The following is a 55886-nucleotide window of genomic DNA, read 5'->3' as shown; positions in this document are numbered from 1 at the left end:
ACCGGCTTGCGGCTCTACGGCACCAACGTGCTGGTCAACATCCTGAATTCGGTGGGCGGGCTGCCGACCGGCAACTTCCAGGACGGCCATTTCCCGACCGCCGACAAGGTGGGCGGCGAAACGCTGGCGGCCAACCAGCTGCAGCGGCCGAAGGGCTGCTTCTCCTGCATCATCTCCTGCGGCCGCGCCACCAAGGTCACCAACCCCAAATACAAGGGCGAGGGCGAGGGGCCGGAGTACGAGACCGCCTGGGGCTTCGGTCCGGACTGCCGGATCGACGATCTGGATGCGGTGATCAAGGCCAACTATTATTGCAACGAATACGGCCTCGACACCATCTCCATGGGCGGAACGGTCGCCTGTGCGATGGAACTGTTCAACCGCGGTATCATCACGCTCGAAGACACCGAAGGGCTGGAACTGGACTTCGGCAACGCCGACGCGATGGTGGAGGCGGTGCGGCTGACCGGTCTCGGCCAGGGCTTCGGCAAGAAGCTGGCGCTGGGCTCCTACCGGCTGGCGAGCCTCTACGGCCATCCGGAACTGTCGATGACCGTCAAGAAGCAGGAGATGCCGGCCTATGACCCGCGCGCGGTGCAGGGCATCGGCCTGAACTATGCCACCAACAACCGCGGCGGCTGCCATGTCCGCGGCTATACCATCAGCCCGGAAGTGCTGGGCGTGCCGGTGAAGGTCGACAAGGACAGCATCGACGGCAAGGCCGAACTGGTGGCCCTGTTCCAGAACCTGACGGCGGCGCTGGATTCGACCGGCTCCTGCCTGTTCACCACCTTCGGCATCGGTGCGCCGGAATTCGCCGAGCTGATGACGGCGCTGACCGGCTTCGCCTACACCGGCGACAGCTTCATCGAAGCCGGCGAACGGGTCTGGAACCTGGAGCGGCTGTGGAACCTGAAGTCCGGTCTGACCGCCGCCGACGACACCCTGCCGCCGCGCCTGCTCAATGAGCCGATCGTGACCGGCGCATCGAAGGGGGCGGTCAGCCGCCTGCCGGAAATGCTGCCGCTCTATTACGGTGCCCGCGGCTGGGACGCCCAAGGCGTTCCGACCAAGGAGAAGCTGAGCGCCCTGGCGCTGGCCTGATCCCACCGGTTCGCCGCCGCGCCCCTGCGGCGGCGGACCGGCTGTGATCGAGGCAGGAAGGCAGCTGTGCCATGAAAGTCTCCTATTTCGCGCTTCTGCGCGAAGCCACAAAGAAACGCAGCGAGATCCGGGAGCGGCCGGCGGCCACCGTCCGCGATCTGCTGAACGATCTGGTCGCCGAATACGGTCCCAATTTCGCCCGCTGGATCATGAAGGACGGTGAACTGGCCGGCTTCGCCATCGTCCTGGTCAATGGCCAGGACGTGCGCGGCCTGCAAGGGCTGGACACGCCGCTGACCCCGGATTCCGACGTCTTCATCTTTCCGCCGCTGGCCGGCGGCTGAGAAAGGGGCGAGCCATGACCTTTGTAACGCTCCCCATTCTTCTTCTGCTTGTCGGCTTCGTCCTGCAGCTGCTGCTTGCCCGGCTGCTGACGCCGGTCGGCAAGGGCGTGCTTGCGACCGCGGCGGTCTTCGCCTCCTTCCTCGCCACGCTGCCGCTGGTGCCGGCCGGCATGGCCGGCATCGCGATGGAGGCCCCGCTGCTGCCGGTGTGGGACGGGCCGTTCTCCCTCGCTCTGCGCATCGACGGGCTCGGGCTCCTGTTCATGCTGATGGGCACCGGCATCGGCGCCGCCATCCTGCTTTTCTCCGTCCGCTACATGGAACATGAAGAGCAGGGCACGACGCGCTTCTACGCGATCATGCTGGTCTTCATCGCCGGGCTGCTGCTGCTGGCGAGCGCTGCCGACATGCTGGGCGCCTATATGGCGTGGGAGGTGATCGGGCTGTGTTCCTACAGTCTGGTCGGCTTCTGGTACCGGCAGAGGGCGGCGACCGACGGCGCCCGCAAGGTGCTGGTCATCACCCATCTGGCGGGCTATGGCTTCCTGATCGGGCTGGTGCTGGTCTATTCCCGCGCCGGCACGCTGGTCTGGACCGATCCGGCCGTCGCCACCGCCTTCACCTCCGGCGTCGCGGCGCTGTTCATCGTCGCGGCGATGGCGAAGTCGGTGATGTTCCCGCTGCACACCTGGATTCCGGAGGCGATGAACGCCCCGACCCCGGTGTCGGCGCTGCTGCATTCCGCCTGCTACGTCAAGGCAGGCGTCTATCTGATCGCCCGCATGTATGTGATCGGCGATGGGCAGTGGCAGGCCGCGCTGGAGGTGCCGCTGCTGGCGGTCGGTTGCGTCACCATCCTGGTCGGCGTCATCTTCGCCATGGCGCAGACCGACCTGAAGCGGCTGCTGGCCTTCCACACCGTCAGCCAGCTCGGCTACATAGTCGTCGGGTTGGCGCTCGGCACCGATCTCGGGCTGGCGGCCGGGCTGTTCTATTGCCTGAGCCATGCGCTGTTCAAGGGCACGCTGTTCATGTGCGCCGGCGCCATACAGCACGCCACCGGCACCCGCGACCTGCGGGAGTTGGGCGGGCTCGCCACCGCGATGCCGGGGACGGCGAAGGTGTGGATCGTCGCCGCCGCCTCCATCGCCGGCGTGCCGCTGACCAACGGCTTCGTCGCCAAATGGCTGCTGTTCGGCGCAGCGCTCGACAAGGGGCTGCTGCTGGTGGTGCTGGTCGGCTGGATCGGCAGCATCCTGACCGCCTTCTCCTTCCTGAAGGCCACCGTCAACGCCTTTTACGGCGTGCCGTCCAAGGCGCTGCTCGGCAAGCACATCCACGAGGCGTCGCCCAGCATGCTGGCCGGCATGGGTTCCATGGCCGGGCTGTGCCTGGTCTTCGGGCTGGCGCCGCAGCTGCTGATGGTGCCGGTGGTGGCGCCGGCCGTGCGCTCGCTCGGTTTCGACTGGGCGGTGCAGATGAGCTGGCTCGGCATCCTGACCGACCGCGGCAGCATCGCGATGACCGTCGGCGGCGTGGTGGTGCTGGCATCGGCCATGCTGGGACTGCTGGTCTACCGGCTGGCCCATGCGCCGGCCCCCGGGCTGGTCTCGGTCTATTCCGGCGGCGAGCCGCTGCCGGCCGGCGACCGGCCCGGCGCGGTCGACTTCGCCGAGATTGCCGAACACGCCTTCCATCCCGTCTATTCGCTCGATCCCGATCCCGCCTACCTGCGGATCTGGCGCAGCCTGACCCGTGTGGCCGGTGCGGCGCAGACCGCGTCAGGTGCCGCTTTCGAGGATCGTCCGCTCCTGGCCATCGGTCTCGTCGCGGTCGCGGCGCTGGCCGGCGTGTGGCTGGTCTGAGCGCAGCCGGAGGCATCCATCATGGACATGGTGCTGATCCCCCTCTTTCTGGCAATCGCGCTCGGCGTCGGCCTCTATGCCCGCGTGATCCCGCAGGGGAATGGCGGATGGTGGCGCTTCGCCGCCGCCACCGTCGCCCTGGCGGTCGCCGCCCGGCTGGCCGGCCATGGTTGGGCCGCCACCCTGCTGGCCTCAGCCGCCGAGTTCCTGGCGGTGGGCATGGTGTGGAGCGGCGGGACCGCAGAGGCCCGCGCCGCCGCCCGCCAATATCTGACCGCGGTCGCTCTCGCCGCCCTGTGCGGCTGGACGGCGCTGGCGGTGATCCAGCTTGGCGCGGTGCGCCCGGCCGCGCCCTGGGACAGGCTGGCGGTGGCGTTGCTGCTGGTCAGCGTGGCGCTGAAGCTTGGTCTGGTGCCGGTCTATTTCTGGCTGCCGGCGGTGGCCCGCGCGTCTTCGGCGATGACGACGGCGCTGATCGTCGCGGTGGTCGATGTCGGCGCCTTCTGCGAACTGCTGGCCCTGCGTGACGTAGCGCCGTGGATCTTCGTGGATTTCGCGCCGCTGTGGATCGGGCTGGCGGTGCTGTCGCTGCTGGGGGCGGCGCTGCTGGCGTTGGCCCAGCGGGAGCTGAAGCCGATGCTGGCCTTCTCCTCCATCGACGACATGGGTTATCTGCTGCTTGGGCTGGTGGCCGGCGGGGCGGACGGCATGGCCGGGGCGTGGTTCGGCATCCTCGGCCATGCGATGGGCAAGATCGTGCTGTTCGGCGCGGTCGGGGCGGCGGAATGGCATCTCGGCCGGGCGGTGACGCTGGACGACCGCGGCCTGTCCACCCCGCTGCCGGTGGCCAGCGCCGCCTTCATGCTGGGGGCGCTGGGCTTCATCGGCATTCCGCCGACGCTGGGCTTCATCGGGCATTGGCGGCTTTATCTGGCGGGGGCGGAGTTGGGCGGGCCGCTGCTGCTGGCCGTGCTCTACGCGTCGTCGGCCATGGCGCTCCTCTGCTATGTCCGCGCCATCCACCGGGTGTGGCTGGGGCCAGTGGAGGCGCCGGTCGCGGGGCGGCCCCTGCCGCGTGCCGCAGCCCTGGTGCTGCTGGCCTTCGCCATCGCCCCGGTGCTGTTCGGGCTGGCTCCCAACGGGCTTCGTCCTGCGGCCGAGCCGCATCCCCATGTTGCCGCACTGCCGACTGAAACGGCAGGAGGTGTGAAATGAACCTGATCGAACGGGTCATCGCGATCTCGCGCCGCCGGTCGCCCTGGATCTGCCGGTTGAATGCCGGGTCCTGCAACGGCTGCGACATCGAGATCACGCCGCTGCTGAGTCCGCGCTACGATGCCGAACAGCTGGGGGTCGAGCTGCACGGCACGCCCAAGCATGCGGACATCGTGCTGATCTCCGGCACGCTGACGCTGCGGTCGCGCGAGGCGATCCTCGACATCTACGCGCAGGTGCCCAATCCGAAGGCGGTGGTGGCGCTGGGGTCCTGCCCGGCATCCGGCAACGTCTTCGCCGGCAGTCCGCTGGTGCTGAGCGAGTCCTTGGACAGCGTCGTTCCGGTCGATGTTTGGGTGCCCGGCTGCCCGCCGCGGCCGCAGGCCATCCTCGACGGCATCGCCCGCGCCGCCACGCTGCTGGAGGACGGCGCCACCAAGAGCCAGCTGGAAAGCCGGCGGGGGAGGCTGTCATGAACGCCGTCTGGTCCTATCTGGTCGCCTTCGTCGTCTGGCCGGGACTGCTGCTCGCCGCCCCGCTGGGATGGCTGGAGCTGTGGTTCATGCGCAAGCTGGTGGCGCGGCTGCAGGGGCGGCAGGGACCGCCCTTCTTCCAGCCCTTCTTCGACTTCATGAAGCTGCTGGGCAAGGAGACGGTGATCCCCCGCGGCGTCAACCGCGGCATCTTCCTGGCTCTGCCGGTGGTGTCGCTGGCTTCGGTGACGGCTGCGCTTGCCATCGTGCCGCTGCCCGGCAACCCGGCGCCGTCGCTGCCGGGCGACGTCGTGCTGCTGCTGTACCTGATGGAGGTGCCGATCCTGTGCGAGGTGCTGGCCGGCTATGTCAGCCGCTCCATCTACGGGCAGGTCGCGGCGATGCGCGAGGCGCTGCTGTCGCTGGCCTACAACCTTCCCTTCCTGGTCGCCATCATCGCCATGGCACAGGAGGCCGGAAGCTTCCAGATGAGCGCGCTGCAGGCCGCCCCTTATGGTCTTGTCCATCTGCTGGCGGCACTGACCTTCCTGCTGGCGCTGCCGGCGCGGATGAAGCTGAACCCCTTCTCCATCGCCAATGCCGAGCATGAGATCGTTGCCGACAGCCATATCGAATACAGCGGCCCGCCGCTGGCCCTGTTCAAGCTGTCGCATGCCGTCGAGCTGGTTCTGCTGACCGAGCTGTTCGCCGTGGTCTTCATTCCGGCCACGCCCTGGCCGCTGGTCAACCTGCTGGTCTATCTGGCGGCGGGCGTCGCGGTGCTGGGCGGGGTGACGCTGTTGGCGACCGCCACGGCGCGGCTGCGGCTGACTCAGGCCTTCCGCTTTTACTGGGTCTGGGGCGGGCTGGCGTCGGCGGTCACCCTGGCCGCGACGCTGGTCCGCTGAGGAGGACTCCACCATGGCCATGCTGAAAACCATCCTCGGCAACCTGCTGCGCCCCCCGCGCACCCGGGGTCCTGCCGACATGCCGGAGGTGCCGCCGGTCTACCGGGGCGCGCTGGCCCATGACGCCACGCGCTGCACCGCCTGCGGCACCTGCGCCTTCGTCTGCGCGCCGAAGGCCATCACCTTCACCCAGGATCCCGGCGTATCGGTGTCCTGGCATTTCTTCATCGGACAATGCTCCTTCTGCGGGTTGTGCGCGCAGAACTGCCCGACGCGGGCGATCAGCCTGGAGGCCGATGCGCCCGGTGCGATGAACAGCGCGGCCGGCGACGGGCTGCGGCTGGAAAGCGTCATCCGGCTGCAGCCCTGCACCCGCTGCGGTGCCGCCCATGTGCCGCTGCCGGATGCGGTCATGGAGGCGCTTTGGGGCGTGGGGGAGGCCGAGCGCGGCTATTGCCCGGAGTGCAGGCGCCGGGCGGCGAGCGAGAAGTTGCGCACCGCCTTCGTTCCGGTGGAGGAGGCCCATCATGACCGCTGACCGCAATCCCCGCCGGCTTGCCGATGCGCTGCAGGCCATCCCCGGCGTCCGCAGCGTCGTCGAGCGCGACGGCGCCCTGTGGGCCGATGCCCCGCTGCTGGAGGTGGAGGCGATGGCCGCCGCCATGGCGGAGCTCGGCATCCGGCTCGGCACCGTCACCGCCATCCCGCATGCCGGGGACGCCGAATCGACGGTGATCTACCACTACATCGACGAGCATCGCGTCATCAACGTGAAGACCTGCACCCGCAACGGCGCGCTCGCGTCGCTGGCGCCGACCGTCCGCGCGGCGTCCTGGGCGGAGCGGGAAATCCGCGACCTGTTCGCGGTGGAGTTTCCCGGCCATCCCAACCCGGTGCCGCTGATCCGGCCCGACGGCATCGACACAGCCACCCTGCGCGAAGCGATGTGCCGCCCGGCGGAGGTCGCGCGCAAGCCCGTTTCGCCGCTCGCGACCAACCCGGCCCGTTCCTAGGAGTTTCCGGCCATGCCCTACAGCTTTCCGCTCGGCCCCTATCACCCGGCGCTGGAGGAACCCTTCAAGGTCAAGGTCCAGTGCCGCGGCGAAGTCATCGACAGCGCCACCGTCGAGGTCGGCTTCAGCTTCCGCGGCATCGAGCTGCTGGCGCAGAAGCGCAATTGGGTCGAGGTCATCACCCTGATCGAGCGTGTCTGCGGCATCTGTTCCAACACCCATGCCATGACCTTCTGCATGGCGGCGGAGACCATCGCCGGGATCGAGATACCCAAGCGCGCCGCCCACATCCGCACCATCATCGCCGAGCTGGAGCGGTTGCACTCCCATCTGCTGTGGGCCGGGGTGGGGGCGGAGGACATCGGCTTCCATTCCCTGTTCATGGAGGTGTTCACGCTTCGCGAGCTGGTGATGGACACGCTGGAGGCGATCAGCGGCAACCGGGTCAATTACGGCATGAACTGCATCGGCGGCGTCCTTCGCGACATCCCCGATCCCAAGCGGTATCTGCCGGCGCTCGACACCCTGTCGAAGGGGCTGGCGGAGATCGTCATCCCGACCTTCACCGAGAACCCGACGGCGCTCGCCCGCACCCGCGGCGTCGGCCGGCTGACGCGGGAGCAGGCGGTGGAATGGGCGGTGGTCGGTCCGGTCGCCCGCGCCTCCGGCCTCGACATCGACGTGCGCAAGGACCAGCCCTATCTGTCCTATGCCGATCTCGGCTTCGAAAGCATCGTCCGGCCGGAGGGCGACGTGCTGGCCCGTGTGGTGGTGCGGGCGCTGGAGATGGTGGAGAGCATCCGCCTGATCCGCGAGGCGCTGCTGTCCCTGCCGGCCGGGCCTTTGCGGGCGACGCAGGGATTGCCGGAGATTCCCACCGGCGAGGCCACCATCCGCACCGAGGCGCCGCGCGGCGAGGCCTTCTACTATGTTGCGTCGGAAGGCGGGGCCACCCCGGCGCGGGTGAAGATCCGGACGCCGTCCTTCGTGAACATTCCGGCCATCGAGGCGATGGTGGCGGGACAGCCGCTGGCCGACCTGTCGATCATCCAGGCCTCCGTCGATCCTTGCATTTCCTGCACCGACAGGTAGGGGGCCTTTCCGCCCTCGCCACCGTTCAGATCACGATGCCGGCCATGGCCGGGCTCTGCTCCAGCGTGTCGGTCAGGATCTCCAGCATGTGGCGGCAGTCCGCGCGGGTGACCGGGGCGCCAAGGCAGATGCGCAGAGCCTCCGGGGCGGGGCCGGCGGCGGTCAGGCCGGGAATATGGCCAGGAATTAGGAAGGTGTCGCTGACGGCGGCGGCGATGCCTCGGCTGCGCAGATGGGCGGCGAATTCCCCGCGCGTCCAGGCCGGCGGCAGGCCGAGCCACAGGTGGAAGCCCTCCGGATGGGCGGTCATCGCGGAGGATGGCAGCAGGTCGCGGGCCATGCGCTGGCGGATCGTTGCCTCGGCCCGGATGGCGGCGAGAAGGGCGTCGGCGGTGCCGTCGGCGATCCACCGGGTGGCGACCGCGGCGGGGATTGGCGGGGTGCCGAGCATGGTCGCCCGCTGGGCGGCGGCCAGCCGCATCGCCTGACGGGCATCCGGTGCGGCGACATAGGTGATGCGCAGGCCCGGCGCCACGCATTTCGCGAGACCGGTGACATGGAAGGCGATGTCGGGCGCCAGCGCCGCGATGGGCGGCGGCGCATCCTGCGGCAGCACGCCGTAGATGTCGTCCTCGATGACCGGAATGCCGTGTTCGCGGGCGATGGCGGCGATGGCGGCGCGCCGGTCCGTCGGCAGGGTCGCCGTCGTCGGGTTGTGCAGGGTAGGGGTGCAGTAGAGCGCCTTCGGCGCATGGGTCTCTACCGCGGCGCGCAGGGCGTCGGGATCGAGCCCGTTGCCGTCCATCGCCACCCCGACCACCCGCAGCCCCAGCTGCCCGGCGATGGCCTTGAAACCGGGATAGGTCAGCGCCTCGGTACAGACGGTGTCGCCGGGGCGGGCGAGCATGCTCAGCAAGGCCAGCAGGGCGCTTTGCGTGCCGGGGCAGACGACGAGCCGGCCGGCGTCGATGGCGCCGAGCCGCCGCGACAGCCAGTGCGCGCCCGCCGCGCGATCCTCCTCCAGGCCGCCGGCCGCGGTTGCGGTGTCGGGATAGCGCAGCAGCGACTGCGGATCGATCCGCTCCATCGCCTGGGCCAACCCCTGGCGCACGCGGTCCAGCAGTTCCGGCGCATCGGGCAGCGGCGGCTGGTTCATCGTCATGTCGATGATCGCAGACGGTGCCGTGGATTCGCGCCGGGCGGCGGTGGGGAGAGGAATGTGTGGGGTACGGCCCGCCCGGGTGCTGATGAAGGTGCTCTGGCCGACGCGGGCGTCGAGAAGCCCCCGGCGCCGCGCCTCGCCATAGGCCCGGCTGACCGTGGTCAGGTCCAGCCCCAGCCGGTCGGCGAGCGCGCGTTGCGGCGGCATCCGGTGCCCGGCCGCCAAGCGGCCGCTGCGGACATCGTCGGCGATGGCGTCGGCGATGGCGAGATAGACCGGCTTGTTGCGGTTCGCCAGATCGGGCTTCCAGATGACGGCGCCGGACTGTTCCGCCGGATCGGAGCCTTCGGCGGTCGGGGGCGGGATATCGGATTGCATGGACTGTCCTGACCGTTTCCTTGGCCTGCACCCTACGGCATTGTCCGCATCATAGGCCGGTTACGGGGCGAGGAACACGCTGTCGTGCCGAACCGGTTCGCCGGCCGGGTCGGGCGTCAGCGTGAATGCGAGCGGGGTGGAGGCGCCGGCCAGGGCCGATTGCGGCACGCGGACCTGGATGCGGTAGGTTTCCACCGCGTTGCCACGGGCCGAGAGGGGCAGTTCGCCGGCCTCGCCGCTTTCGCCGGACAGGGCGAGGCTGGCCTGCGGCAGGCCGGACAGGGTCAGGCGGTATTGCCGGTCCACCAGCGACATGTTGGCGATCTTGATGGTGTAGGCGTTCTGGATGCGCCCGTCGCTGAGCACCACGAACAGCGGAGCCCGGTCGCGCAGCACGGCGATGTCGTTGCTGGGCTTCAGCGCCAGGGCGATGGTCATCGCGCCGCCGACAACCACCAGCATCAGGCCATAGACGATGGTGCGCGGCCGCAGCAGGCGGAAGCGGGGCGGCGGGACCGCCGTGGCTTTCGCCGCTTGCGCCGTCAGGGTGTCGAAGCGGATCAGGTCGCCGGGCCGTCCTATGCGCGCCATCACGTCATTGCAGGCGTCGACGCACAGGCCGCAGCCGATGCATTCCATCTGGATGCCGTCGCGGATGTCGATGCCGGTCGGGCAGACCTGGACGCATTGGCCGCAATCGATGCAGTCGCCGAAACCCTTGTGGGTGCGGGTGTCCCACCCCTCGCTCTTGCGCAAGGGCGCACGGCCCTCGCCGCGCCAGTCCTGATAGGTGACGACCAGGCTGTCCTCGTCCAGCATGGCCGCCTGGATGCGCGGCCAGGGGCAGACGTAGAAGCACATCTGTTCACGCATGAAACCGGCCATCAGATAGGTGCAGCCGGCCATGAACAGGACGGAGCCGGCGGCCAGCGCCGGGGCGTCGAAGCGCAGCAGATCGACCGCCAGCGTCGGCGCGTCGGTCAGGTAGGCGATGCTGAGGAAGCCGGTGACGGCGGAGATCGCCAGCCATGCCGCATGCTTGACCGCCTTCTTCGCCAGCCAGCGCGCGGTCCAGGGGGCCTTGTCCAGCCGGATGCGGTCGGTGCGGTCGCCCTCCACCCGCCGTTCCACCCAGACGAACAGGTCGGTCCACACCGTCTGCGGGCAGGTGAAGCCGCACCAGACCCGGCCGCCCAGCGCGGTCGCCAGGAACAGGCCGATGGCGGCGATGATCATCACTCCGGTGATGTAATAGACATGTTGCGGCCACAGCTGGACCGCGAAGATATAGAAGCGCTGGCTGCCGAGATCGAACAGCACTGCCTGATCGGGCACGCCCGGCCCGCGGTCCCAGCGCAGGAAGGGCAGCAGGGCGAACAGCGCCAGCAGCACTGCGCCGAGCCCGGTCTTCATCTGCCGGTATCGCCCCCGCACCGATTTGGGATGGATCTTGCGGTGGGAGGCGTAGTCAGACTGCGGCTCTTTCGCGGCGGGAGAGCGGTTGGGGCGGCGGGTGAGGATCGGCGCATCGCTGGGCATGGGGCACCTGGCACGAAGGAACCGTCAGGCCACCGCATTCCGGCAAGGTGTATGGAGCGGCGGCCTCTCGGCGATGCGGTTTGTATGGGTTATTGATCGGATTGCGGCAAGCGGATTGTCGGCATTCTCTGCTCTGTAACGGATACCCGCGGTGGTTTGTCGCACCGGATGCGCGCGGGCATGCTCCGGAAATCCATACAATATCCAATGACCTGATGCTGCAGAACCATCATTGCATGGATGGCTGGGGTGCTTGCCCCGCCATTGCCGAAGGGGCATCCCGATGCACATTGTGCTCGCAGGGAAGCGATCATGCGACAGGGGCGATGAGCATCATCAAGTTGGGCGGCAGGAAATCGAAAGACGGCGCGGCGGCCAAGGACACCAGGAATCCCTGCATCGGGCTCTGCCGCTTCGGTGGACAGGGGGCATGCCTGGGCTGCCACCGCAGCAAGGCCGAGGTGAAGGGCTGGAAACGGCTTAGCGATACAGCCAAGGCAGCCATCAACGAGCGAATCAGGCAGGGGACACAGGCCGTGCCGGTGGCGAAAGCGGACGGCAAGGCGCCGCGCAAGCGCCTCCGCAAGCTCGACCGCAAGATCGGCAAGCTGGAAGCGAAGCTCGCCGCCCTGCGGGCCGAGCGCGACGCCATGGCGGGGTCGGACTGAGGCGGCGTCATTGGACGCCACCGCTGCACAGGCCGCACGTCACCCGGCCGGGGGCAGCGGCTCCCGGCCAAGCGACAGGCGTGCGAGCGGCTTCGGCGTCACTTCACCGAAACATCGTAGCCGAAATGCTGCTGGCTCAGCTTGGCGATGGTGCCGTCCTTGTTGGCCTCGGCAATCGCCTTGTCGAAGCGCGCCTTCAGGTCGGCATCGGCCTTGCGCAGGCCCACGCCCATGCCCTCACCCAGAACGCCGCGCGTCATCGTCGGGCCGACCAGCGTCATGCTGTCCTTGCCCATGCTGCGGATGATCGCCTCGATGGGAGAGCGGTCGCCGAAAATGGCATCCACCCGGCCGGAGGACAGGTCGATGGCGGCATTGTCGATCTTGTCGTAGCTGCGCACCGTCACGCCCGGCAGATGCTTTTCCAGGAAATCGACCTGGATGGTCGAAACCTGCACGCCCACGGCCTTGCCCTTCAGCAGTTCCGCCAGTTTGGCGAGAGCGGCCTTGCTGCCGGCCTCGTCGGCGAGGTCGATGCTGTCGGCACCGAAGGCGGCACCGTTCAGCTTGGAGGACTTCATGACGGCGAAGGTCGATTGTTCGGTGCCGTAGGGACCGGCGAAGGCGATGACCTTCTTGCGCTCGTCCGTGATGGTCATGCCGGCCATGATGGCGTCGATCTTGCCCTGCTGCAGCGACGGGATCATGCCGTCCCAGTCCTGGGCGATCAGCTCGCACTCCGCCGCCATGCGCTTGCACAGATCCCAGGCGAGGTCGATCTCGAAGCCGACCAGCTTGCCCGACGAATCCATGCCGTTCCACGGGGCGAAGGAGCCTTCCGACACGATGCGGATCTTTTTCGCGTCCTTGGCGGCGGCGGGGTGGTCCATGGTGACGCCGGCGGTCCCGGTCGCCAGCGCACCCAGCACCAGCGCCATAAGGATCTTCTTCATCGGCTTGTTCCTTCCATTCAATGTGCTGCCCGGCACCGGCTGTCCGCTCCCGTGCCGTCAGCGAAGCGCCCGGACTTTGGCACAGGCTTCCGCCGGTCGTCACCCCCGCGATGGCGGGAAGCCCTGCGTTTCCATGGCGCAGCCCGTTGGAATCGCTGACTGTCCGTGATCGGGAAAGCCTTACAGACGGGCGCGGGTGCTGCGCGGGGTGTTCAGCAGAAGGTTGGTCTCGCTGGTGGTGATGCCGGGGATCAGACGGATGCGGCGCAGGATCGCATCGAATTCCGGCAGGCTTGCGGCGGAAAGCTCCACGATCAGGTCCCAGCGTCCGTTGGTGCTGTGGATTTCCATGATTTCGGGGAAGCCGCTGAGCGTGCGCACGACGCGGTCGGTGGCCTGCCCCTCCACCTCGATCAGCATGATGCCGCGCACCGGCGCCTCCACCGTGTCGGCGCGCAGGATCACGGTGTAGCCGATGATGATGCCGGACGCTTCCAGCCGCTCCATACGCCCGCGCACCGTCGCCCGCGACACGCCGAGTTCGATGGCGAGGTCGGAAATGCTGCGGCGGCCGTCATGGCGCAGCAGGGTGATCAGCTTCTCGTCGAGCTGGTCCAGGGTCATTTTCGGCGGTCTCCGCCAAATTGGTAAGCTTTGCTGTTCAGTTTGGTAGCCTGTATGAGCGCTTTTGTCAAATTGCCCTGTCCGTTCCGCCACGCGCCTGTGATTTGCTGGTGAGGGGAACAGGCAAGAGACCGAACAATGTCCTACCAAAAGACAAAGACGAAGCAGTGCCGGCTGGTCGGCGTGCCGGTGCAGGATGGGGCGGGCCGCCTCGGCTGCGAGATGGGGCCGAGCGCCTACCGCACAGCCGGGATCGCGCGGGCGCTGTCCAAGCTGGGGCACAGCGTCACCGACCTCGGCAACGTGGCGCCGGTGCCGCAGCGGCCGATGGCGCACGGCAACGCCGCGCTGAAGCTGCTGCCGGAGGTGGCGGGCTGGACCGCCGCGCTGTCCAAAGTGGCCTACGAGGCGAGCGCCGGGCAGGACGCCATGCCGATCTTCATGGGCGGCGACCACTGCCTTGCCGCCGGCACCCTGACCGGCCTGGCGCAGCGCGCCGCCGAGATGGGGCGCCCGCTGTTCGTGCTGTGGCTGGACGCGCACCCCGATTTCCACACGCTGGAGACGACGGAGAGCGGCAACCTGCATGGTGTGCCGATGGCCTATGCCACCGGCCGCGCCGGCTTCGACGGCTATTTCCCGCCGGCGCCGGCGTGGCTCGATCCCCACAATGTCTGCATGATGGGCATCCGCAGCGTCGATCCGGCCGAACGGCGGGCGCTGGAGACGTCCGGCATCACCGTTCACGACATGCGGAAGATCGACGAGCATGGGATCGTCTCCCTGCTGCGTCCGTTTCTGGAGCGGGTGGTGGAGGCGGACGGGTTGCTGCATGTCAGCCTGGATGTCGATTTCCTCGATCCCGGCATCGCGCCCGGCGTTGGCACCACGGTTCCCGGCGGGGCGACCTTCCGCGAGGCGCATCTGGTGATGGAGATGCTGCACGACACCGGCATGGTCAGCAGCGTCGATCTGGTGGAGCTGAACCCCTTCCTGGACGAGCGCGGGCGCACCGCGATCCTGATGGTGGAGTTGCTGGCGAGCCTGATGGGGCGCCGCGTCCTCGACTACCCGACCCGCAGCTTCTGACCGATTGGAGCGTATGACATGATCCCGAACCTGAACCTCGTTCCCTTCGTCAGCGTCGATCACATGATGAAGCTGGTCCTGCACATTGGCGTGGAGCGCTTCCTGACCGAGCTGTCCGCCTATGTGGAGGAGGATTTCCGCCGCTGGGAGAGCTTCGACAAGACGCCGCGGGTGGCCTCCCACAGCGCGGAAGGCGTGATCGAGCTGATGCCGACCAGCGATGGCCGCACCTATGGCTTCAAATACGTCAACGGCCATCCGAAGAACACGCGCGAAGGGCGCCAGACCGTCACCGCCTTCGGCGTGCTGGCCGATGTCGGCAACGGCTATCCCGTGCTGATGACGGAGATGACCATCCTGACGGCGCTGCGCACCGCCGCCACCTCCGCCGTCGCCGCCAAGCATTTGGCGCCGAAGGATGCGAGCTGCATGGCGATCATCGGCAACGGGGCGCAGGCGGAGTTCCAGGCGATGGCCTTCAAGGCGCTGCTGGGGATCCGCAAACTGCGTCTCTACGACATCGATCCGGCGGCGACGCAGAAATGCGTGCGCAACCTGCGCGACCAGGGCTTCGAGATCGCCGCCTGCGGTTCGACCGAGGAGGCGGTGGAGGGGGCGCAGATCATCACCACGGTGACGGCGGACAAGCAGTATGCGACCATCCTGACCGACAACATGGTTGGGGCCGGCGTGCACATCAACGCGGTCGGCGGCGACTGTCCCGGCAAGACGGAGCTGCACCGCGACATCCTGCTGCGGTCGGACATCTTCGTGGAATATCCGCCGCAGACGCGGATCGAGGGCGAGATCCAGCAGCTGGCCCCCGACCATCCGGTGACGGAGCTGTGGACGGTGATGACCGGGCAGGCGGTCGGCCGGCGCGATGCGCGGCAGATCACGCTGTTCGATTCGGTGGGATTCGCGACGGAGGACTTCTCCGCCCTGCGCTATGTCCGCGACAAGGTGGCGGGGACGGGGTTCTATGAGAATCTGGACATGCTGGCCGACCCCGACGAGCCGCGCGACCTGTTCGGCATGATCCTGCGCGCCGCCAAGCCGGCCCCGGTGGGCGAGGCGGCTTGAGGGGGGCTTCCCCCTCTCCCCCCCCGGCTATGGCATTCACACATCTCGGGTCTGCGAAATAACGGCAACCACCGGTGGTGAAAAGCCCTTCTCCCCTTGCGGGAGAAGGGTTGGTATGAGGGGTGCGGCGGCCGCAAGGCCGGTGCGATCCTGATTTGCGCCCCCTCACCCCAACCCCTCTCCCGCGAGGGGAGAGGGGCTGTCCTCAATGCCAAGCTGCACGTCTTTTCGCAAATGCGAAATGTGTGCATCCCGTAGCCCCCCGGGGAGAGGGTCGGGGTGAGGGGGATGCGTTGCGGGACCTTTGTGGAAATCCTGCGGTGCACCCCCCTCACCCTAACCCTCTCCCCGGGGGGAGAGGGGACTCCGGCGGTTGGGGAGAGGGGCGTTGGGAGGTCACTCCCCTGCCCGCAGGCGGTAGCCGACGCCGGTTTCGGTCAGGATATGCTGCGGGCGGTCGGGTTCGGCTTCGATCTTCTGGCGCAGCTGGCGGATGTAGATGCGCAGATACTGGATGTCGGTCTCGCCGCCCCAGACCTCGTTCAGGATCATGCGGTGGGTCAGCACCTTGCCGGCATGGGCGACCAGCAGGCGCAGCAGGTCGTATTCGCGCGGCGACAGCTTCACCTCCGCGCCGCGGACGGTGACGATGCGGCGGACGAGGTCGACCGTCAGGTCGCCGCTGCGGAAGACCGGGCGTTCGCCCTGGCGTTGCAGCCGGTGACGCAGGGCGGCGCGGATGCGGGCCAGCAGCTCGTCCATGCCGAAGGGCTTGGTGACGTAGTCGTCGGCGCCGAGATCGAGCGCCTCCACCTTGCCGGCCTCGTCCACCCGGCTGGACAGCACGATGATCGGCAGGCTGGCGGCGGGACCGGCGGGGTCGGCGCCGCGCAGGCGGCGGATCACCTCCAGCCCGTCGATGCCCGGCAGGCCGAGGTCGAGCACCAGAAGGTCCGGCGTCCGGCGGCGGATTTCCTTCAGCGCGGCGTCGCCGTCCTCCGCCTCCACGATGTCATAACCCTGGGCCGACAGGCTGGTGCGCAGGAAGCGGCGGATCGGCGGCTCGTCGTCGACGACCAGGACGCGAAGCGGGGCGGAGGGCTGGGTCATAAGCTGCTGTCCTCCAGGGCCGGCAGGTCGGCCGCGGCGGGGATGGTCAGGGTGAAGACGGCGCCGGAGCGGTCGCTGCGGTTGCCGGCGGCGATGGCGCCCCCCATCGCCTCGACGAAACCGCGGCAGATCGCCAGCCCCAGCCCGGTGCCGGCGCGCTGCCGGTCCTGGGCATGCACACGGTAGAACTTGTCGAAGATGCGGTCTACATCGGCGGGCGGGATGCCGTCGCCCTCATCCATCAATCGGACCTCGACCGCGTCGCCCAGCCGTCTGGCCCGCACCGTCACCCGGCTGCCGGCGGGGGCGTATTTGGCGGCATTGTCCAGCAGGTTGAACAGCACCTGTTCGAACAGCACCGGATCGAGATCGACCATCGGCAGGTCGGGGGCGAGGTCCACCTCCACATGGTGCCCGGCAAGGATGCGGCCGGTGCGTTCCAGCGCGCTGCCGACCAGTTCCGACAGGTCGACCGGGCCGCTGCGCGGGCGGACGGCGCCGGATTCCAGGCGCGTCATGTCCAGCAGATTGGCGATGAAGCGGTTCAGCCGTTCCGCCTCCTCCTGGATGTTGGTGGCGAGATCGAGCCTCCCGGCTTCGTCCAGCGTGGAGCCGTAGCGGGTCAGGCTGGTTGCCGATCCCAGGATGGAGGCCAGCGGCGTGCGCAGGTCGTGCGAGATGGAGGTGAGCAGGGCGGAGCGCAGCCGTTCGGTCTCCGCCGCCAGCTTGGCGCGGTCGACATCCTCGGCCAGCATCACCCGCTCGATGGCGAGCGCGGCCTGATCGCCGAGCGCGTCGAGCAGCCGGCGCTGGTCGGGGGAGAGCAGGCCGCTCTTGCGGCTGCGGTCGCCGCCGCCGGTATCGACGCCGACCAGCGCCACCGGGCCGCGGCCGGTCCGCATCGGCAGGAACAGCCAGCGGGCGCCGGGCAGCGTGTCGGCGCCGCGGCCGGCCGGCTTGTTGTTCTGCCAGCTCCACATGGCGGCGGCGAGGTCGGCCTCCTCCAGCACATCCTCCGGCGGGTAGCCGGCGCGGACGGTCAGGCGGTCCGCCTGCCCATCGCCGTCGGGCATCAGCAGGACGACATGCGCCTTCAGCATCGCCGCGATCTGATAGGCGGTGGCCCACAGCAGGTCGTCCATGGTGACGACGCCGGCCAGCTTGCGGCTGAAGCGGTAGAGATCCTCGGTGGTCTTGGCGCGCTGGCGTGCGGTCAGCGCCTGGGCGCGGACGCGGGCGGTCAGGTTGCTGGCGATGGCGGCGACGACGGCGAAGACCAGCAATGCGACGATGTTCTCGGGATCGGAAATCGTGAAGGTGTAGAGCGGCGGCAGGAAGAAATAGTTGAAGGACAGCACGCTGGCGATGCAGGCATAGAGCGACGGCCCCAGCCCGCCGGTGACGGCGCTGGCCAGCACCGCAGTCAGGAAGACCAGCGCGATGTTGCTGAGCCCCAGCGCCAGATGCAGCAAATGCCCCAGCCCCAGCGCCGCCGCGACATAGCCGGTGGCGGCCAGATAGGGCAGGCCGTGGAAGGACCATCGGCCGTCCGTTTCGGTGCGCACCGTCTTGGGCGGCACGGTGTCGCCGGGATTGGCGCCGGGGTTGGCGGCGGCGATGACATGGACGCTGATGTCGCCGGCCCGGCGGATCAGGCTGTGCGCCACCGATCCGTGCAGAAGCTCCGACCAGCGCGGACGCCCGGACTTGGCGATGACGAGGTGCGTGATGTTGTTGGCACGGGCATACTCCACCACCGCGTCGGCGACATCGCGGCCGGGAATCGTCACCGCCTCCCCGCCCAGCCGTTCGACGAGGCGCAGGGTGTCGGCGATGCGGTCGCGCTCCGCCTCGCTCAGGCGCAGGTCGCGGCTGGTCTCGACATGGATGGCGCCCCAGCGGGCGCGCAGCCGCTCCGCCTGCCGGCGGGCATAGCGGACCAGAGCGCCGCAATTCGCGTCCTGGTCGATGCAGACCAGCAGCCGCTCTCCCGCCGCCCAGGGGCCGGAAATGGCGTGGGCCTGCATGTGGGTGAGCAGCTGGTCGTCCACCCGGTCGGCGGTGCGGCGCAGCGCCAGCTCGCGCAGCGCGGTCAGGTTGCCGGGGGAGAAGTAATGGCGGATCGCCTGTTCCGCCGTGCGGGGGACATAGACCTTGCCCTCTTTCAGGCGCTGGATCAGGTCCTCCGGCGTGAGGTCGATGACCTCGATGTCGTCAGCGCGGTCGATGACGGAATCCGGCACGGTTTCGCGCACGCGGACCCGCGTGATCTTGGCGACGACGTCGTTCAGGCTTTCGACATGCTGGATGTTCAGCGTGGAATAGACGTCGATGCCGGCGTCCAGCAGTTCCTGCACGTCGAGGTATCGCTTGGCGTGGCGGCTGCCGGGGGCGTTGGTGTGGGCCAGCTCGTCCACCAGCACGATCTTGGGCCGGCGGGCGAGGATGGCGTCCAGGTCCATTTCGGCCAGCGCATGGCCCTTGTGGCGGACAATGCGGCGGGGGACGATCTCCAGCCCGGCCACCAGCGCCTCGGTGTCGGCGCGGCCATGGGTTTCCACCACCCCGACGACGAGGTCGGCACCGTCGCGCCGCTTGGCCTGGGCGGTCAGCAGCATGGCGAAGGTCTTGCCGACGCCGGGGGCGGCGCCGAGGAAGATCTTCAGCCGCCCGCGCCCCTCCCGCTCGGCCTGCCGCAGCAGCGCGTCCGGCGATGGCCGCTGGTTGCGCCCGCCCTGGTCGTCGGTCATCCGGTTCCGCCTCCACCGCTCCGCCGGATCTCTAGCGGGCCGTTGCCGCCCTGTCCAAGGCTAGATTGAGCGCCAGCACATTGACGGTCGGCTCGCCCAGAAAGCCCAGCGGGCGCGGCTCGGTGGTGTCGGCGATCAGCTTGCGCAGGGCGTCCTCCGACAGGCCTCGGGCCTTGGCGACGCGCGGCACCTGGAAGTCGGCGGCGGCCGGCGACAGGGCGGGGTCGAGGCCGCTGCCCGAGGCCGTCACCAGCTCCACCGGGACCGGGGTGCTGGGATTCTCGGCCTTCAGCCGCTCGGCGTCGGCCTGCACCCGCTCGACCAGCGCCTTGCTCGTCGGGCCGAGGTTGGAGCCGCCGGAGCTTGCGGCGTTGTAGGGGGTGTCGGCGGTGGCGGACGGGCGCGGGTGGAAATAACGGTCGGCGGCGAAAGTCTGCCCGATCAGTTCGGAGCCGATCACCGTTCCGTTCCGCTCGATCAGGCTGCCATTGGCCTGATGCGGGAAGACGGCCTGGGCGATGCCGGTGACGGCCAGCGGGTAGGCGAGGCCGGTGACGACCGCCAGGGCGGCGGTCATCACCAGGGCGGGGCGCAGTTCCTTCAACATGGGGAAAGTCCTCTCACACGAGCCCGAGGGCGGTGACGGTCAGGTCGATGGCCTTGATGCCGATGAAGGGCACCACAAGCCCGCCCAGGCCGTAGATCAGCAGGTTGCGGCGGAGCAGCGAGGCGGCGCCCACCGCGCGATAGCGCACGCCGCGCAGGGCCAGCGGAATCAGCGTCACGATGATGAGCGCGTTGAAGATGATCGCCGACAGGATGGCGCTTTCCGGGCTGTGCAGCCCCATCACGTTCAACGCCTGAAGCTGCGGGTAGAAGGCGAGGAACATGGCGGGGATGATGGCGAAATATTTCGCCACGTCGTTGGCGATGGAGAAGGTGGTCAGTGCACCGCGTGTCATCAGCAGTTGCTTGCCGATCTCGACGATCTCGATCAGCTTGGTCGGGTCGCTGTCGAGATCGACCATGTTGCCGGCCTCGCGCGCCGCCACCGTGCCGGTGTTCATCGCCACGCCGACATCGGCCTGGGCCAGCGCCGGGGCGTCGTTGGTGCCGTCGCCGCACATGGCGACCAGCTTGCCCTTCGCCTGCTCGTCGCGGATCAGCTGCAATTTCGCTTCGGGGGTGGCCTGGGCGAGGAAATCGTCCACCCCGGCCTCCGCGGCGATGGCGGCAGCGGTCATCGGGTTGTCGCCGGTGATCATCACCGTGCGGATGCCCATCTGGCGCAGGGCGGCGAAGCGCTCGCGGATGCCGCCCTTCACGATGTCCTTCAGGTGGATGATGCCGAGCAGCCGACCGTCGCGCGCCACCGCCAACGGCGTGCCGCCGGACTTGGCGACCCGTTCGGCGAGAGCGAGAATTTCCCGTTCGGCCGGATCGGCGGCGGGGTGCAGGGCGGCGACCCCGCGGCCGCCGGACACCGCGATGCGTTGGGAGCCGCGGACATGGGCCAGCACCGCGTCCACCGCGCCCTTGCGGATCACCGTGCCGCCGGTGTCGATGCCGCTGATGCGGGTCTGGGCGGTGAAGGGAACGAAGGTCGCCTGCATCTCTTCCATCGCGCGGGCGCGGATGCCGTACTCCTGCTTCGCCAGCACGACGATGGAGCGGCCTTCCGGCGTCTCGTCAGCGAGCGAGGCGAGCTGGGCGGCGTCGGCAAGCTCCTCCTCGCCGACGCCGGCGACCGGCAGGAACTCGGCGGCCTGACGGTTGCCAAGGGTGATGGTGCCGGTCTTGTCGAGCAGCAGCGTATCGACGTCGCCCGCCGCCTCCACCGCGCGGCCGGACATGGCAAGCACGTTGAAGCGCACCAGCCGATCCATGCCGGCGATGCCGATGGCCGACAACAGCGCGCCGATGGTGGTCGGGATCAGGGTGACGAACAGCGCCACCAGAACCAGCACGCCGACCGAGCCGCCGGCATAGGCGGCGAAGCTGGGAATCGTCGCCACCGCGATGACGAAGACGATGGTCAGCCCGGCCAGCAGGATGTTCAGCGCGATCTCGTTGGGGGTCTTCTGGCGCTGGGCTCCCTCCACCAGCGAGATCATGCGGTCGAGGAAGGTCGAGCCGGGAGCGGCGGTGATCCGCACCTTGATGTGGTCGGAAATCACCTGGGTGCCGCCGGTGACGGCGGAGCGGTCGCCGCCGCTCTCGCGGATGACCGGGGCGGATTCGCCGGTGATGGCGGCCTCGTTGACCGACGCGACGCCTTCCACCACCTCGCCGTCGGACGGGATGATGTCGCCGGCCTCCACCAGCACAAGGTCGCCGGTCTTGAGCGCGGTGGCGGGGACCATGCGGACGGTGCCGTTCTCCAGCTTCTTCGCGGTGGTCTCGGTCCGGGTCTTGCGCAGGCTGGCGGCCTGGGCCTTGCCGCGGCCTTCCGCCACCGCCTCGGCGAAGTTGGCGAAGACCAGGGTGAACCACAGCCAGACGACGATCTGGACGGCGAAGCCGCTGACGCCGGCCCCGGTGACGGCGTCGCGCAGGACCAGCAGGGTGGTCAGCGCCGCCACCACCTCCACGCAGAACATCACCGGGTTGCGGATCATCCGGCGCGGGGCGAGCTTGGCGACCGAACCGCCGATGGCCGGCAGCAGGATGGCGGGGTCCAGCAGCGTGCTCGCCGCCGTTTTCGCCTGTATGCGGCCGGACCGTTTGCTATTGGCGTGCATGGGATCGTTCCCGATCAGAAGAGGGTGCCGGCGCTCATCGCCAGATGTTCGACCACTGGGCCGAGGGCGAGAGCCGGGAAGAAGGTGAGGCCGCCGACGATCAGGATGACGCCGACCAGAAGCCCGACGAACAGCCCGTCATGGGTGGGGAAGGTGCCGGCCGATGCGGTGGCCCGCGTCTTGGCGGCCAGCGAACCGGCAATCGCCATCATCGGCACGATGACCAGGAAGCGGCCGACCAGCATCGCGATGGCGAGCGTGACGTTGTACCAGGGCGTGTTGCCGCTGAGCCCGCCGAAGGCGCTGCCGTTGTTGGCGGCACCCGAGACATAGGCGTAGAGCGCTTCCGAGAAGCCGTGCGGGCCGGCATTCGCCATCGACGCGGTGCCGGTGTCGAGCACCACGGCGGCGGCGGTGAAGCCCAGCATCATCAGCGGCAGGCAGAGGATGGCGAGCATGGTCATCTTGACCTCCTTCGCCTCCAGCTTCTTGCCCAGATATTCGGGCGTGCGGCCCACCATCAGCCCGGCGACGAACAACGCGACGATGGCGAACAGCAGCATGCCGTAGAGACCGGCACCGACGCCGCCGACGATGATCTCGCCCAGCATCATGTTGATCATCGGCACCATGCCGCCCAAGGGCATGAAACTGTCATGCATGGCGTTCACCGCACCGCAGGAGGCGGCGGTGGTGACGGTGGCGAACAGGGCGGAGGCGGCGATGCCGAAGCGGGTCTCCTTGCCCTCCATGTTGCCGGCGCTGCCATCGATGCCCAGCGCGGCGAAGGCCGGGTTGCCCTGCGCCTCCGCCCAATAGGCGATTGTGACGCCGGCGACGAAGAGAAGGCCCATGGCGGCCAGGATCGCCCAGCCCTGCCGCTCGTCGCCGACCATGCGGCCGAACAGGTTGGTCAGCCCGGCGCCCAGCGCGAAGATCGACAGCATCTGGACGAGGTTGGTCAGGGCATTGGGGTTCTCGAAGGGGTGGGCGGAGTTGGCGTTGAAGAAGCCGCCGCCGTTGGTGCCCAGCATCTTGATCGCCTCCTGCGAGGCGACGGGGCCGAGCGCGATGGTCTGCCTCGCCCCCTCCAGCGTGGTGGCGTCCACCGATCCGGCCAGCGTCTGCGGCACGCCCTGCCACACCAGGAACAGCGCATAGACGAGGCAGAGCGGCAGCAGGACGTAGAGCGTGGCGCGGGTCAGATCGACCCAGAAGTTTCCGACCGTCCGGGAGGAGGCGCGGGCGAAGCCGCGGACCAGCGCAACGGCCAGCGCGATGCCGACCGCGGCGGAGACGTAATTGTGGAAGGTCAGCCCGGCCATCTGGACCAGATGGCCCATGGTGGTCTCGCCGCCGTAATTCTGCCAGTTGGTGTTGGTGGTGAAGCTGGCCGCCGTGTTGAAGGCAAGGTCGGCCGGTACCGCCGCCATGCCCTGCGGGTTCAGCGGCAGCACCGCTTGCAGCCGTTGCAGGGCGTAGAGCAGCAGCATGCCGGCGGCGCTGAACAGCAGCATCGACACGGCGTAGCTCACCCAATGCTGCTCGGTGCGCTCATCGACTCCGGCCAGCCGGTAGAGCCCGCGCTCGACGGGTCCGACGATGGGGGAGAGCAGGGTGCGCTCGCCGGTGAAGACGCGCGTCATGAAGCCGCCCAGTGGCCGCGTCACCGCGACGACCAGGGCGAGGAAGACCAGGATCTGGATCCAGCCGTTGACGGTCATGGGACGGCACTCCTCAGAACCGTTCGGGGTGGATCAGGGCATAGACCAGATAGGCCAGCAGCCCGCCGGTCACGAGGCCGGCCAGCGCGTAATCGAGGATCATCGCCGCCTCCTCACAGCCGGTCGCAGGCGTGGACATAGGCCACCGCCGCGGCGAAGAAGCCGACGGTCAGCGCCAGGAACAGAAGGTCGAGCATGGGGTGAGGGCTCCGGTCGAACGGAAAAAGGGCCGCACCGCCCATCCGCCGTGATGCCGGCGGGCGGGGGATTCGACCCTGCAAGGATGATCCGGAGCCGCGTATAGATTCGATGGGGGGCAGTGGTGCCCGAGAATATATGGGCCGTATATGCGTCGGCGGTTCCTGCGTCAGCGGGCCATGTTTTAGAGGTATATGCCTTTTAGCCTATGTTGTGGGTCGTGGTCTCGAGAAAACCAGCGAGCGACCAAATCGGGCACATCGTCGGTCATAGTCCGTAATGTTGTTGATACGCAGGGGCGGTGAGTGAACGAATTTGTCGCAACAGTCATCGCCCGCCAATCAATCCGTATGACTGAGGCAAACACCCGAAGAGGAATTGGGACTTTCCTCTAACTTTTCCTTAACCCATCTCCCTCTTTCCCTTGCTATTGCGGCTCTCCTTAAGGGTAGGGCCAAAAAACAAAAACAAACATTCAGTGTTCGAATCAAACCAGGGGTTGGGTATGAGGATAAAAGCTTTGTCGTTGGCGGGCAAGACGGTGCTTCTCTGCGGGGGCGGATTGCTGTTGCTCGCCTTTGCCACATTCGGTGTCAACGAGTTTCTGCTGACCCGCTATGCCGATAGGGTGGCGATGGAACGGCAGGAAACCAACATGCGCGTGGCGTGGGACGTGCTGAACCAGTACGGGCAGGCTTTCGACCTGCGTGACGGCAAGCTCTATGCCGGCGACCGAGCCCTGAACGACTTCTTCGAGCCGGTGGATCGGGTCAAGCGGCTGGTCGGCGGCACGGCGACCCTGTTCATGGGCGACCGGCGCGTTTCCACCAATGTGCTGAAGCCGGACGGCAGCCGCGCGGTCGGCACCACGCTGGCGAAGGGGCCGGTCCATGACGCGGTGCTGGGACGCGGCGTGCCCTATCGCGGGCAGGCGGACATTCTCGGCACGCCCTTCTACACGGCTTACGACCCGATCAAGGCGCCGGACGGGCGCGTGGTCGGCGTGCTCTATGTCGGCATTCCCAAAGCGGAGTTCTTCGCGACCATCCGCGACACCCAGACGATGATCGCGACCATCGGCGGGGCGGTGACCCTGCTGGTCGCCGTCTGCTGCCTGCTGCTGGCCCGGCGCATGTTCCGGCCGCTGTCGGGCATCCGCGGCGCCATGGAGGATCTGGCGCGCGGCAACCTGTCGGTCGCCATCCCGGCGCTGGGCCGCAAGGACGAGATCGGCGGCATGGCGAAGGCGCTCAGCGTGTTCAAGGACAATGCCATCGAGGTCGCCAAGCTGCACGAAGCCCAGGCGGAGGAGCGCGCCCGCTCGGTGCAGGAACGACGCAAGGCGATGGACGCGGTGGCACAGTCCTTCGAAGGGTCGCTGCTGGGCGTCGTCGAGGTTCTGAGCGCCACCACCACGCAGCTGCAGGCCAATGCCCAGCGCCTGCACGACATTGCCGAGACCGGCAGCGTCCGCGCCGACACCGTCAGCACCGCCGCCGCCGAGGCGAGCGACGACGTCCGCACCGTCGCGGGCGCTTCGGAAGAGCTGAGCATCTCCATCGGCGAAGTCAGCCGGCAGGTGGAAGAGTCCGCCCGCATGGTCCGCAGCGCGGTGGAGGAGGTGACGAACACCAATCGGACGATGGACGGGCTGGCGGCCGCCGCCGGCAAGATCGGCGAGGTGGTGACCCTGATCCAGGACATCGCCGGCCAGACCAACCTGCTGGCGCTGAACGCGACCATCGAAGCCGCAAGGGCGGGGGAGGCCGGCAAGGGCTTCGCCGTGGTGGCCGGAGAGGTGAAGACGCTGGCGAACCAGACCGCGCGCGCGACCGACGACATCGCCCGGCAGGTGGCGGAAATCCAGGCGGTGACCGGCCATGCCGTGGAGGCCATCGAGGGGATCGGCCGCACCGTGCTGTCGGTCAGCGATCTCGTCGGCCGCATCGCCGTATCGGCCGATCACCAGGGCGTCACCACCGCCGACATCGCCCGCTCGGTCCAGCGCGCCGCCGACCGCACGGCGGAGGTGACCGACAACATCCGCGAAGTCTCGCAGTCCGCGCACGAGACCGGGACGATGGCGTCGGAGGTCCGCGCCGCCGCCGCCGATCTCGGACGGCAGGCGATGGCGCTTCGCGATCAGGCGGAAGAGTTCCTGCGCCATGTGCGGGCGGCCTGAGGGCCATCCGGTCCATGCCTCAGTCCGTCTCGATGGCACGGCGCTCGGCGGGGGCGATGAGAATGGCGAGTTCCTCGTCGGCCATCGTCAGGCGCGGCGCCACCGCCAGCTTGAGCAGTTCCTGCATGTCCCGCTCCTGCCGGGACAGCTGAAGGCAGGCCGGGCGCAGCCGGAAATGCGACCAGCGCGGCACCGGACCGAAACAGTCCTGCATGCGCCGGCGGGTCAAGATGCGGTCGAGCCAGAGCATGGGTTCAGCGCTTCAGATGAAAGGGCAGCAGCAGAAAGCCGGCCGCCAGGAAGGTCAGCGACAGAATCACCAGCCGCAAGGCCCGGGTGCGGCTGCGCGCGCTGACCGTGTTGCCCCACAGATACTGTTCGAAGGCGATGGAGTAGCTGGCCGTCATCAGATCCATCATGCCGGCCGCCACCTCCTCCTCCCCTTTGCCGGCGCGCAGGCTCTCCTCCGCCAGGACCAGATCGGTCAGGCGGGGCGGTTCGTGATGGACAAACAGCCATTCCACCATGAAGACCTGATGGACGGCGCCGAGCAGGGCCAGCACGCTGATCGCGGTCAGCACGGCGATGGCCGTGGCGGTGGGCTCGTACAGCCGGGAGGCGTCGAAACGCACCGCCAGGTTTCCCAGTGCGAAGACCGCGAAAGAGATGGCCGATACCGGCGTCCCGATGCTGCTCCTGATCGATTCCCGGCGCGACCGTTCGCTGAGGAAGATCTGCCGGAAATGCTCGTGGCGGAGTTCGCGGGACGACGGAAGCGTCATCTCACCAGCCCACCCATTTGCCGTATTCGCGGACGAAATCATGCCGGATGGCGCGGCGGTTCATCCGCTCCTGCGGAAGCTGCTTGTGCAGGCCGCCGCGCAGGATGACCTCGGCCCGCGTCTGCCACGGCTCGTCATCCTTCTCGATGCCCGAGAAGGCGAAGCTCATGGGATGATAGGCGCGCGCGCGGATCGCGTAGGAGAACTCCTCCTGGCCGTTCCTCAGCACGGCGATGCCGGCGCTGAAGGAACTGGCGTCGATTTCCACGACGCGGCCGTTGCGTTCCAGCTCCTCCGCGACGTCGCGCAGGGCCGGCACCACGTCGTCGGCGATGAAGCGCGCGACGTTGCGCCGCGCGGCCCCCGCGCCCGGCGGAACCGCCGCCTGTCCGCTCCGGCGGCCCAGCATCGCGGCAAGCCCTTGCCGCCAATCCCCGTCGTCGGCCGTCTCCGCCGCCGGAGCGGGGGTGCCTGCCGTGACGCGGGCCGTGCGCCTGCCGGGATCGACTTTCCGCTCGCTGCGCAGGCTGAGGACGAGACCGACGCACATCAGCACCATGACGAGCGCGAAGGGCAGCGCCGTGGTGACCGCCGCGGTCTGCAGGGCCTGGAGCCCGCCGACCAGCAGGAGCACCGCCGCCACCACCCCCGACAGCAGTGCCCAGAAGATGCGCGTGGCGATCGGCGGATCCTGATCGCCGCCGGAGCCGATGATGTCGATGACCATCGCGCCGGAATCGGCGGAGGTGACGAAGAAGGTGACGACCATCAGCGTGGCGATGGCGGAGGTGATGGTGCTGAGCGGCAGCCGGTCCAGCATGACGAACAGCGCGGTCGGCACGCTGTCGGCCACCGCCGCGGCCATGCCGCCGCCTTCGAACATCTCCATGTGGATCGCCGTTTCGCCGAACACGATGAACCACAGCATGGTCAGCGCGACCGGCGCGAACAGCACGCCGCCGATGAATTCGCGGATGGTGCGGCCGCGCGACACACGGGCGATGAACATGCCGACGAAGGGCGCCCAGGAGATCCACCAGCCCCAATAGAACATCGTCCAGCTCGCCTGCCACTCCGCCCCGGCATAGGGCAGGGTGCGGAAGCTGGTGTAGGGCAGCGTCCACAGGTAACGGCCGATGCTTTCCACCAGCGTCGACAGCAGGAACACCGTCGGACCCAGCAGGAAGACGAAGGCCAGCAGCAGCACGCCCGCCAGCATGTTCAGTTCGCTCAATCGGCGGATGCCCCGCCCCACGCCGCTGGCGGCGGAGGCGGTGGCCACCACCGTGATGACGGCGATCAGCACGATCTGCTGCGACAAACCGACGTCGAGCAGGCCGAGATAGGCGAAGCCGGCGTTGATCTGCATGACGCCGAGCCCCAGCGAGGTCGCGATCCCGAACAGCGTGCCGAAGATGGCGATGATGTCGACGACATGGCCGGGCCAGCCGCGGATGCGGTCGCCCAGCAGCGGGTAGAGCGCCGACCGGATGGTCAGGGGAAGATCCTGGCGATAGGCGAAATACCCGAGCGACAGCCCGACGACGATGTAGATCGCCCAGGCGTGCAGGCCCCAATGCAGGAATGCGAGGTTCATCGCCTCGCGCGCAGCGTCGGGAGTTCCCGCCTCGCCCACGCGCGGATTGGAGAAATGCAGCATCGGCTCGGCGACGCCGTAGAACAGCAGCCCGATGCCCATCCCGGCGCTGAACAGCATGGCGAACCAGGAGGGATAGCTGAATTCCGGCTCGTCATCGTCGTGCCCCAGCTTGATCGCGCCATAGGGGCTGAAGAAGAGCCACAGGACGAACAGCAGGAAACCTGCGACGACAAGCACGTAGAACCAGCCGAAGTTGCCGACGACAAATGCCTGCATCTCCGACACGCGGGAGCCGAACGGCTCGGTGAACAACGCAGCCAGGGCAACGAACAGTAGAATCAGTCCGCCAGCTGTGAAGGAAACGGTCTTGTTTATCTGTTGCATTGAAACCCGTTTCTGTCACTGATTTCAATGTACCATACAAAGACCTTGTCCTAATGTTAAGGGAAGCGTTGGTCTGGTTGATAGTAAAGCCTGCATAACACCAAAGTGAAGGCTGCGTCCCGGACTATACGATATTTCGGTATGATGTTGAGACGATGTCCATCTGCCCGGCCTATCCTGTTCGATGGCTATCCACAAGCACGCATCGAGTCTGAAACCGTGAAAATGCCCAAGGGGGGGGAGCGGCGACCCGTCTCCTCGGTCCGTCACCGCCCCCGTCGCCCCCTCAGCCGTGGGCGGCCAGTTCCTCGTGGGTGATGCGCTGGATCCCGCCTCCGGTGCCGACGACATAGACCTCGTCGGCGCTGCGGATGGTCGCCAGACGGTGGGCGATGATCAGCGTCGTCCGCCCTTCCGCCAGCTCCATCAGGGATTTCTGGATTTCCCGCTCCGTCCGGGTGTCGAGCGCCGAGGTCGCCTCGTCCAGGATCAGGATCGGCGGGTTCTTCAGGAACATGCGGGCGATGGTCAACCGCTGCTTCTGGCCGCCCGACAACTTCACGCCACGCTCGCCGATGATGGTGTCGAGCCCGTCGGGCAGCGAGGCGATCAGCCCGTCGAGATGGGCGCGGCGCGCCGCCTCGGCGATCTCGGCGTCGGACGCGCCCAGCCGGCCATAGGCGATGTTCTCGCGGATGGTGCCGCCGAACAGGAAGACGTCCTGCTGGACGATGCCGATCTGCCGGCGCAGCGAGGCCAGCGTCATGCTGCGGATGTCGAGGCCGTCGATGGTGATGCTGCCGCCGGCGATCTCGTAGAAGCGTGGCAGCAGCGAGCAGATCGTCGTCTTGCCGGCGCCCGACGGGCCGATGAAGGCGACGGTGGATCCTGCCTTGATGCTAAGGTCGACACCCTTCAGGACCGGGCGGGCGGGGTCATAGCCGAAGGACACGCCTTCGAAGCGGATGTCGCCCTTCAGCGGCGGCGCCGGGACGGCATTGGGAGCGTCCGCGATGTCGGGCTGGGTGTCGAGCAGGGCGGTGTAGCGGCGGAAGCCGGCGATGCCGCGCGGGTAGGTCTCGATGACCGCGTTGATCTTCTCGATGGGGCGGAAGAAGGTGTTGACCAGCAGCAGGAAGGCGAAGAACCCGCCCTGGGTCAGTTCCCCCACCAGGACGAAATGGGCGCCGGTCAGCATGACGACGATCAGGATCAGCCGCATGCTCATGTAGCTGAGCGTCGTCGACGCTGCCATGATCTTGTAGGCGTCGAGCTTGGTCTTGCGGTAGCGGTCGTTGTCCTCGGCGAACAGCTTGCGCTCGTGGTCCTCGTTGGTGAAGGCCTGGACGACGCGCATGCCGCCGACATTCTCCTCGATGCGGACGTTGAAGTCGCCGACGCGGGAATAGAGCGACTGCCAATTCTTGGTCATGCGCCCGCCATAGCGGCTGGTCAGCCACGCGATCACCGGCACGATGGCGGCGGTGATCAGCGCCAGCGGCAGATGCACCACCGCCATCAGGGCGAAGGCGCCGACGAAGGTCATCACCGCGATCAGCAGGTCTTCGGGGCCGTGGTGCGCCACCTCGCCGATCTCGTCCAGGTCGCGGGTGACGCGGCCGACGAGATGGCCGGTCTTGTTGTTGTCGTAGAAGCTGAAGGAGAGCTTCTGCAGATGGTCGAAGCTCTTCCGCCGCATCTCCGTCTCGATGTTGACGCCCAGCTTGTGGCCCCAATAGGTCACGATGGCCATCAACCCGCCATTCGCCATGTAGACCGCCAGCAGCAGCGCCGTCGCGGCGACGATCAGCGGCCAATCCTGGGTGGGCAGTAGCCGGTCCACGAAGGCGCGCACCGCCATCGGGAAGCCCAGCTCCAGCAGTCCCGACAGGATCGCGCAGGAAATGTCGAGAATCAGCAGGCCCTTGTAGGGACGGTAGTAGGCGAGGAAGCGGCGGAGCATGGCTCTTCTCATTCCGGAACTGAAAATGGGAATAGGCACGGGGGAACAGAACGGGCTAGCCGGCGCGCGAGCCGGCTCGGCTGAGCAACCAGATCAGGTAGGGGCCGGCAAGCAGCGCGGCGAACAATCCCAGCGGCAGTTGATACGGGAAGGCGACGGTTCGCGCCAGCCAATCCGACACCACCATCAGGCCGGCGCCGATCAGCACCGCGCCGAGGCCCTGCTCCAGCGCGCGGCCGAGGCCGGCGAGCCGGGCGAGGTGCGGGGCGATCAGGCCGACGAAGCTCAAGGGTCCGACGAAGAGCGCCGCCGCCGCGGTGAGCAGGCCGGCGAACAGGACCAGAAGGATGCGGCAGCGCTGCACCGGCAGGCCGACCGACCGGGCGGTGACGTCGCCGAGCGGCAGGATCTCCAGCCAGCGGGAGGCCAGCGGCAGTGCCGCCAGCAGCAGGACCGCGGCGCCCGCGCAGAACCAGGCGTCGGCCGGGCCGGCGTCGTTGGTCGATCCGCTCAGCCAGCGCAGCAGGGTGAAGGCCTGGGGCGTGCCGGTGGCGATGACGGCGGTCAGGACGGCGCTGCACAGCGCGCTCATGGCGATGCCGGCCAGCAGCAGACGTTCCGGTCCGAAGCCGGCGCGCAGCGACAGGGCCAGCATGGCGGCCAGCACCAGCACCGCTCCCGCCGCCGAGGCGGCGATCTGGATGCCGATGCCGGGTGCGGCGACCAGGAACAGCGCGGCGGTCAGCCCGACGCCCGATCCGGTGCCGACGCCGAGGATTTCCGGGCTGGCCAACGGGTTGGCGGTGATGCGCTGCAACAGCATTCCGGCCGCCGCCAGCATGGCGCCCGCCGCCGCCGCGACCGCCACACGCGGCCCCCGCCATGCCAGCAGCCGGTCGAGCAGGGAGCCGGTGGCGACGGACCAGCCGTCCGGGCCATAGCCGACGGTCAGGGCGAGAGCCACGGCGGCAAGGCCCAGCAAGGCGATCAGGCCGATCAGCAGGCGGGGGCGCGGGCTGCGGCGCGACGGCGCTGGGCGGTTGTTGGGCGACGGCCATTCGAACATGCGCAGGCGCGGCAGTAGCCACAGCAGCAGCGGGCCGCCCAGCAGGGCGGTGGCGGCGCCGGTCGGCACCCGTTCGCCGTTGGCGCCGGCCAGAAGCTGAACCAGCCCGTCGGTGACCCAGAGCAGGATGGCGCCGATCAGCGGCGCGGCGATCAGTTTCCGGCTCTGGGTGCGCGCACCGCTGAGATGCGCCAGGGCGGGGGCGGCCAGCCCGACGAAGCCGATCACGCCGACCTCCGCCGTCACGCTGGCGGCCAGCCAGACCGCGACGCCGATGACGGCGAAGCGCGTCGCGTTGAGGGCGACGCCCAGGCTGCGGGCGCTGGCATCGTCGAGGCCGAGGATGGCCAGCGGGCGCGTCAGCAGGATGGCGGCGGCGAGGCCGACCAGCAGGCGCAGCGCGATGGTCAGGGTGGGGCCCCAACTTTGCTGCGCCAGCGCGCCGCCGCCCCAGATGAAGATGGAGAAGAGATAGTCGCCGTTGGCGAGGATCAGTGCGGCGCTGGCCATGGTGGCGGTCAGCGCGACCATCATGCCGGCCAGGATCACGGCGACCGGCTCCAACCCGCGTCGCCATGTCATGGCGAGGATCAGCCCGACCACTGTCAGCCCGCCGGCCAGCGCCACGCCCTCGCGCGCCTGTTCCATCAGCGCCGGGGCGTAGAGCAGCCCCACCGTCATGGCGAGCTGGGCGCCGGCCGACACGCCGAGGGTCGATGGCTCGGCCAGCGGGTTGCGCAGGACGCGCTGGAGCAGAAGCCCCGACAGTCCCAGCGCCGCCCCGGCGACCAGCGAAACGGCGATGCGCGGCAGGACGCTGTGATAGAGGATGATGGCGTCGAGCCAGTCGGCGCTGTTCGGTGTCGTTCCGGCCGGTGCGGGCGAAGCGAAATGTCCGGCGACCTGGACGATGGACAGGCAGGCGGCGACCAGGGCCAGTCCGCCCCACAGCAGGATGCGGTTCATCGGGGCTCGCTCAGCCATGGCCGTCTTTGCCTCGCAAAAGGGCTGTGGTGGCGAGGCGGGCGAAGCGCAGGGCGGCGGGGAGACCGCCGAAATGGTTGACCGCCTCGATCACCGTCACGCGGCTTTCCCGTACCATCGGCAGGGCCTGCCACAGGGCGCTGTCGGCCAGTGTCCGCACCGCGTCGGCGGGAACCGGCGGAACGACGATGACGGTGGCGTCGGGGAAGCGGGCCAGCGCCTCGATGCCGACCGGTGCGGTTGCGCTGTAGCTGGACTGCGCCGCCCAGCCATTCTCCACCCCCAGCCGGCGGAGCACGTCGCCGAACATGCTGTCGGTGCCGAAGGCGCGGAAATGGCGGGCGTCGCCGAAATTGATCGCCAGCACCGGCCGCCGCCCGACACCGCTCAACCTCCCGCGCAGGCGGGCGATTTCCGCCTCGGTATCTGCGACGACGGCCTGTGCCTGTACCTCGCGGCCGAGCAGCCGGCCGAGGGTAAGGGCGGCCTCTGCGGCGGCCGGGTAGGGCTGGACGCCGGCCGTGTAGATCGACAGCGACACGGTTTGCGCGACCCGCTCCAGGCTGGTGCGCTGGCCCTCGTAGTAGTTGGAGGTGAGGATCAGGTCCGGCTCCGCGAGGTTCAGCGCCTCGTAATTCGGTGTTCCGCGCAATCCGATGTCGGCGACGGACTCCGGCACCGCGGGCTCGACAACTGTCTTGCGGAATTGCAGCAGTTCGGTGGCGGCGACCGGGACCACCCCCAGCGCCAGCACCGTTTCCAGCAGAGCCCAGTCGATGACCGCCACCCGTTGCGGTCCAGCGGCCCAGGCGAGGCGGGGCATCGATGCAAGCCCGGCGGTGAAGCCCAGCGCGCGGCGCCGCGATATCGTCCTTGCCCGTGCCATCACAGGACGTAGCCGATGGGGTCGCCGGTGACGGGATGCGGGACGATGCCCATGGCGAGGCGGTAGATCGCGCCCAGCGTCTCGCCGGTCATGATGGCGTCCGGCGTTCCCTGGGCAATCAGCGCGCCGCCGCGCATCGCCAGGATTTCGTCGCAGACGCGGGCGGCCATGTTGATGTCGTGCAGAACGATGACCGCCCCGATGCCGCGGGCTCGGCTCAGCCGGCGCACCAGCCCGAGCATCTCGACCTGACTGGCGATGTCGAGCGCCGAGGTCGGTTCGTCCAGCAGCAGGCAGCGCGTGTCCTGCGCCAGCATCATGGCGAGCCACACGCGCTGCCGCTCGCCGCCGGACAGGCTGTCGACCAGCCGGTCGGCGAAGGCGTCGAGGTTGGTCTCCTGGATCGCCTCCTCCACCTTGGCGGCGTCCTCCGCCCCGAAGCGGCCGAGGGCGCCATGCCAGGGGAAGCGGCCGAGCGCCACCAGCTCGCGCACCGTCATGCCCTCCGCCGGCGGGGTGAATTGCGGCATGTAGGCGACGGTGCGGGCGAAGTCGCGCTCGCCGATCCGGGCGATCTCGGTGCCGAGGCAGCGGATGCGGCCGGCCCCCGGCGGCTGCTGGCGGGCGAGCATGCGGATCAGCGTGCTCTTGCCGGAGCCATTGGGGCCGACCAGCCCGTAGATGCGCCCCTGCTCCAGCCGAAGCGACAGGTCCGACAGGATCGGCCGGCCGGCCGCCGAAAATCCGACGGCATCCAGTTCGTACAGGGCAGGGGGCTGGTCCGGGCCGGTCATCGGGTTACCAAGTCATGTTGAGGGTCAGCAGGGCGGTCCGCCCCTCCGCATAGCCGCAGGAATACTGGGTCTGGCAGCTGGCGACATAGTCCTTGTCGAACAGGTTGGTGACCGACAGGTTGGCGCCCCAGTTGTCGCGCTTGTATCCGATCCGCGCATCGAAGACGGTCGCCGCCGGGACCTTCAGCGTGTTCTCGTTGTCGGCCCAGGACGACCCGACATAGCGCACGCCGCCGCCGACCGACACCCCGTTCAGCACGCTCTCGCGGAAGGTGTAGTCGAGGAATGCCGAACCCTGGACCTGCGGCACGATGTAGGGCGTCTTGCCGATCAGGGCCGGGTTGGCGTCCTTCTTGATATCGAGGTCGAGCGCGGTGAAGGAGGCGGTCGCCTTCAGGCTGGGGGTGATGTTGGCCTTGGCCTCCAGCTCGACGCCGCGGGAGTTGACCTCGCCCAGCTGGGTCTCGGCGTTGAAGGCGCCGGTCACCACGTTGGTGCGGGTCAGGTCGAACAGGGCCGCGGTGAAGATGGCATCCATCCAGGCCGGGCGGTACTTGACGCCGACCTCGTACTGGCGACCGCTTTCCGGCTTGAAGACGCCGACCGCGGCGGAGGAGCCCAGCACCGGGTTGAAGAAGGTGGAGGCGCTGACATAGGGGGTCAGGCCGTTGGCAAACTCGTAGGCCAGACCGGCGCGGCCGCTGAACTTGCCGGTCTTGCCGTCATAGGCGGGCGTTCCGTCGGCATCGGTCGAGGCGATGTCGTAGCGGCCGCTCAGCGTCACCAGGAAGCCCTGGCCGAAGCGCATCTGGTCCTGCAGGTAGACGCCGAGCTGACGCATCGTCAGCTCCTGGTCGATGTAGGCGAAGCGCTGGCCCTGGGCCGCGCCATAGACCGGGTTGGTGGCGCTGAGCGTCGTGGCCGAGCCGGACGCCTGCACCTGATCCATGGCGAAATACTTGTAATCGACGCCGGCCAGCGCCGTGTGCTCGACCGGGCCGGTGCGCAGCTTGCCTTCCAGCTGGTTGTCGATCAGGAAACTGTTGACCTCGGTCGTGTGCTCGAAATTGATGCGCGACAGCAGGTTGTTGGGATCGGTCGGCGTGGCCGAGAAGCCGCCGTAGCCGAAGGGATAGACCGTGACCTCGTGGACCTTGCTGTAGTTGTAGCGCGCGTTTTGGCGGAAGATCAGATCGTTGTCGAAGCGGTGTTCGAATTCGTAGCCGATGGAGGCCTGACGGCGGCGGTAGGTGTCGATGCCGGGCTCGGTGAAGTTGGCCTTGCGGTCGATCCGGCCGAACGGCGCATCCACCACCGTGCCGACATAGGGCAGGAAGGCGCCGCCGTTGTGCGTCTCGTCGATGTCGGTGTAGTTGGTCAGGATCGTCAGGCTGTTGGCGTCGTTCGGCGACCATTTGAAGCTGGGCGAAACGGTGCCGCGGAAGCCGTCGGCGAAGTCGGTGTAGGTGTCGCCGCCGGCGATGCGGCCGGTCAGCCGGTAGCTCAGCGTCGGATCCAGCGCGCCGCCGACATCCAGGCCGAGATGGGCGGTGCCGTGCTGGTCGATGCCGACCTCGACCGAGCGTACCGGCGTGCCGCCCGGACGCTTGGTGACGTAGTTCAGCAGGCCGCCGGGGTTGCTGCCGCCGTAGAGCACCGAGGAGGCGCCGCGCAGCACCTCGATCCGCTCCAGATTGTAGCTGTCGATGAACTGGCCGCCGAAGCCGTAGGCATAGAGCTGCAGCCCGTCCTGATAGACGCCGGACTGCGTCGCCTGGAATCCGCGGATGAAGACCCAGTCGGTGTCGCTGTCACGGCCGAAGGGCTGGCTGAAGACGCCGGGGGTATAGCGCAGCGCCTCGTCCACCTTCTGGGCGCCGCGGTCGTCCATCTCCTCGCGGCCGATCACCGACACCGACTGCGGGATTTCCTCCAGCGGCGTGTCGGTCTTGGACCCGGTGGCCGACCGGGCCGGCACATAGCCCTTGACCGGGCTGGTCGCCGTATCGACGGTTCTGCTGCCTTCGACGGTCACCGGACCGAGGATGGCGGGCGTGCTGGTGTCCTGCGCCTGAGCTTGCGACAGGGCCGGTATCAGCAGGGCGGCGAGCGCCGTGCTGTTCAAGAGGAAACGGGTCATTCGCTTGATCGAAAAGTGAACCATCGCAATCGGCCTCGGACTGTATGCACCACCCGCGAAGCGCCACCGGACGATCCTGTCCGAAGGTGGAGCTGTTGTTGCGAATGATTAGCATATGCATAGAGGCCCGGATTGAACCGTCTTTGGACGGGTTGGACGATCTTTCGACATTCTTCGCCGGTGCGGCATCGGCTCACGCGGACTGGTCGCGCAGCCAGGCGGCGGGGGTGGAGCCCACGATCTGGCGGAAGACGCGGGTCAGATGCGCCTGATCGGAGAATCCCGCCATTGCCGCCGCCGCCGCCAGCGTCACGTCAGAGGTGGTCAGCAGCGACTTGGCGCGCTCCACCCGTGCCCGCATCTGCCATTTGTGCGGCGGCACGCCGGTCGATGCCTTGAAGGCGGAGCAGAAATGGGCGGGCGACAGGCCGGTGAGGTCGGCCAGTTCCTGCAGGCGGATCGGCCGGCTGCAATGCTCCTCGATGAAGTCGATCACGCGTCTCAGCTGGCGCGGCGGCAGCTGCCCACGCTTGCGGTCGGCCGCCGGTTCGCTCTGGACGAGGCCGATGAACAGGGCGGCCATCAGGCTTTCGCCGTAGAGGTCGTGCAGGGTGCCCGAAGACCGGCATTCCGCCGCGATCAGCCGGGCAAGGGAGAACAGCCGGTCGTCGGAGAAGTTCAGCCTCGGCCGGTCCATTTCCGCGATGTCCAGACCCTCGGTGAAGCGGCCTTCCAGCACGGACATGTCGAAATGCAGGTCGAGATGGGTCAGGCGGCGGATACTCTCGGTGCGCGACCAGACCTTGAGGCCGGCCGGAACGAAGCTCATGGGCTGGCGCCGGCTCAGCCGGTGGGACTTGCCGCGGTCGGGGGAGTCCATGACATGGAGGGCGCCCTCTCCCAGCTGGTCGAGCACCACGACGAGGCGCGGGGCCTCCGACACATATTCCCCGCCGGCATTGCGGTCGCAGGCCACCGTCCAGATATCGGCGATCATCCCGTTCCAGGCACGCCACTGCAGGTCGCCCAGGATGGTGATCCCTTCGGTATGGCTTTGCATTCTCGGGTGGAACGACATCGATCGACTTTCTGGCCCCGGTGCGCGGCCCCTGCATCCTTCCAATGGCAAACGCATCCTATAGGGCAAAGCACTATTGCGAACAAGTCGCATTCTTATTTAGCATGCGGCGCCGTCGGTGCCGGCGCGAAGGGGCGAGTCTTGAGCAGCAAACATTCCTGTGATCTTCGGTGGGTGGAGGTGGTCGCCGTCTCCACCCTGACGCCGCGCATGCGCCGCATCGTTCTCGGCGGTCCGGCGCTGGAGGGGTTCACGCTGAAACCCGGTGTCCTGGCCCCGCACATCGGTCTGGTGGTTCCGGCGGGGGGCGGCGGCGCCGGGGCGCCTCCGCGCATCTACTCGGTGCGGCGCTTCGATGCCGCCGCCGGCACGCTGGAGGTGAATTTCGTGCTGCACGGCGCCGGGGTGGCGTCGGGATGGGCCGCCCGCGCGCGGCCGGGGGAGAGGGTGGGGATCTCGGTCTCCGGCGGAATCGCCATGAAGCCGGCAGGCCGCTATGTGGTGGCCGGCGACCATGCGGCGCTGCCGGGCATCGCCCATCTGCTGGAAAACCTGCCGGCCGATGCCTCGGCCGAGGTGTTCGTCGAGGTGCCGGGACCGGCCGAACAGCAGGAACTGACATCGAGGGCCGCAACCTCTGTCACATGGTTCCACCGGGACCGTGGTTCGGCGCCCGGCCCCTCGCCCCTGCCGGCCGCGGTGATGGCGGCGGCACCGGCCGGAATGCAGGGGCTGGCGGTGTGGAGCGGCACGGAGCATGGCACCGCCCAGCGCATCCGCGGCCATGTCCGCCAGACGCTTCGCCTTCCGGCCGATTCCTGTTCGGTCGTCGCCTATTGGAAGGCCAGCGTCGCCCAAGGCGGCTTCGAGCATTACGGCTGAGCCGGTTCACGCACCGCCGGTCGCGGCACTCACAGCCCCAGATAGGCGGTCTTGATGCGCGGATCGGCCAGCAGGGTCTGCGCCGCATCCTCCATCACCACCCGTCCGGTTTCCAGCACATAGGCCCGGTCGGCCAGCCGCAGCGCCAGATCGACCCGTTGCTCGACCAGCAGGACGGTGATGCCGGACTTGTGCAGGCTTTTGATCGTATCGGCCAGCGTGTCGACGATGATCGGCGCCAGCCCCAGCGTCGGTTCGTCCAGCATCAGGCATTTCGGGTTGGCCATCAGGCCGCGCCCGAAGGCGACAAGCTGCTGCTGGCCACCGCTCATGGTGCCGGCGCGCTGGGTGCGGCGTTCGGCCAGGATGGGGAACAGCTCGTAGACCCAGCGCAGCCGCTCGGCGAAGCCCATGCTGCCCGGCCGGCCGCGGAGCGCGCCCAGCTCCAGATGTTCCAGCACCGTCATGTCGGGGAAAAGCTGGCGGCCTTCCGGCACATGGACCAGCCCGCGTTCGATCACCTGATGCGGCGCCATGCGGTCGATCCGCTCGCCGTCGAAGGTGATGGTTCCGCCGCTCGGCCGCAGCAGGGCGGAGATCGCCTTCAGCGTCGTCGTCTTGCCGGCGCCGTTGGAGCCGACCAGCGTGACCAGTTCCCCTTCCTCAACGGTCAGGAAGACGTTGTGGACCGCCTCGCGGTGGCCGTAGCTGACCTTCAGACCTTCGACCTTAAGCATCGACCGGCTCCCGTCCCAGATACACTCGGATCACTTCCGCGTCGTTCAGCACATGGGCCGGCGGCCCCTCGGCGATCTTCACTCCATGGTCCAGCACCACCAGCCGGTCGCAGACGCTGGCGACCACGCGCATGTGATGTTCCACCAGCAGCACGGTGACGCCGCGGGCGCGGATGCGGCGGATCATCTCCACCAACCGCTGGCCTTCCTCCGGGTTCATGCCGGCGGCAGGCTCGTCCAGCAAAAGCAGGCGCGGTTCGGCGGCGAGCGCGATGGCGATCTCCAGCCGGCGCTGCTCGCCGTAGGACATGGAGTCCGCCAGCGTGTCGGTGCGGTGGTCGAGATCGCAGAAGGCCAGGATCTCCAGCGCTTTGCGCCGCAGCTCCGCCTCTTCCCAGCGATAGGCGGCGTTGCGCAGGATGGCGGCACCCCAGCCGGCCCGCGTGGTGCGGTAGGCGGCGCTGCGCACATTGTCGAGCGCGGTCAGGCTGGGGAACAGGCTGGTGATCTGGAAGGTGCGTGACACGCCGCGCTGGCCCATGACGTGCGACGGCGCGCCGGTGCAGTCGGTGCCGTCGAAGCGGATGCTGCCCGAGGACGGCGGCAGCGAGCCGCCAAGCATGTTGAACAGCGTCGTCTTGCCGGCGCCGTTCGGTCCGATCAGGCCGACCACCTCGCCGGCCTGCACCGTCATGGTGACGTCGCGCACCGCGGTCAGCCCGCCGAAGATGCGGGTCAGGTTGCTGACGGACAGGATCTCTCCTGCGTTGGCGGTGGCCCTCATTTCGCACCTCCCTCTGCGCTCGGTAAACCGGTGGGGGGCAATCCGGCGGGGGTGGCCGGCTGGGTGTTCTCCGACCTGTGGCTGTTGCGCCAGCGCTGCCACAGGCTGACCAGCCCGCCCGGCAGGAAGACGACGGTGCCGGTCAGCAGGGCCGCGAAGATGACCATGCGCAGCGGACCGGCGACGCGCAGCGATTCCAGCAGGCCGATATAGACCAGCGCGCCCAGGATCGGCCCCAGGATGGTCCCGCGCCCGCCGATGATCACCACGATGATCAGCGCCGCCACATTGTGGACGCCCATGATGTCGGGGGTGATGACCCGGATGTAATGGGCGTAGATGGCGCCGCCGATGCCGGCGATGGCGGTGGCGGCGACGAAGCCCAGCAGCTTCGTATGGAAGACGTTGATGCCGAGCGAGGCGGCCAGCGGCGCATTCTCCCGCACTGCCAGGAAGGCGCGTCCGGTGCGGCTGCTGACCAGGGCATGGCAGAGATAGGCCGTCGCCAGAACCAGCGCCAGCACGAGGTAGTAGGTCGGGCGGGCGCTGTCGAAGGCCAGCTGTCCGATCGCCATCGGCGGGATGTCGGTGATGCCCATGGGCCCGCGCGTCAGGTCGACCCAATGGTTGGTGATGGTGAACAGGATGGCGCCGAAGCCCAGCGTCAGGATGGCGAACTGCGGCCCGACCACCCGCAGGGCGGCATAGCCGATCACCAGCCCGAACCCCGCCGCCACCAGACCGGCCAGCGGCAGCCCCAGCAGCGGCGGCAGGCCGAACTGCGTGGAGAGGATGGCGGAGGTGTAGGCGCCGACGCCGACGAAGGCGGCATGGCCGAAGGTGAGCTCGCCCAGATAGCCGATGACGATGTTAAGGCTGAGCGCCAGCAGCGCATACAGCATCCACAGCACCAGCAGATGTTCCAGATAGGCGTTGCCGGACAGGAAGGGCAGGACGGCCAGCGCCGCCACGCCGCCCGCAATCGCCAGGGTCTGGCCGTGGGAGTTGGTGTTCATCGCAGACCTCTTGCCGTGCTGAACAGGCCGTTGGGGCGCCACAGCAGGACCGCGATGATCATCGCGTAGCCGATGGCCTCCATGAAGCCGAGGGAGATGTAGCCGCCGCCCAGCGATTCGATAACGCCCAGCAGCAGGCCGGCGAACAGGGCGCCGGTGACGCTGCCCAGACCGCCCATGATGACGACGATGAAGCCCTTCAGCACCGCCCAGTTGCCGATGGTCGGGAAGATCATCACGGTGGGGCCGACCAGCGCGCCCGACAGCGCCGCCAGCCCGCAGGCCAGCGCGAAGGTGTAGGCGTGGACCAGCTTGATGTTGATGCCGGTCAGCGCCGCGCCGTCCGGATTCTGCGCCGTCGCCCGCATCATCTTGCCGAAGCGCGAATAGCGGATGAACAGATAGACCGCGACCAGCGCCACCACCGCGGCGGCGAAGACCAGCACGCGCTGCTGGGTCAGCGTCACCGTGCCGATGTCCAGAATCTCGTCGGCGAAGGGGCTTTCGACATATTTGGGATCGGCGCCGAACAGCAGCTCGCCGCCGTTGGCGATCAGCAGGGCGAGGCCCAGGCTGGACAGCAGGATGGTGAATTCATGGTCGCGGCGCAGCGGCCAGAAGATCAGCTTGTTGGCGGCGATGCCGAGCCCCGCCACCACCACCGCCGAGATCGCCGCCGCCGCGATGTAGTCGAGCCCGAGCAGGGTGCCGATGAAATAGGTGATGTAGGCGCCGAGCATGTAGAACTCGCCATGGGCGAAATTCACGATGCGCAGCACCCCGAAGACCAGCGTCAGCCCGGTGGCGATGAGCACATAGGCCATCCCGTTGACCAGGCCGTTCGCGATCTGCTGGGCGAAGACGGTGAAATCCATGTCGATTCTTCCTGTCGGGAGTCCCCCTCTCCCGCCCCGGGAGAGGGAAGGGGCCCGCCGCGAAGCGGTGGGAAGGGTGAGGGGTGGTGCAAGGAACCATGCGGTTCGGGATTCTCGCCCTACCCCTCACCCTCCCCACTTCGTGGGTCCCCTCCCTCTCCCGGGACGGGAGAGGGCTTTCGCTATCCGCCCCTCAGTCCCGGACGCTGACGATCTGCTTCTTCTGGACCTGCACCAGATGGATCGACTGGCTCGCCTGGCCCTTGTCGGAGAAGCGCAGGTCCCCCATCACCGTCGGCACTTCCTGCGACTTCAGGGCGGCTGCGATCTTGTCGTAGGCACGCGGGTCGCCGCCGGCGGCATCGACGCCGAAGGCAAGGGTCTGGACCGCCTGGGCGCCGAGGGCGGCGATGAAGGACGGCTCGTTCTTGTAGGACTTGCGGTACTGCTCCAGCCACGGCTTCAGCGACGGGGCGGCGCCGTCCTCGGTGAAGGGCGAGGCGGAATAGACCTGTTCCAGCGAGTTGCCGGACAGCTCCACCAGCTTCGGGTTCATGTTGCCGGCAGACGCGATGACCTTGCCGCGGTAGCCGGTCTGCTTGATCTGCCGGTAGATCGTCGCACCCTGCGAGGTGTTGATCGCCGCGACATAGATCGCGTCGGCGTTCAGCGACTTCAGCTTGGTCAGGGCGGTGGTGAAGTCCGTGTCGGTGCGGTTGTAGAACTCGTGGCCCTTCACCTCGATGCCGCAGCCGGTCAGCAGCTTGGTATAGTTGTCCAGCTCCAGACGGCCCCAGTCGTCGTTGACGTTCATGAAGGCGATGGACTTGGGCTTGATGCGCTCGCAGATCGCCTTGGAATAGAACTCCGACATCATGGCCGAGGTGGCGTTCAGGCGGAACAGGTACTTGTGCCCCTCCTCCGTCACCTTCGGGTGCTGCGAGCTGGTCATGACGGTGATGATCTTGTCGCGCGTCACCTCCTTCATCGACAGGGCGACGGCGCTGAACCAGCCACCGACGATCATGTCGACGTTGTCCTGCTCCATGGCGCGCTTGGCGGCGCTGACGCCGTCCTCGGGGGAGCCCTTGTCGTCGTAGGTCAGCAGCTCGATCTTGCGTCCGCCGGCCACGCCGCCCTTGGCGTTGATGACCGCGGCCATCGCCTGCGCGCCTTCCAGGCCGAGCTGGCCTTCGAAGGCGCCGGTGCCGCTCATCGGTCCGATGAGGGCGATGCGGACCGGGGGCTGCTGCGCCTGAACGCCGGTGGTCCCGGCGACGGGGATGGCCAGGGCCAGGGCCGCCGCGGCGGCAAGGAGAGTGCGCCTACCGAACATGGGGTTCCTCCGTGGATTGGTCGTCTTTTGATTGGCCGTCTCTTAGTTGGCCCTTGGAACCGGCGGGTGGTGCGCGCCGGCAAAGGATCGTCAGGCGGTCTTCAGGTAGCGCTTCTGCAGTTCCTCGATCTGCGGGAAGCCGATGAAGTCGATGAAGCTGTTGTGGCCGGTGACCGGGCGCGGCAGGCCGCTGGTGGAGCGGCGTTCCGCAAGCGCGGCCAGATTCTCCTTCAGCGCCGAGGCGACGGTCATCAGCGGCACCAGCGCGTAGGTCGCCATGCCGGCCACCTCCTCCACCTCGTCCGCCGACAGCTTTTCCAGCCAGCCGAGAAGCTGCAGCGACAGCGGCATGCCGACCGCCTCGCGCATGGCGCGCAAGCCGTCGATGTCCTTGAAGCACTTGCTGATCGGCTGGATCATGTCGGCGCCGGCCGCGACATAGGCGCGTCCGCGCTCCATGGCGGCGGCCGGATCGACCACGTCGGTGCGGGCGATGATCAGCATGTTGGGATCGCGCCGGGCCTCCACCGCCGCCTGGATCTTGGCGACGCCCTCGTCCATCGGGATCACTTCGACCCCGCCGACGCAGATCGGGCAGCGCTTGGGCGCGACCTGGTCCTCCATGATGACGGCGGAAACGCCCGACGCCTCGAACTCGCGGATCGTGCGCATCACGTTGATGGCGTTGCCATATCCGGTGTCGATGTCGGCGATGACCGGGACGTTGACCGCCGATACCACGTTGCGGACCACCGTCAGGTTTTCCGACATGGTGTACAGCTCGGCATCCGGCTGGCCGAGGAAGGAGGCGGAGACGCCGAAGCCCGAGGTCATCAGCGCGTCGAAGCCGGCCGCCTCGATGAAGCGGGCCGACAGGGCGTCATAGGCGCCGGCCGACCAGACGGTCTTCTGAGCCAGCACGCGGTTGCGGAATTCAGAGCCCCGAGACATGAGCATGGTCCTTTTGTTCGCGTTGCTGGGCCGCCTGCCGCTTCAGGAAGGGGACGAGGCCGCCGGCCTCGATCATCTCGGCATCCGCCTGCGGCAGCGGCTCATAGGGAATTTCGGTGCCTTGACTGTGGTTGCGGACCACGCCCGCCGTCCAATCGACCTCGATCTCGTCCCAGCGCCGGACGAAGCCGAGGATTCCGGGGCAGCTGACCTGGGGGAATCCCATGCTGACCTCGCCGCGCCAATAGCCGGGGGAGAAGGATTCCGCGATTACCCCGGCGATGCCGAGATGGCGCATCGCCTTCATCGGCGGGTAGTGCGGGTGGCCGTAGCCGAAATTGTCGGCACCGACCAGCAGGTCGCCCGGCCGCACCGACTTGGCGAAATCGGGATCGTAGCTGTGCATGGCGAGCTGCGCCAGTTCGGCCACATCGGTGATCTTGATGTTCTTGACGCCGACGATCTGGTCGACGTCGAAGTTGATCTCGTCGAAGATGAAGGCGACGCGGCCCCGCATGATCGGCATTGTCATGGCCACCCTCACAGGTACGGGCGCGGATCGGCGATCCGGCCCTCGATGGCGGAGGCGGCGACCACCGCGGCGTTGCACAGGTAAATCTCGGAATCCGGGCTGCCCATCCGGCCGCGGACGTTCAGCGTGCCGGTGGACACCGCGCGCTGGCCCGCCGTCATCGTCGCGATGCGGCCGAAGCAGTAATCGCAGCTGGGGGAGGAGACGAAGGCTCCGGCCTCCACAAGCGTGGACACCAGCCCTTCGCGCGCCGCCGCCGCCATCAGTTCCTGGCTGGTCGGCACGATGTGCAGCGACACGCCGGTCTTGACCCGCCGGCCTTCCAGCACCTTGGCCGCCGCCCGCAGATCCTCCAGCCGGCCCGATGCACAGGATCCGAGATAGCCGGCATTGATCTCAAGCCCCAGGAACTCGGTCAGGTCGCGGGTGTCCGCCGGGGTCGGGGGCACGACGACGATGGGCTCCAGGTCGGACAGGTCGATGTCGTGAACGGCGGAATAGCGCGCGTCCGGATCGCTCGAAACCGGCTCCAGCTTCTTCCGGGCGCGCGGCAAGGCGTAGTCGAGCCGCACCGGATCGGGATTGACGATGGCGGTCAGCGCGCCGGTGAACATGGCGAGCCCGGTGATGGTCTGCAGCCCCTCCGTCGACATCGCCGCCACCGATGGCCCGCCCAGTTCCAGCACCTGGAAGCGGCAGGAACTCGGCCCCAGCCGGCGCACCAGATGGTGGAAGACGTCGCGCGCCATCACGCCGGGCCGCAAACTGCCGCGCAGGTTCATCCGCACGGTGTCGGGCACGCGGATCGACACGGTGTCGCTGACGAAGGCCTCCATCACGTTGCGGCGCAGCCCGATGGCGAGCGTGCCGAAGGTGCCGAGCTGGCTGACATGGCCGTCGAAATGGACGACGAAGGCGCCGGGCGTCGCATAGCCGACCTCCGCCGCCACCTGATGGCCGATGCCGTGCCGCTCATACAGCGGCACATCGTTCTCCGCGCACCAGTTGCGGGTGTTGATGTGAAGCTCTTCCTCCTTGGCGGTGGCGGTCGGCACCATGTGGTCGATGAAGATGCCGAAGCGTTCCGGCTCGGCCACCCGCTCGATGCCGAAATCCTCCTTCATCGTCTTGAAATAGACGTCGGTGTAGCCGGGGAAGTCGTAGGCCAGCACGAAGTCCGGCTTCGCCTTGATGTCCTGTCCAGCGTGCACCGCGGGCAGCCCCGCCGCGCGTGCCAGGATCTTCTCGGTGATGGTATAGCCCATGGCGTGGATGTCTCCGCTCCCGCCCGTCAGCCGCCGAGGCTGAGGGAGCCGGGATTCATCAGCCCCTGCGGATCGACGGCGCGCTTGACGCCTTCCAGCAGCGACCAGGTTTCGGGGGTCATGATCTCGCGGAACGGATAGTCGCGGGCGACCTGCCAGCTGACGCCGCCCAGGCCGCAGTACAGCTCCTGCGTCGCACGGCGCAGTTCCGCCACCGCGTTGCGCGCGGCCGGGTTGGCCGGGCGGTCGCGCCAGGGCTTCACCACGTCCTCGCCCAGGCTGGCGGCGTGCAGCGGCGTGATCTCGTCGGTCCAGTAGAAGGCCGGCTCCAGGAAGAAGTCGTTGCCGACCGTCATCGTCATCACCGAATAGATGATGCCGTGCTGCTCCATGAAGCCGCGCTTCTCCGCGAAGAAGGCGTCGTTGGCGGCGACCACCATGTCGGCGTCGCCCAGCGGGAAGATGGCGTGGATCGGTACCCAGCGCTGGCCCTCGCGCCCCAGCATGCCGCGAACCGGACCGAAGGGCTTGGAGCGCATGACCTTCGGGACGCTGTTCTCGATCTCCTTGCCATGGCGGGCGCCGATCTCGCGCACCGTCTGCATCGCCTCGCGCAGCTGGGTCTCGCTGCGCCCCTCCACCACCAGATGGAGGGTGAAGTTGTGGTCCTTGAGGAAGGCGGTGCCGGCGGTGGCGACGCTCAGCGCCTCCTTGGCGCCCTGGAACAGCGACTTGCCGGCCTTCGCCACGTTGCCCAGAGTCTTCAGCCCGTCCGACAGCTTGTTGACGCTGGCCGAATGCTCGACCTTGGTGCGGTCGATGCCGAAGCCTTCGGAGACGCAGCGCGCCCGCGCCATCTCCACCTGGGCGGCGGCCATCGCCTGCATGGTGGCGAAGCCGAAGGACAGGAAATCGCTGTGGTCCGGCCGGCGGTGCAGCCGCAGCGTCGCCGCCACCTTGAAGCCCATGGCGCCGTTGTCGCCCAGGAACAGGCCGGTCAGGTCGGGGCCGCCGGAGCGGGTGAAGGGCTTGGTCCCGACGCGCCCGCCCGATCCGGTGGTGACGGTGCGCCCGTCGGCCAGCACCACGGTGACGCCCAGCACGCTTTCCGCCACGGTGCCGTGCAGGGCGGAGCCGAAGAAGGCGCTGTTCTGCGACAGGGCGCCGCCGATGGTGGCATTGATGCCCGACAGCGGTCCCCAATAGCCGGTGCGCAGGCCCGTGCCCTCCAGCGCCTCGTTCAGCGCGGCCCAGGTGCAGCCGGTCTCCACCGTCACATAGAGGCTGTCGGTGTCGAGTTCGACGATGCGGTTCAGCCGGCGGCTGTCGATGACGACAGAGTCCGGCCGCTTGGGCAGATAGCCCTTGGTGTAGGACATGCCGCCGCCGCGCGGCACCACCGCCACGCCGGCCTCATGGGCGGCGCGGATGGCGGCGGCGACCTGATCGCGGTCGCGCGGCAGGGCGATGGCGAGCGGCGGGATGCCCGGCTGCCAGAACACGTCATTTGCGTAGAAATTGCGGCTCTTCTCGTCATCCAGCAGGCCGTCGGCGCCGAGTGCGGCGCGCAGGGCGTCGAGCAGGGTGGCCGTGCCTTCGAGGGCGGCGATGCTCATGGAATGTCCCTCTGGGTATGGTCAGGCAGCGTCGGTGAGCGGCTCGAACCGGAAAGCCTCGGCCGTCCGGCGCACATAGCCGGTGTGGGGAGCGCCGAAATGTGCCGGGAAGACCAGGGCATTGCGGTCGGCGGCATGGTCCAGCAGCCGGCGGCGGGTCGCTACCGCCTGCGCCTGGTCTTCGCAGAAGCGGCTGTTCCAGTCGGGACGGCACACCTGCATCGGCTGGTGCAGGCAGTCGCCGGTGAAGTAGGCGGCGTGGTGGCCGGACTCCAAGCGGACGAACATCTGCCCGGCGGTGTGGCCGGGCGCCAGTTCCACCGACAGCCCGTCGAGGATGCGGTCGCCGTCCTCGATCAGGTCCACCTGACAGGCTTCCCACACCGGCATGACGCTGTCCTCCATCACCGGGCCGTTGCCGGGCATGCCGACCAGACCGCCTTCGGGGCTGCGCCAGTGCTTGAATTCCTGCGCGCCGTAGATGTAGCGGGCATTGGGGAAGGTCGGGACCCAGCGCCCGTCGACCAGCTGCGTGTTCCAGCCGACATGGTCGATGTGCAGGTGGGTGTTGATGACCAGCGTCACATCCTCCGGCCGCACCCCGGCCTCGGCGAGGTGGCGCAGATAGGGCTTGTCCAGCATGTGGAAGCGCTCGAAGCCCGGCATGTGGCGTTCCTTGTGGTTGCCGCAGCCGGTGTCGACCAGGATCACATGGCGGTCGGTGCGGATCAGCCAGCTGTGCATGCTCGACATCAGGCGCCGCGACGTCGGGTCTAGGAAGTTCGGTTCGGCCAGATCGGGGTTCCGGGTCAGGATCGCCTCGTCATAGGCGGGAAACAGGAAGCCGGGGTCGAAACCCGGCGTCAGCATTTCCTCGATCCGCGTGACCGTGAACGCACCCAGGGCGATGGTTTGCATTGTCCTCCCCTCGTGCAGGGTGCCGGCGGCCGGTCTCGGAAGGCGGGGAGACTGCGGCGGGCCGGAGCATGGGGCGCCGGCCATCTGCCGGGGTGATGGCGGCGCGCTTGTTCTGTTTGTTGGCAAAGGAAACCATTTGCGCTCCATAGTGTCAACAGGCAAAAATGGTGTCACTGTTTGACACGGACGGTGGACTGCGTCAGGGATGGTGGAAAGGAGTTGCGCAACCGCGCGGGCGCCCTCAATGCTACCGGCGCACTGCACCTGTGACGGGATCAGCGCGACTGCGCCGCCATCCGTCGGCTGTGCCGGACACCGGGGCTTCCGCCTGGCATCGGGGCACGCGACATCCATAAGGGGCTTGAACGTATGGACACCGAACAGGACGACAACCAGGGCGCGGAAAAGAACGGTCTCAGCGTTCGCGCCGTGTCGCGCGCCTTGGCCGTGCTGCGCAGCTTCTATCTTGAGGGGCCGACTCTGACCCTGACCGAGGTCGCGACTGCGGCGAAGCTCGACAAGGGAACGGCGCGGCGCATCCTGCTGACGCTGGTGCAGGACGGCTTCGCCGCCTTCGACGCGCAGAGCCAGAAATACAGCCTGGGGCTGGAGATCCTGAAGCTGGCGGGGGCGGTGCCGGAACGCCGCGACCTGCGCCAGATCGCCTCCACTATCCTGTCGCGGCTGGCGAAATCCACCGGCAGCACCGTGTTCCTGTCGGTCTATCATGATGGATCGGCGGTGTGCCTGGACCAGTTCCACAGCGACCGCTCGGTCGAGGTGCGCTGGTGGATCGTCGGCGGGCAGCTGCCGATGAATTGCGGCGCGGCCCCGCGCGTGCTGCTGGCCTATCTGCCGGAGGCGGAGGTCGAACGGGTGCTGGCGCGCGGGACCACCCGCCTCACCCCTCACACCACCACCGACCCCCGCCAGCTGGCGAAGGAGTTGGAGGAGGTGCGGGAGCGCGGCTGGTCGGTGGCGGTCGACGACGTGATCGAGGGGCTGGCCGCCATCGCCATGCCGCTGTTCGACCCGGACGGCCGGCTGATCGCGGCGGTCAGCCTGACCGGCCTGACCCCCCACATCGTCCGCAACGGCCAGCCCAATTTCCTCGACGACATGCGCGGCGCGGTGCGGGAGATCTCGTCCAACCTCTATTCGCTGTCGGCCCCGCCGCTGCACCGCGCCGCCCGTGCGCAGTCGGTGCTCGGCGGATGATGGCGATGGGTGACGCTGTGTCGCTCTATGCAATGGGGTGCGAATCCGCGGCGGGGGCATCCCCGCGCAGGAAGGCGGCGTAGCGGGCGATGGTCGCCTCCACGGCGTCCGCCGCTTGGCCGGGATACCAGACCGTGGCCGGGGTCGGCGTCACCTCCGTTCCCGCCGGCGCCAGCCGCTTCGCCTCCGCCAGCCCGTCTACCAGCATGTCGGCAGGCCCGGCGCAGATCAGCGCCGGCCAGGTCAGGCGCGGCAGGCGGGCGCGGGTGTCGTAGTGGAAGGCGGCGCGATAGGAGCGGTCGTAATGCGCGCCGCTCGCCAGCAGGCCCATGGTCCAGTCATGCAGCACCGCCGCGCCGGGAACGCCGATGGCGCGGGCGGCGGCACGCTCCTGCCTGTACCACGGCCAGAACAGGAACATGTCGCGCCGCATGTTCCAGGCCTGGAGCAGATGCAGGCCCCAGCGGTCGGCGACCAGCGGCGGGAAATAGTTGGTCAGGATGTCGGCGCTGAAGTCGGCCGGGATCAGCACCGGCGCCTCAAGCACCGCGCGGCCGACGCGCTCGGGATGACGGACCGTCAGTTCCAGCGCCACCAGCGCGCCCGTGTGGGTGCCCCACAGATCGAAGCTGTCGAGGCCGAGCGCATCGGCGACCGCCAGCGCATCCTCGGCCAGCATGCCGATATCGACCTCGCGGTCGGGCTTGTCGGATTCGCCGTTGCCGAGATAGTCGGGGGCGATGACCTCCCATCCCGAAGCCAGCCCGTGCAGCAGCGGCAGCAGCGGCGCGGAGGATCCGGGAGCCGATTGCAGCGCCAGCAGCGGCCGGCCGCGCCCGGCCCGGCGCAGATGGACGCGGCCCTGCGGCGTGTCGGCATAATCGTGCCAGACCCGCAGCGGATCGGCGACCGGCTGCGTCGGCGGCAGCGGTTTGGCATCGGGCCGGCCGGCCAGCATGGCAGACAGCGTTTTGGCGGCTGCGCCGAGGTCTTCGACATGGACGATGCCGGCTTGGTCGGTGACGTTTGGCATTGCGTCCAGGCACAGGTTCCACAGCGCTTCATAACGGCGCGGCGCCGCTGCGGCGGTGCGCAGCATCGCGTCCAGGGCGGCGGGATCGGGCAGGGGGGCGCCTTGTGCAGCCGGATGCCGGGCGTCGCGCGGCTCCAGAACATGGGCATCGCGCAGATGCGCCCACAGCACGGCCAGATGGGTGCCGTCGTCGCGCGGAGCCAGCGGTGCGGGCGTCCGGCCGCGTTCCGTCCAACCTTCGGCGGCCGCAGCTTCGGCGAGCAGGATCGCGTCGGGCTGCCAACCGCCTTCGCCGTCCTGCAGTGCGACGGCCAACGGCCCCGCAAGGTCGAAGGAGAGCAGCGGACAGGAGGGAAGGCCCAGCGCGCATGCGGCCTCCGCGATCAAGCGCGCCAAGCCGGCGATGTCCTCTGCCCACACGCCGCTCGACCCGCCGGTACCCGGAAGATCGACCGTGGTGACGGTCCAACCGGGCAGGTCGCGAGCCAATTGGTCGGCGCGGGTGGAGGCGGCGGCGATCAGGCCGGGCAGCACCAGAAGGTCGGGGCCGGACCCGCTGCGCCAGACGCGCAATTGGCCTTGCCCGATGGTCACGTAATGGGGTGTCGACATGGATGTCCTCCCGGTCGGCAGGCGCAGACTGCCTGCATTTCTTCATGCGAAGGGGGTGTCGAGTGCCGCGGGGGCCGTTGCGCCCATTTTGTTGGCATCGCGGACTGTGCCGCTGTTTGACACTCAGTTCACAGAATGACATAGTCTGGCGGAGATCGACAAGGGCGGTGCCGGTTCATGCGCGGAGGTCCGCGGCTGCGGCGCCGCCCCGTTCATGGAATCCAACGAAATCGTCAGGGAGGACGGGCATGGCCTGGCCGGAAGGAACGGGCGTTCCCAAACGGCGCGAGCTGCTTTTCGGCACGCGTCTCGTACCATGCTACAGCGAGCGTCCGGCGACCATCGACGCCATGTTCCGCGACGCCGTGGCCCGCCGGCCCGACGGCGAGGCGCTGGTGGATGGCGAGCGGCGCTACAGCTATGCCCAACTGGACGCGCTGGTGACGCGCGCCGCCGCTGCGCTGATGGCGCGGGGTGTAGCGCCGGGCGAGCGCATGGCCCTGGTGCTGTCCAACCGGGCGGAATTCCTGATTGCGCTGCTGGCGGCGGCGCGTGCCGGCATCGTCGCGGTGCCGATCAGTGCGCGCGAACAGCGGCCGGGCATTGTCGGGATCCTGAACGATTGCGGCGCCTCGATCCTCGTCCATGACGCCGCACTCGCCGACCGCATGCCGGCCACGGAGGAGGTGCCGTCACTGGCCCTGCGGCTGTCGGTCGGCGGTGCGGTGGAGGGCTGCCGGCCGTTCGAGGATCTGCTGGAAAGCGACGCCGCCCTGCCGGAGAAAGCGGAGGCGCAGGGCGAGGAGGACACCACCGTCATCCTCTACACCTCCGGCACCACGGGGAAGCCGAAGGGCGCGCTGCTGGCCCATGTGAACATCATCCACTCCGCCATGCATCTCGAGGAATGCTGGGACTATCGCGAGGGCGAGCGGGCGGTTCTGGCGGTGCCGGCGTCGCATGTCACCGGGCTGGTCGCGGTGGTGATGTCGATGATCCGGGTCGCCGGCTGCACGGTCATGATGCCGGCCTTCGACGTCGCCGACTTCCTGGAATTGGCGAGCCGGGAGCGCATGACCACCACCGTGCTGGTCCCGGCGATGTACAATCTCTGCCTGCTGCGCGCCGATTTCAGCCGCTACGACCTGTCGTCCTGGCGGATCGGCGGCTTCGGCGGCGCGCCGATGCCGGAAGCGACGGTGGAGGCGATGGCGGAGCGGCTGCCCGACCTGCATCTGCTGAACGCCTACGGTTCCACCGAATGCGCCACCATCATCAGCGTGGTTCCCATCGGCCACACCCGCGCCTGCCTGGATTCGGTCGGCATGCGCGTGCCCTGCGGCGACCTGCGGATCATCGACGAACAGGGCCGCGAATGCCCGCCGGGGGTGAGCGGAGAGGTATGGATCCGCGGGCCGATGACCATCCGCGGCTATTGGAACCGCGATGACGCCACCCGCGACAGCTTCGTCGACGGCTATTGGCGGTCGGGCGACATCGGCGCGCTGGATGTGCAGGGCTATTTGCGGCTCTACGACCGCAAGAACGACGTCATCAACCGCGGCGGCCATAAGGTCTATAGTGTGGAGGTCGAAAACCTGCTGGTCCGCCATGCTGACGTGGTGGAGGCGGCGGTGGTCGCCCATCCCGATCCGGTGCTGGGCGAGAAGATCCATGTCTTCGTCATCTCCAAGTCCGGCAGCCTGACCGAAGAGGAGGTGCGCGACTTCTGCCGGGCCAACCTCGCCGACTACAAGGTGCCCGACTATGTGACCTTGCTGGGCGACGCGCTGCCGCGCAATGCCAACGGCAAGGTGACCAAACGCGTGCTGCGCGACCGGGTCACGGCGGCGTAAGCCCCGCTCAGGCGGACGGGTGGATCACCGAGCGGTCGATCTCGGCCAAAGTCGCGCGGCCGGTCAGCGCCATCGCGACCTCCAGCTCGGTCTGGAGCAGGGTCAGCATATGGGCGACGCCGGCCAATCCGCCAACCGCCAGAGCGTGCAGCACCGGCTGGCCGATCAGCACGGCATCGGCGCCGAGGGCCAGCGCCTTCAGGATGTCGGTGCCGCGGCGGATGCCGCCGTCCATCAGCACCGGCAGGCGGCGGGCGGCCTTGGCGGCGACCGCGGGCAGCGCGTCGATGCTGGTGGGCAGGGTGTCCAGCGTCCGGCCGCCATGGTTGGAGACGATGAGACCGCCGGCCCCGGCCGCGATGGCGGGATCCACGTCGGCGGGGTTGAGGATGCCCTTTAGCAGGACGGGCAGGGCGGTTTCTCCGCACAGCCACGCCACCGTGTCCCAGGTCGGGGCGGCGTGGAGCATGCCCTGGAACACCGGGCTACCGGGCCGGGCCGGCCTGAAGCCGTCGGGGGCGAGGCCGGCGAGGTTGACCGGGGCGATGGTGGGCGGCAGGCGGAAGCCGGCGCGCTGTTCCATGTTGCGCATGCCGTTGACCGGCGCGTCCACCGTCAGGACCAGCGCCCGGCATCCGGCATCCTCCGCCCGGCGCATCAGCGTCAGCGTGTCCTCCCGCCGCGGTTGGGTGTAGAGCTGGAACCACAGCGGCGCCGTCGCCCGCCGGGCGATCTCGTCGATGCGCACGCTGGCCTGGGTGCTGACTGTCATCCAACTGCGGGTCAGGCCGGCGGCCTCCACCGTCGCCAGTTCGCCGTCGGGATGGACCAGCTTGTGATAGGCCATCGGTGCCAGGATGATCGGGTAATCGAGCGTCTCGCCGAACAGGGTCGAGCGGGCGGTGGCGTTGGACAGGTCGCGCAGCACGCGCGGCATCAGGCGCAGGCGGTCGAAGGCCTCGCGGTTGGCGCGCTGGGTGATGCCGTCCGCTCCGGCCCCGCCGATATAGGCGCGGGTGGCCGGATCGACGCGGTCGTTGAAGTGGCGTTCATAGTCGAACAGCGAAACGGTATCGGGCGGAACGCTCATAAGCGGCTTTCCTGCGGGGTGCCGGGGTCGGCGAATGCCGCGGCTTGCGCGGCCAGCGCCTGGATCCGCGGATCGGGGTGCGGCGCCAGCGCCGTGGCCATGCTGCGGTAGAAATCTGGGAAACCGCTGGCGAGCGCAAGGCGGAACCAGCGCAGTGCCTCGTCTCGCAAGCCGTCGAGCAGCAGGGTGCGGGCGTAATTGAAGCGGCCCCAGCAGTCGCCGCCCTCCGCCGCCGCCTTGAACAGGGTGCGGGCTGTGGCCTCGTCGGCGGGCACCGCGCGTCCGCTCTCGTGGAACAGGGCCAGCATGTTCAGCGCCTTGGCGATTCCCTTGGCGGCTGCGGCGGCATAGAGGCGATAGGCGGCCTCGTCATCGGCGGGAACGCCCATGCCGCGGCAATGGAGGTCGGCCAGATTGAACAGTGCCCAGCCGTCGCCGAGATCGGCGGCCTTTCGGTAATGCGCGGCGGCCTGGACCGGATCGGCGGGAACGCCCCAGCCATGCTCGAGGCAGCGGCCGAGCATGTTGATGGCGCGCGCGTCACCGCCGCGCGCGGCACTGCGGAACCAGGCGAAGGCCTGCTCGCCCTCACCGCGGTCGAGGCAGGACTGTCCGAGCGCCAGCAGCGTGTCCGCGACGCTCAACCCCGGCATGTCGGCCCGCACACGCTCCGCCATCACACCTCCGCCCAGCGGCGCAGCAGGTTGTGGTAGTGGTTGACCAGGGACAGGACGGCATGGTGGCCGTCGCCCAGCTCCTGCCGCAGATCGATGATCGCCATGTCGAGGTCGTAGAGCACGGCGCGCAGCCCGTCGTCGCGCACCATCGACTGGGTGAAGAAGAAGGAGGCCCAGCGGGAGCCGCGCGTCACCGGGCTGACCTGATGCAGGCTACTGGACGGATAGACCACGGCGTGGCCGGCCGGCAGCTTGACAGATTTGGTGCCGTAGGTGTCCTCGACGATCAGCTCGCCGCCGTCGTAGTCGCCGGGATCGCTGAGGAAGATGGTGGTCGACACGTCGGCCCGCATGCGCATGCCGCCGGTGCCGGGGATGGCGCGGATGCTGTTGTCGACGTGATAGCCGTAGGTCATCGCCCGGTCGTACCGGTTGAACATCGGTGGCAGGACCCGCAGCGGAAGGACGGCGGAATTGAAGGCCGGGCTGCGGGCAAGCGCGCGGAGGATCACCACGCCGAGTTCCCGCGCGGTCTCGCTTTCCTCGGGGATTTGCAGGTTGTGCTTGGCGCCGGCGGCCTGATCGCCCGCGGTGAC

The 55886-nt window shown here is 68.4% G+C and carries 50 protein-coding genes (2 of these 50 only partly in view); 16 read left to right on the top strand and 34 right to left on the bottom strand.

Annotated elements, in window-relative coordinates; translation table 11 throughout:
* The 9 genes from AZOLI_RS20600 to AZOLI_RS20560 all read left to right on the top strand — a co-directional run.
* Nucleotides 1–1104: the 3' portion of an aldehyde ferredoxin oxidoreductase family protein gene (locus AZOLI_RS20600; protein WP_014189075.1), read on the top strand. The gene continues 702 nt to the left of window position 1, outside the view; 1104 of the gene's 1806 nt are visible here — the last part of the coding sequence; the start codon falls outside the window, past its left edge; its stop codon occupies nucleotides 1102–1104.
* Between the two features lie 71 nt (nucleotides 1105–1175).
* A complete protein-coding gene (locus AZOLI_RS20595; RefSeq protein WP_014189074.1) occupies nucleotides 1176–1448 on the top strand; it encodes a ubiquitin-like small modifier protein 1 in 273 nt (90 codons plus the stop codon).
* A 14-nt stretch (nucleotides 1449–1462) separates the two neighbouring features.
* Nucleotides 1463–3313, top strand: a complete 1851-nt coding sequence (locus AZOLI_RS20590) for an NADH-quinone oxidoreductase subunit 5 family protein (protein ID WP_014189073.1) — start codon at nucleotides 1463–1465, stop codon at nucleotides 3311–3313.
* Between the two features lie 21 nt (nucleotides 3314–3334).
* Nucleotides 3335–4528 carry a proton-conducting transporter transmembrane domain-containing protein gene (locus tag AZOLI_RS20585; RefSeq protein WP_014189072.1) on the top strand — a complete coding sequence of 398 codons (1194 nt, stop codon included), beginning with the start codon at nucleotides 3335–3337 and terminating at the stop codon, nucleotides 4526–4528.
* Nucleotides 4525–5004: an NADH-quinone oxidoreductase subunit B family protein gene (locus tag AZOLI_RS20580; RefSeq protein ID WP_014189071.1), complete on the top strand. Its 480-nt coding sequence runs from the start codon at nucleotides 4525–4527 to the stop codon at nucleotides 5002–5004. The genes AZOLI_RS20585 and AZOLI_RS20580 overlap by 4 nt, the downstream gene beginning before the upstream one ends.
* Entirely contained in the window at nucleotides 5001–5909 is a 909-nt protein-coding gene (locus AZOLI_RS20575; RefSeq protein ID WP_014189070.1) for a respiratory chain complex I subunit 1 family protein, read from the top strand. The genes AZOLI_RS20580 and AZOLI_RS20575 overlap by 4 nt, the downstream gene beginning before the upstream one ends.
* A 13-nt stretch (nucleotides 5910–5922) precedes the next feature.
* Nucleotides 5923–6447, top strand: a complete 525-nt coding sequence (locus AZOLI_RS20570; RefSeq protein WP_014189069.1) for a 4Fe-4S dicluster domain-containing protein — start codon at nucleotides 5923–5925, stop codon at nucleotides 6445–6447.
* Entirely contained in the window at nucleotides 6437–6922 is a 486-nt protein-coding gene (locus AZOLI_RS20565; RefSeq protein WP_014189068.1) for an NADH-quinone oxidoreductase subunit C, read from the top strand. Before AZOLI_RS20570 ends, AZOLI_RS20565 begins: the two co-directional genes overlap by 11 nt.
* A gap of 12 nt (nucleotides 6923–6934) precedes the next feature.
* Nucleotides 6935–8014: a hydrogenase large subunit gene (locus AZOLI_RS20560; protein ID WP_014189067.1), complete on the top strand. Its 1080-nt coding sequence runs from the start codon at nucleotides 6935–6937 to the stop codon at nucleotides 8012–8014.
* 25 nt (nucleotides 8015–8039) lie between these two features.
* Here the strand turns inward: AZOLI_RS20560 and AZOLI_RS20555 are convergent, their stop codons facing one another.
* Both AZOLI_RS20555 and ccoG read right to left on the bottom strand, forming a co-directional pair.
* The gene (locus AZOLI_RS20555) at nucleotides 8040–9554 is read right to left on the bottom strand and encodes a PLP-dependent aminotransferase family protein (RefSeq protein ID WP_014189066.1); all 1515 of its coding nucleotides are present in this window, start codon (nucleotides 9552–9554) and stop codon (nucleotides 8040–8042) included.
* 60 nt (nucleotides 9555–9614) lie between these two features.
* Entirely contained in the window at nucleotides 9615–11093 is a 1479-nt protein-coding gene (gene ccoG / locus AZOLI_RS20550) for a cytochrome c oxidase accessory protein CcoG (protein WP_014189065.1), read from the bottom strand.
* Nucleotides 11094–11419: 326 nt separating this feature from the next.
* Between ccoG and AZOLI_RS20545 the strand changes: the two genes are divergently transcribed.
* Entirely contained in the window at nucleotides 11420–11761 is a 342-nt protein-coding gene (locus AZOLI_RS20545; RefSeq protein ID WP_044552269.1) for a DUF1289 domain-containing protein, read from the top strand.
* 98 nt (nucleotides 11762–11859) lie between these two features.
* On the opposite strand, the gene AZOLI_RS20540 is transcribed toward AZOLI_RS20545, so the two are convergent.
* Both AZOLI_RS20540 and AZOLI_RS20535 read right to left on the bottom strand, forming a co-directional pair.
* Complete coding sequence (locus tag AZOLI_RS20540; protein ID WP_014189062.1) at nucleotides 11860–12714, bottom strand: transporter substrate-binding domain-containing protein; 855 nt, start codon at nucleotides 12712–12714, stop codon at nucleotides 11860–11862.
* A gap of 180 nt (nucleotides 12715–12894) precedes the next feature.
* The gene (locus tag AZOLI_RS20535; RefSeq protein WP_044552592.1) at nucleotides 12895–13332 is read right to left on the bottom strand and encodes an Lrp/AsnC family transcriptional regulator; all 438 of its coding nucleotides are present in this window, start codon (nucleotides 13330–13332) and stop codon (nucleotides 12895–12897) included.
* 144 nt (nucleotides 13333–13476) lie between these two features.
* Here AZOLI_RS20535 and rocF point away from each other — a divergent pair, with 144 nt between their 5' ends.
* Nucleotides 13477–14427 carry an arginase gene (gene rocF / locus AZOLI_RS20530; RefSeq protein ID WP_014189060.1) on the top strand — a complete coding sequence of 317 codons (951 nt, stop codon included), beginning with the start codon at nucleotides 13477–13479 and terminating at the stop codon, nucleotides 14425–14427.
* An 18-nt stretch (nucleotides 14428–14445) separates the two neighbouring features.
* The gene (locus tag AZOLI_RS20525; protein ID WP_014189059.1) at nucleotides 14446–15510 is read left to right on the top strand and encodes an ornithine cyclodeaminase; all 1065 of its coding nucleotides are present in this window, start codon (nucleotides 14446–14448) and stop codon (nucleotides 15508–15510) included.
* A gap of 396 nt (nucleotides 15511–15906) precedes the next feature.
* On the opposite strand, the gene AZOLI_RS20520 is transcribed toward AZOLI_RS20525, so the two are convergent.
* The 7 genes from AZOLI_RS20520 to AZOLI_RS33665 are packed head-to-tail and all read right to left on the bottom strand — an operon-like array spanning nucleotide 15907 to nucleotide 24077.
* A complete protein-coding gene (locus AZOLI_RS20520; protein ID WP_014189058.1) occupies nucleotides 15907–16620 on the bottom strand; it encodes a response regulator in 714 nt (237 codons plus the stop codon).
* On the bottom strand, nucleotides 16617–19370 hold the full coding sequence (locus AZOLI_RS20515; RefSeq protein ID WP_014189057.1) for a sensor histidine kinase: 2754 nt from the start codon (nucleotides 19368–19370) through the stop codon (nucleotides 16617–16619). Before AZOLI_RS20515 ends, AZOLI_RS20520 begins: the two co-directional genes overlap by 4 nt.
* A gap of 31 nt (nucleotides 19371–19401) precedes the next feature.
* Nucleotides 19402–19977: a potassium-transporting ATPase subunit KdpC gene (gene kdpC, locus AZOLI_RS20510; RefSeq protein WP_014189056.1), complete on the bottom strand. Its 576-nt coding sequence runs from the start codon at nucleotides 19975–19977 to the stop codon at nucleotides 19402–19404.
* Between the two features lie 13 nt (nucleotides 19978–19990).
* On the bottom strand, nucleotides 19991–22111 hold the full coding sequence (gene kdpB / locus AZOLI_RS20505; RefSeq protein WP_014189055.1) for a potassium-transporting ATPase subunit KdpB: 2121 nt from the start codon (nucleotides 22109–22111) through the stop codon (nucleotides 19991–19993).
* Between the two features lie 14 nt (nucleotides 22112–22125).
* The gene (gene kdpA / locus AZOLI_RS20500; protein ID WP_014189054.1) at nucleotides 22126–23835 is read right to left on the bottom strand and encodes a potassium-transporting ATPase subunit KdpA; all 1710 of its coding nucleotides are present in this window, start codon (nucleotides 23833–23835) and stop codon (nucleotides 22126–22128) included.
* Between the two features lie 13 nt (nucleotides 23836–23848).
* Nucleotides 23849–23938 carry a K(+)-transporting ATPase subunit F gene (locus tag AZOLI_RS20495; protein WP_014189053.1) on the bottom strand — a complete coding sequence of 30 codons (90 nt, stop codon included), beginning with the start codon at nucleotides 23936–23938 and terminating at the stop codon, nucleotides 23849–23851.
* A 10-nt stretch (nucleotides 23939–23948) separates the two neighbouring features.
* A complete protein-coding gene (locus AZOLI_RS33665) occupies nucleotides 23949–24077 on the bottom strand; it encodes a hypothetical protein (RefSeq protein ID WP_275451547.1) in 129 nt (42 codons plus the stop codon).
* A 524-nt stretch (nucleotides 24078–24601) separates the two neighbouring features.
* Here AZOLI_RS33665 and AZOLI_RS33660 point away from each other — a divergent pair.
* The gene (locus tag AZOLI_RS33660) at nucleotides 24602–26215 is read left to right on the top strand and encodes a methyl-accepting chemotaxis protein (RefSeq protein WP_162488336.1); all 1614 of its coding nucleotides are present in this window, start codon (nucleotides 24602–24604) and stop codon (nucleotides 26213–26215) included.
* Between the two features lie 19 nt (nucleotides 26216–26234).
* Here AZOLI_RS33660 and AZOLI_RS20485 read toward each other — a convergent pair whose 3' ends face one another.
* The 9 genes from AZOLI_RS20485 to AZOLI_RS20445 all read right to left on the bottom strand — a co-directional run bounded on the left by AZOLI_RS20485 (nucleotide 26235) and on the right by AZOLI_RS20445 (nucleotide 37892).
* A complete protein-coding gene (locus tag AZOLI_RS20485) occupies nucleotides 26235–26465 on the bottom strand; it encodes a hypothetical protein (protein WP_014189050.1) in 231 nt (76 codons plus the stop codon).
* Between the two features lie 4 nt (nucleotides 26466–26469).
* Nucleotides 26470–26997: a hypothetical protein gene (locus AZOLI_RS20480; RefSeq protein ID WP_014189049.1), complete on the bottom strand. Its 528-nt coding sequence runs from the start codon at nucleotides 26995–26997 to the stop codon at nucleotides 26470–26472.
* 1 nt (nucleotide 26998) lies between these two features.
* Nucleotides 26999–28981, bottom strand: a complete 1983-nt coding sequence (locus AZOLI_RS20475) for a BCCT family transporter (RefSeq protein ID WP_014189048.1) — start codon at nucleotides 28979–28981, stop codon at nucleotides 26999–27001.
* Between the two features lie 286 nt (nucleotides 28982–29267).
* Nucleotides 29268–30944, bottom strand: coding sequence for an ABC transporter ATP-binding protein (locus AZOLI_RS20470; protein WP_014189047.1), 1677 nt, complete (start codon nucleotides 30942–30944; stop codon nucleotides 29268–29270).
* Between the two features lie 55 nt (nucleotides 30945–30999).
* Nucleotides 31000–32994, bottom strand: coding sequence for a Fe(3+)-hydroxamate ABC transporter permease FhuB (gene fhuB / locus AZOLI_RS20465; protein ID WP_044552260.1), 1995 nt, complete (start codon nucleotides 32992–32994; stop codon nucleotides 31000–31002).
* Nucleotides 32987–33880: an ABC transporter substrate-binding protein gene (locus AZOLI_RS20460; RefSeq protein ID WP_014189045.1), complete on the bottom strand. Its 894-nt coding sequence runs from the start codon at nucleotides 33878–33880 to the stop codon at nucleotides 32987–32989. Before AZOLI_RS20460 ends, fhuB begins: the two co-directional genes overlap by 8 nt.
* Complete coding sequence (locus tag AZOLI_RS20455; RefSeq protein ID WP_014189044.1) at nucleotides 33880–34674, bottom strand: ABC transporter ATP-binding protein; 795 nt, start codon at nucleotides 34672–34674, stop codon at nucleotides 33880–33882. The genes AZOLI_RS20460 and AZOLI_RS20455 overlap by 1 nt, the downstream gene beginning before the upstream one ends.
* Before the next feature lie 4 nt (nucleotides 34675–34678).
* Nucleotides 34679–36814 (bottom strand): TonB-dependent siderophore receptor, encoded by a 2136-nt coding sequence (locus AZOLI_RS20450; protein ID WP_014189043.1) that lies wholly within the window; start codon nucleotides 36812–36814, stop codon nucleotides 34679–34681.
* Nucleotides 36815–37007: 193 nt separating this feature from the next.
* The gene (locus AZOLI_RS20445) at nucleotides 37008–37892 is read right to left on the bottom strand and encodes a helix-turn-helix domain-containing protein (RefSeq protein WP_044552258.1); all 885 of its coding nucleotides are present in this window, start codon (nucleotides 37890–37892) and stop codon (nucleotides 37008–37010) included.
* A gap of 141 nt (nucleotides 37893–38033) precedes the next feature.
* Between AZOLI_RS20445 and AZOLI_RS20440 the strand changes: the two genes are divergently transcribed.
* Nucleotides 38034–38774: a siderophore-interacting protein gene (locus AZOLI_RS20440; RefSeq protein ID WP_044552256.1), complete on the top strand. Its 741-nt coding sequence runs from the start codon at nucleotides 38034–38036 to the stop codon at nucleotides 38772–38774.
* 29 nt (nucleotides 38775–38803) lie between these two features.
* On the opposite strand, the gene AZOLI_RS20435 is transcribed toward AZOLI_RS20440, so the two are convergent.
* From AZOLI_RS20435 to AZOLI_RS20390, 10 genes are all read right to left on the bottom strand, one after another.
* Nucleotides 38804–39511 (bottom strand): ABC transporter ATP-binding protein, encoded by a 708-nt coding sequence (locus tag AZOLI_RS20435; protein ID WP_014189040.1) that lies wholly within the window; start codon nucleotides 39509–39511, stop codon nucleotides 38804–38806.
* Nucleotides 39504–40295: an ABC transporter ATP-binding protein gene (locus AZOLI_RS20430; RefSeq protein WP_014189039.1), complete on the bottom strand. Its 792-nt coding sequence runs from the start codon at nucleotides 40293–40295 to the stop codon at nucleotides 39504–39506. Before AZOLI_RS20430 ends, AZOLI_RS20435 begins: the two co-directional genes overlap by 8 nt.
* Nucleotides 40292–41311 carry a branched-chain amino acid ABC transporter permease gene (locus AZOLI_RS20425; protein WP_014189038.1) on the bottom strand — a complete coding sequence of 340 codons (1020 nt, stop codon included), beginning with the start codon at nucleotides 41309–41311 and terminating at the stop codon, nucleotides 40292–40294. Before AZOLI_RS20425 ends, AZOLI_RS20430 begins: the two co-directional genes overlap by 4 nt.
* Nucleotides 41308–42186 (bottom strand): branched-chain amino acid ABC transporter permease, encoded by an 879-nt coding sequence (locus AZOLI_RS20420; RefSeq protein ID WP_014189037.1) that lies wholly within the window; start codon nucleotides 42184–42186, stop codon nucleotides 41308–41310. The genes AZOLI_RS20425 and AZOLI_RS20420 overlap by 4 nt, the downstream gene beginning before the upstream one ends.
* 193 nt (nucleotides 42187–42379) lie before the next feature.
* On the bottom strand, nucleotides 42380–43522 hold the full coding sequence (locus tag AZOLI_RS20415; protein WP_014189036.1) for an ABC transporter substrate-binding protein: 1143 nt from the start codon (nucleotides 43520–43522) through the stop codon (nucleotides 42380–42382).
* Between the two features lie 90 nt (nucleotides 43523–43612).
* Nucleotides 43613–44473, bottom strand: a complete 861-nt coding sequence (locus AZOLI_RS20410) for an isocitrate lyase/PEP mutase family protein (RefSeq protein ID WP_162488335.1) — start codon at nucleotides 44471–44473, stop codon at nucleotides 43613–43615.
* Nucleotides 44457–45005: a 3-isopropylmalate dehydratase gene (locus AZOLI_RS20405; protein ID WP_044552587.1), complete on the bottom strand. Its 549-nt coding sequence runs from the start codon at nucleotides 45003–45005 to the stop codon at nucleotides 44457–44459. Before AZOLI_RS20405 ends, AZOLI_RS20410 begins: the two co-directional genes overlap by 17 nt.
* Nucleotides 45006–45013: 8 nt before the next feature.
* Entirely contained in the window at nucleotides 45014–46270 is a 1257-nt protein-coding gene (locus AZOLI_RS20400; RefSeq protein ID WP_014189033.1) for a 3-isopropylmalate dehydratase large subunit, read from the bottom strand.
* A gap of 26 nt (nucleotides 46271–46296) precedes the next feature.
* On the bottom strand, nucleotides 46297–47886 hold the full coding sequence (locus AZOLI_RS20395) for an FAD-binding oxidoreductase (protein WP_014189032.1): 1590 nt from the start codon (nucleotides 47884–47886) through the stop codon (nucleotides 46297–46299).
* A 21-nt stretch (nucleotides 47887–47907) separates the two neighbouring features.
* On the bottom strand, nucleotides 47908–48804 hold the full coding sequence (locus tag AZOLI_RS20390; RefSeq protein WP_014189031.1) for an MBL fold metallo-hydrolase: 897 nt from the start codon (nucleotides 48802–48804) through the stop codon (nucleotides 47908–47910).
* Between the two features lie 369 nt (nucleotides 48805–49173).
* Here AZOLI_RS20390 and AZOLI_RS20385 point away from each other — a divergent pair, with 369 nt between their 5' ends.
* Entirely contained in the window at nucleotides 49174–50022 is an 849-nt protein-coding gene (locus tag AZOLI_RS20385; protein ID WP_014189030.1) for an IclR family transcriptional regulator, read from the top strand.
* Between the two features lie 25 nt (nucleotides 50023–50047).
* Here the strand turns inward: AZOLI_RS20385 and AZOLI_RS30470 are convergent, their stop codons facing one another.
* Nucleotides 50048–51667, bottom strand: coding sequence for an alpha/beta fold hydrolase (locus AZOLI_RS30470; RefSeq protein WP_014189029.1), 1620 nt, complete (start codon nucleotides 51665–51667; stop codon nucleotides 50048–50050).
* 248 nt (nucleotides 51668–51915) lie between these two features.
* Between AZOLI_RS30470 and AZOLI_RS20375 the strand changes: the two genes are divergently transcribed.
* Nucleotides 51916–53523 (top strand): class I adenylate-forming enzyme family protein, encoded by a 1608-nt coding sequence (locus AZOLI_RS20375; protein WP_014189028.1) that lies wholly within the window; start codon nucleotides 51916–51918, stop codon nucleotides 53521–53523.
* Between the two features lie 7 nt (nucleotides 53524–53530).
* Here the strand turns inward: AZOLI_RS20375 and AZOLI_RS20370 are convergent, their stop codons facing one another.
* The 3 genes in view from AZOLI_RS20370 to AZOLI_RS20360 are tightly spaced (each overlapping or abutting the next) and all read right to left on the bottom strand, a layout consistent with a single transcriptional unit that may run on beyond the window.
* Nucleotides 53531–54613, bottom strand: a complete 1083-nt coding sequence (locus AZOLI_RS20370) for an alpha-hydroxy acid oxidase (RefSeq protein ID WP_014189027.1) — start codon at nucleotides 54611–54613, stop codon at nucleotides 53531–53533.
* Nucleotides 54610–55290: a tetratricopeptide repeat protein gene (locus tag AZOLI_RS20365; RefSeq protein WP_014189026.1), complete on the bottom strand. Its 681-nt coding sequence runs from the start codon at nucleotides 55288–55290 to the stop codon at nucleotides 54610–54612. Before AZOLI_RS20365 ends, AZOLI_RS20370 begins: the two co-directional genes overlap by 4 nt.
* Nucleotides 55290–55886: the 3' portion of a Fe2+-dependent dioxygenase gene (locus tag AZOLI_RS20360; protein WP_014189025.1), read on the bottom strand. The gene runs 90 nt beyond the window's last position; only the last 597 of its 687 coding nucleotides appear in the window; the start codon falls outside the window, past its right edge; the stop codon is at nucleotides 55290–55292. Before AZOLI_RS20360 ends, AZOLI_RS20365 begins: the two co-directional genes overlap by 1 nt.

The sequence above is a fragment of the Azospirillum lipoferum 4B genome, assembly GCF_000283655.1.
Classification (GTDB): Bacteria; Pseudomonadota; Alphaproteobacteria; order Azospirillales; family Azospirillaceae; genus Azospirillum; species Azospirillum lipoferum_C.
The sequence above is the reverse complement of the archived record's forward strand: the minus strand, read 5'-3'. Positions and strand labels throughout refer to the sequence as shown.

Bases quoted from the DNA above. Each gene is read 5' to 3' on its own strand.
- AZOLI_RS20545 (WP_044552269.1), top strand. From the start codon at position 11,420: ATGAGCATCATCAAGTTGGGCGGCAGGAAATCGAAAGACGGCGCGGCG.
- AZOLI_RS20450 (WP_014189043.1), bottom strand. From the start codon at position 36,814: ATGACCCGTTTCCTCTTGAACAGCACGGCGCTCGCCGCCCTGCTGATA.
- kdpB (WP_014189055.1), bottom strand. From the start codon at position 22,111: ATGCACGCCAATAGCAAACGGTCCGGCCGCATACAGGCGAAAACGGCG.
- AZOLI_RS20405 (WP_044552587.1), bottom strand. From the start codon at position 45,005: ATGACAATGCCGATCATGCGGGGCCGCGTCGCCTTCATCTTCGACGAG.
- AZOLI_RS20385 (WP_014189030.1), top strand. From the start codon at position 49,174: ATGGACACCGAACAGGACGACAACCAGGGCGCGGAAAAGAACGGTCTC.
- AZOLI_RS20555 (WP_014189066.1), bottom strand. From the start codon at position 9,554: ATGCAATCCGATATCCCGCCCCCGACCGCCGAAGGCTCCGATCCGGCG.
- AZOLI_RS20370 (WP_014189027.1), bottom strand. From the start codon at position 54,613: ATGAGCGTTCCGCCCGATACCGTTTCGCTGTTCGACTATGAACGCCAC.
- AZOLI_RS20590 (WP_014189073.1), top strand. From the start codon at position 1,463: ATGACCTTTGTAACGCTCCCCATTCTTCTTCTGCTTGTCGGCTTCGTC.
- AZOLI_RS20410 (WP_162488335.1), bottom strand. From the start codon at position 44,473: ATGTCTCGGGGCTCTGAATTCCGCAACCGCGTGCTGGCTCAGAAGACC.
- AZOLI_RS20445 (WP_044552258.1), bottom strand. From the start codon at position 37,892: ATGTCGTTCCACCCGAGAATGCAAAGCCATACCGAAGGGATCACCATC.
- AZOLI_RS33665 (WP_275451547.1), bottom strand. From the start codon at position 24,077: ATGGGCGGTGCGGCCCTTTTTCCGTTCGACCGGAGCCCTCACCCCATG.
- AZOLI_RS20375 (WP_014189028.1), top strand. From the start codon at position 51,916: ATGGCCTGGCCGGAAGGAACGGGCGTTCCCAAACGGCGCGAGCTGCTT.
- AZOLI_RS20455 (WP_014189044.1), bottom strand. From the start codon at position 34,674: ATGACCGGCCCGGACCAGCCCCCTGCCCTGTACGAACTGGATGCCGTC.
- fhuB (WP_044552260.1), bottom strand. From the start codon at position 32,994: ATGGCTGAGCGAGCCCCGATGAACCGCATCCTGCTGTGGGGCGGACTG.
- AZOLI_RS20485 (WP_014189050.1), bottom strand. From the start codon at position 26,465: ATGCTCTGGCTCGACCGCATCTTGACCCGCCGGCGCATGCAGGACTGT.
- AZOLI_RS20475 (WP_014189048.1), bottom strand. From the start codon at position 28,981: ATGCAACAGATAAACAAGACCGTTTCCTTCACAGCTGGCGGACTGATT.
- AZOLI_RS20400 (WP_014189033.1), bottom strand. From the start codon at position 46,270: ATGGGCTATACCATCACCGAGAAGATCCTGGCACGCGCGGCGGGGCTG.
- AZOLI_RS20470 (WP_014189047.1), bottom strand. From the start codon at position 30,944: ATGCTCCGCCGCTTCCTCGCCTACTACCGTCCCTACAAGGGCCTGCTG.
- AZOLI_RS20495 (WP_014189053.1), bottom strand. From the start codon at position 23,938: ATGATCCTCGATTACGCGCTGGCCGGCCTCGTGACCGGCGGGCTGCTG.
- AZOLI_RS20570 (WP_014189069.1), top strand. From the start codon at position 5,923: ATGGCCATGCTGAAAACCATCCTCGGCAACCTGCTGCGCCCCCCGCGC.
- AZOLI_RS20430 (WP_014189039.1), bottom strand. From the start codon at position 40,295: ATGAGGGCCACCGCCAACGCAGGAGAGATCCTGTCCGTCAGCAACCTG.
- AZOLI_RS20415 (WP_014189036.1), bottom strand. From the start codon at position 43,522: ATGTTCGGTAGGCGCACTCTCCTTGCCGCCGCGGCGGCCCTGGCCCTG.
- AZOLI_RS20515 (WP_014189057.1), bottom strand. From the start codon at position 19,370: ATGACCGACGACCAGGGCGGGCGCAACCAGCGGCCATCGCCGGACGCG.
- AZOLI_RS20435 (WP_014189040.1), bottom strand. From the start codon at position 39,511: ATGCTTAAGGTCGAAGGTCTGAAGGTCAGCTACGGCCACCGCGAGGCG.
- AZOLI_RS20365 (WP_014189026.1), bottom strand. From the start codon at position 55,290: ATGGCGGAGCGTGTGCGGGCCGACATGCCGGGGTTGAGCGTCGCGGAC.
- rocF (WP_014189060.1), top strand. From the start codon at position 13,477: ATGTCCTACCAAAAGACAAAGACGAAGCAGTGCCGGCTGGTCGGCGTG.
- AZOLI_RS20560 (WP_014189067.1), top strand. From the start codon at position 6,935: ATGCCCTACAGCTTTCCGCTCGGCCCCTATCACCCGGCGCTGGAGGAA.
- AZOLI_RS20525 (WP_014189059.1), top strand. From the start codon at position 14,446: ATGATCCCGAACCTGAACCTCGTTCCCTTCGTCAGCGTCGATCACATG.
- AZOLI_RS20540 (WP_014189062.1), bottom strand. From the start codon at position 12,714: ATGAAGAAGATCCTTATGGCGCTGGTGCTGGGTGCGCTGGCGACCGGG.
- AZOLI_RS20565 (WP_014189068.1), top strand. From the start codon at position 6,437: ATGACCGCTGACCGCAATCCCCGCCGGCTTGCCGATGCGCTGCAGGCC.
- AZOLI_RS20420 (WP_014189037.1), bottom strand. From the start codon at position 42,186: ATGGATTTCACCGTCTTCGCCCAGCAGATCGCGAACGGCCTGGTCAAC.
- AZOLI_RS30470 (WP_014189029.1), bottom strand. From the start codon at position 51,667: ATGTCGACACCCCATTACGTGACCATCGGGCAAGGCCAATTGCGCGTC.
- AZOLI_RS20585 (WP_014189072.1), top strand. From the start codon at position 3,335: ATGGACATGGTGCTGATCCCCCTCTTTCTGGCAATCGCGCTCGGCGTC.
- AZOLI_RS20575 (WP_014189070.1), top strand. From the start codon at position 5,001: ATGAACGCCGTCTGGTCCTATCTGGTCGCCTTCGTCGTCTGGCCGGGA.
- AZOLI_RS20425 (WP_014189038.1), bottom strand. From the start codon at position 41,311: ATGAACACCAACTCCCACGGCCAGACCCTGGCGATTGCGGGCGGCGTG.
- kdpC (WP_014189056.1), bottom strand. From the start codon at position 19,977: ATGTTGAAGGAACTGCGCCCCGCCCTGGTGATGACCGCCGCCCTGGCG.
- kdpA (WP_014189054.1), bottom strand. From the start codon at position 23,835: ATGACCGTCAACGGCTGGATCCAGATCCTGGTCTTCCTCGCCCTGGTC.
- AZOLI_RS20580 (WP_014189071.1), top strand. From the start codon at position 4,525: ATGAACCTGATCGAACGGGTCATCGCGATCTCGCGCCGCCGGTCGCCC.
- AZOLI_RS20460 (WP_014189045.1), bottom strand. From the start codon at position 33,880: ATGGCACGGGCAAGGACGATATCGCGGCGCCGCGCGCTGGGCTTCACC.
- AZOLI_RS20595 (WP_014189074.1), top strand. From the start codon at position 1,176: ATGAAAGTCTCCTATTTCGCGCTTCTGCGCGAAGCCACAAAGAAACGC.
- ccoG (WP_014189065.1), bottom strand. From the start codon at position 11,093: ATGCCCAGCGATGCGCCGATCCTCACCCGCCGCCCCAACCGCTCTCCC.
- AZOLI_RS20480 (WP_014189049.1), bottom strand. From the start codon at position 26,997: ATGACGCTTCCGTCGTCCCGCGAACTCCGCCACGAGCATTTCCGGCAG.
- AZOLI_RS20395 (WP_014189032.1), bottom strand. From the start codon at position 47,886: ATGAGCATCGCCGCCCTCGAAGGCACGGCCACCCTGCTCGACGCCCTG.
- AZOLI_RS20520 (WP_014189058.1), bottom strand. From the start codon at position 16,620: ATGACCCAGCCCTCCGCCCCGCTTCGCGTCCTGGTCGTCGACGACGAG.
- AZOLI_RS20390 (WP_014189031.1), bottom strand. From the start codon at position 48,804: ATGCAAACCATCGCCCTGGGTGCGTTCACGGTCACGCGGATCGAGGAA.